The organism is Paramesorhizobium leguminum (assembly GCF_003217235.1).
Taxonomy (GTDB): Bacteria; Pseudomonadota; Alphaproteobacteria; order Rhizobiales; family Rhizobiaceae; genus Paramesorhizobium; species Paramesorhizobium leguminum.
The window spans coordinates 57,672-115,342 of the sequence record NZ_QJTF01000010.1 but is presented as its reverse complement, the minus strand read 5'-3'; the positions used below and the strand labels follow the sequence as shown (position 1 = coordinate 115,342).

Below are 57,671 nucleotides of genomic sequence, written 5' to 3'. Positions count from 1 at the left end.
GGCAGCTGCTGCCCTCGTCGGGCTATACGTCCCCGCTTGAGGACCCGTGGCAGAATATCCGCACCATGATCATGCCGGCAATCGTGCTGGGCACCGGGCTTGCAGGCGTGCTGATGCGTCACACCCGCTCGGCCATGCTCGGCGTGCTGCGGTCGGATTATGTCCGCACCGCCCGCGCCAAGGGCCTCGACGAGAGGACCGTGATCGTGCGGCACGGCCTACGCAATGCGCTGGTCCCGATCATCACGCTCGCCACGCTTCTGTTCGGCGAACTCCTCGCCGGAGCGGTGCTGACGGAGCAGATATTCACCATTCCCGGCTTCGGCAAACTCATCGTCGATGCCGTTTTCACCCGCGATTACGCGGTCGTGCAGGGCGTCGTCCTGTGCACGGCAATCGGCTTCATCCTGATGAACCTCCTTGCCGACATTCTCTACATTCTGGTCAACCCACGTTTGCGGGACGCATCATGAACAGCGCTACCGGTATTTCCACAAGCGCCCGCTGGCAGGGCAATCGGGCCTCGCGCAAATTCCTGCGCAACCGCGCCGCGGTATCGGGAGCCATCCTGGTCGGCTTCTTTGTGCTTCTTGCGATTTTCGCGCCCTTCATCGCCACCGAAGACCCATTCAAGACCAGTTTCATCGCCTTGCGCAAGCCGCCATCGCTGCAGCATTGGCTCGGCACGGACGAACTCGGGCGCGATCTTTTCGCCCGCATGGCTTACGGCGCCCGTACATCCTTGCTGGCGGGCGGTGTTTCGGTTCTCATCGCGGTCATCGTCGGCGTTCCGTTCGGCATTGTCGCAGGCTATTTCGGCGGTTGGCTGGATAGCGTGATCTCGCGCGTCATCGACGCGGCACTGGCCATCCCTTTTCTCATCCTCGCAATTGCGCTCGCCGCTTTTCTCGGAGCGAGCCTGACCAATGCCATGATCGCAATCGGCCTTTCGGCGGCGCCAATCTTCGCCCGGCTCACGCGCGGACAGGTCATGATGGTTCGGGCGGAAGAATATGTGGAAGGCGCAAAGGTCGTGGGACTGCGTCATCCCCGCATCATCTGGCGCTACATCCTGCCCAATGCGCTCTCCCCGATCATCGTGCAGACGACGCTTACCATCGCTGCAGCCATCATCGCGGAAGCGAGCCTCTCCTTCCTAGGTCTTGGCCAGCAGCCGCCCAATCCCTCCTGGGGATCGATGCTGAATACGGCCAAGAACTTCATTTCCCAGGCGCCCTGGATGTCCATCTGGCCGGGGACCGCGATCTTTCTGGTCGTTCTGGGGTTCAATCTTCTCGGCGACGGCCTGCGCGACGCCATCGATCCGCGCGAAAACTGATCTGCAAAGGAAATACCCAATGAGCATGTTCACCACCCGTCCGGAAATTCTTGGAACGTTCGGCGTCGTCACATCCACGCACTGGCTGGCTTCCGCCGCCGGAATGGCGATGCTGGAACGCGGCGGCAATGCATTCGACGCCGCCGTCGCGGCGGGCTTCGTGTTGCAGGTCGTGGAGCCCCATCTGGTCGGGCCGGCGGGCGAGGTGCCGATCATCTTCCACTCCGCCCGCACTGGCAAAACGGAAGTGCTCTGCGGTCAGGGCGTGACGCCGGATGCGGCAACAATCGAGCGCTACAGGAGCGAAGGGCTGGATCTGGTTCCAGGCTCTGGCCTGCTGGCAACGGTCGTTCCTGGCGCTTTCGACGCGTGGATGCTGATGCTGCGCGACCATGGGGCGCTTGAACTCCGCGAGGTGCTGGAACCCGCCATTTCCTATGCGCGTCACGGCCACCCGCTGCTGCCGCGTGTCGCCAACACTATTCGCGATCAGGCGCCCTTCTTCGAGAAGGAATGGCCGACTTCCTATGCCTTGTGGGCGCGTGGCGGCAATCTGCCCAAGGCCCACGAGCTGTTCGTCAACGAAGCCCTTGCCGATACCTATCAGCGCATTGTCGATGAGGCGGAAGCCACGTCCGGCACGCGGGAGACGAAGATCGACCGGGCGCGCGACGCGTTCTATCGCGGGTTCGTCGCCGAGGCCATCGACCGTTTCTGCCGCGAGACCGAGGCGATGGATACCAGCGGCGAGCGGCACAATGGTATTCTGACCGCAGACGACATGGCGCGCTGGAGCGCCACCTACGAAACGCCGCTGACCTATGATTATCACGGCTGGACCGTGGCCAAGACCGGCCCGTGGGGACAGGGACCGGCCTTTTTGCAAACGCTGGCCCTGCTTGAAGAAACGGACATTGCGGCGATGGACACGGCGGGGCCGGATTTCGTCCACACCACCATCGAAGCCATGAAACTCGCCTTCGCGGACCGTGAGGTCTATTACGGCGACCCCGACTTCGTGACCGTGCCAATGGAGCATTTGCTGTCTGAAAGCTATAATGCCGAGCGGCGCAAGCTGATGGGCTCCACCGCCTCGCCCAGTCTCGAACCGGGGTGGGTAGCCGGATATGAGGCGCAGCGCGAGCGGGCCATCGCCCAGTTCCGCTATGCGGGCGCAACGAAGAAAGATACCCATGGCGCCGGTGAGCCGACCATGGCTCACTTGCGCACGGAAAAGCGCGGCGACACGGTGCATATCGATGTCATTGACCGTTTCGGCAATATGGTCTCGGCGACACCCTCAGGCGGCTGGCTGCAATCCTCGCCGATCATTCCCGAACTCGGCTTCGCGCTCAACACGCGGGCGCAGATGTTCTGGCTGGAGGAGGGTTTGCCGTCGAGCCTTGCCCCGCGCAAGCGCCCGCGCACCACGCTGACGCCGTCGCTCGCCTTGCTGGACGGCAAGCCGCGCATGGTCTTCGGCACGCCGGGCGGTGACCAGCAGGATCAATGGCAGATGCTGCTGTTCCTGCGCCGGGTGCATCACGGCCTTAATCTTCAGGAAAGCATCGACCTGCCGCTGTTCCATACCATGCATTTTCCGTCGTCCTTCTATCCGCGCGAGGCGATCCTCAAACGGCTCGTCATCGAGCGGAGCATCGGTGCGCCAGCCATCGAAGAATTAAGGAAACGCGGCCATGACGTCGAGGTGGTCGATGAATGGACCGTCGGCCGCCTGACCGCCGCCGAACGCATGGAAAACGGTCTGCTCAAGGCCGCCGCGACCCCGCGCCTCATGCAAGCCTATGCGGTCGGGCGCTGAAATGGGGCTCGATCTTTATCAGATGCTGTGGCTGGGGACCGGCCTTCTTGTCGCGGGCGGCGTGACCGGTATCCTCGCCGGGCTTTTCGGCGTCGGCGGCGGAACCGTGATCGTTCCCATCCTCTACGAGCTGTTTCGCTATATGGCGGTTCCGGAGGAGGTGCGTATGCCGCTTTGCGTCGGCACATCACTCGCCATCATCATTCCAACCTCGATCCGCTCCTATCGGTCGCATCTGGCGCGAGGCGTCGTGGATACCAGCCTGCTCCGGGTCTGGGCCATTCCCGTCGTGATCGGCGTTATTCTCGGTAGCATCATTGCCCGCTATGCGCCTGAGGAGGTCTTCAAATCCGTATTCGTGGCCGTAGCCGGTGTTTCCGCCATCCGCCTTCTCTTTGGCAAGGATAGCTGGCGGTTCGGCGATGACGTGCCCGGCAAAACGGCTACCGGGATCGTAGGCCTGGTGATTGGCGTGCTGTCATCCCTCATGGGCATTGGCGGCGGCCAGCTCTCCAATCTGTTCATGACCTTTTACAATCGCCCGATCCATCAGGCAGTGGCCACATCATCAGGCCTTGGCGTTCTCATCTCCATTCCGGGCGCGCTCGGCTATATCTATGCGGGCTGGCCGCGCGCAGCCGAATTTCCCGACGTGGCGGCGCTGCAACCGCCCATGGCGCTGGGCTACGTTTCCCTTCTCGGTCTGCTGCTCTTCATTCCGACAAGCATAATCGCGGCGCCCTTCGGGGTGAAACTGGCACACAGCCTGTCGAAGCGGAAGCTGGAGGTGGCCTTCGGCCTGTTCCTGCTCTTCATCTGCCTGCGCTTTCTCGCCAGCTTCTTCGTGTAAAAGGTTCACCTCATGCAAGACAAGCTGCTCTCCGTCCAGAACCTGCGTGTCTCCTTCCTGAGCGATGGGCGATGGACAAGCGTCGTCCACGACATTTCCTTTTCCATCGAGGCGGGGACCACCGTTGCGATCGTCGGGGAATCCGGTTCGGGCAAAAGCGTCACCTCCCTTGCCCTCATGCGTCTGCTCGCGCCAGGCAGCAGCCGCATCGAAGGCGATATCCGCTTTTCCGGCAAGTTATTGAGCACAATGAACGATGCCGCCATTCGACGCATTCGCGGCAATGAGATCGCCATGATCTTCCAGGAGCCGATGACGTCGCTCAATCCGAGCCTCACCATCGGCTTCCAGCTGGGGGAGGTTCTCATGACCCATCGCGGCATGGGCAAAGCGCAAGCCGAGGCGGAAGCGGTGCGCCTGATGGAACGCGTCCGCATCCCTTCGGCGGCGACCCGCATCCATGACTTTCCGCACCGCCTTTCAGGCGGCATGCGCCAGCGGGTGATGATTGCCATGGCGCTCGCCTGCCGTCCGAAACTTCTGATCGCGGACGAACCGACGACTGCGCTTGACGTCACCATCCAGGCGCAGATTCTCGATCTCATCCGCGAGCTGCAGCGGGAAGAAGGCATGTCGGTTCTCTTCATCACTCACGATATGGGCGTGGTGGCTGAAATTGCCGACCGGACCATCGTCATGCTGCAAGGCCGTATCGTCGAAAGCGGTATGACCGCAGAAATTTTCAATACGCCCAAGCATCCCTATACGCGCGCCTTGCTGTCGGCGGTTCCCAAGCTCGGCTCGATGCAGGGGGAGGCGAGGCCCAAAAAATTCATCGAGATCGATCGCGACACCGGCTTGCCGGTTGAAGCGGAAGAAAGCGGAGAAACCGCGTCCGCTCAAATCGTGGCAAAACCCGCAAATCCGGTGCTCGAAGTCAAGAACTTGCGCAAATATTTCGATATTCGCAAAGGTCTTTTCAGCCGCGTCGTGGGACGCGTGCATGCGGTTGAAAATGTATCGTTCGACATTGCCCAGGGAGAAACCCTGGCGCTGGTCGGCGAATCCGGATGCGGGAAATCCACAACCGGACGGGCGATCATGCGCCTCAGCGATCCGACATCTGGTGAAATCCGTCTCGATGGCGAAGAAATCCTCTCCTTGAGCCCCTCCCGCTTCAGGGAACGCCGCCGCGATATGCAGCTCATCTTCCAGGATCCTTTCGCAAGCCTCAATCCAAGCATGAAAGTGGGAGAAGCGGTTGCCGAGCCCATGATTGCTCATGGTCTGTGCAGCCCTCGCCAAGCGCGTGAACGGGTGGGCGAATTGCTGCGTCAGGTCGGTCTCGGCCCTGAAATTTCGGACCGTTATCCGCATGAGTTTTCCGGCGGCCAGCGCCAGCGCATCGCAATCGCTCGCGCGCTCTCCCTACGTCCGAAGCTGATCGTCGCCGATGAGGCGGTCTCCGCGCTCGATGTCTCCATCAAGGCGCAAGTGGTCAATCTCATGCTGGATCTGCAACGGGACCTGGGCCTGGCATTTCTGTTCATCAGTCATGACATGGCCGTGGTCGAGCGCATCAGCCACCGTGTCGCCGTCATGTATCTGGGCGAAATCGTCGAGATCGGCACCCGGGCCGACATTTTCAGCGATCCCCGCCATCCCTATACGAAACGCCTGCTCTCGGCGGTTCCCGTTCCCGACCCCTCCCGCCGCGACCAGCGCCCGGCGCTGAAAGTCAGCGAACTGAAAAGCCCTATTCGCCCCGCGGACTATCAGCCAAAGCCACGGCCAATGCGGCAGATCCGGCCCGATCATTTGGTGCAGGAATGGGGTGATGAGTGGCCGAATTGACGCCGATGCAGTCTTTGTTTTAGCCGCATGATCTTACCTGGAAGTCTGCAACTTTTCGGGATCATACTCTAGTCGGGCTTTTTTCCTCCAATCGCTGTATGATGCCAGCCATCCGCCCGGATAAGATGCGTAATGGAATGCCGTTGAATGATAGAGCCGCAAACAGATGATGATCTCTTGGCAGGGCAATCCGTAAGATTGATTGCACTGGATCCGGATCGACATGCAGATCAGCTCTTTTCTGCCTCCCATATTTCCGCCTCCAATGGCGAAGAAGGAGTTGAACTATGGCGATTTATGCGCGACGGCCCATTTCAGGATGCCGATGCATATAAGACCCATCTGAAAAGCTTATGCGCTTCGAAACAATTTTCAGGATTTGCGATCGTCGACCTGTCGTCATCCGCGCTGCTTGGCCAGATCGCCTTGATGAAGGCCGACGAAGAACACCGGACGGTTGAAATCGGCTATGTTCTGTTCCTTCCAGTTTTTCAAAGAACGAGAGGCGGAACGGAAGCGCTTTATCTGTTGATGCGCTATGCCTTTGAAGGACTGAAAATCCGGCGTTGTGAATGGCGCTGCGACAGCCGCAACGTCAAATCCGAACGAGCAGCCCTTCGCCTCGGATTTCAGCGAGAGGGACAGTTGCGGCAGCATATGATCGTAAAGGGCAGAAACCGCGACACGATAATCCTGTCCCTTCTGGATACCGAATGGGAAAACGCCAAAGGCGTGATCGAGACCTGGCTTTCCGATGAGAATTTCGATGAGGACGGAGTGGCTATGCAAAGCCTCCATGACCTTCAAACCAGCCGACGGCCTCAAAGCCTTTAAGCAGTTCCTGACATGATCAAGATTTCCCTCATGCCGGCACCAACGGACCCCGGCTCTTCAAATAATGGGTGCGGATGGCATCCGCAGCCCGGAACGCCAATGCGCCGACCGTGCCGGTAGGATTATAACCGGCATTCTGCGGAAAGGCGGAGGCACCGATAACGAAGACATTCGGGACATCCCAGCTTTGCAGATATTGGTTGACGGCGCTTGTCGTGGGATCGCTACCCATGATCGCGCCGCCGGTATTGTGTGTGCTGTGATAAGGCACGACCGTATAAGGCTTCGCCAGATCGTGCCGTACCACCTGGCGCGGATTCATGATTTTCGCGATCTCCTCAGCCTTGCCGTTGACGTAATTGATCATGCGGATGTCATTATCCGGATAATCGAACGTCATTCGCAGGAGCGGACGGCCAAGGCGATCCTTATAGGTCGGGTCGAGATCGAGATAATTGCCGCGCGTTGCATAGCTTGAGCCCTGGGCGTTGAGATAGAGATTGCTCAGATAATTGTCGGTGGTCGCCTTCTTCCATACCGAGCCCCAGCGCGGCGTTCCCGGCGGTGTCGGGCGCGTGGCGATGGGCCGTCCGTTGGTCAGGTTGTACATAATCCCGGCGCCGCCGACAAAATCGAGACCCGAATGGTCGAAGCTGTCACCATTGAAGTCGTCCATGGACTGCCCCATGGCTCCGGTGGAGATGAACGGGTTGAAGTTCTTGTTGTCGAAGAACATCTCAACGCCGGCATAGGTCTGGTAGGCATAGTTGCGCCCGACCGTGCCTGTCGCCGTCTTCGGGTCGTAGGGCTTGCCGATGCCGGACACCAGAAGCAAGTGGACATTGAACAGGATAAAAGCGCAAACCAGCACGATATCGGCAGGCTGTTCCCATTCCTGTCCCTCAGCATCGACATAGGTGACCCCGGTGGCCTGGCTGCCGGACCGGTCGAGATTGATCCTGATCACCTCGCTATCGGTGCGCGCCTCGAAATTGGCTTTCCGCATCAGAACCGGCAGCACCGTCGTCTGCGGACTCGCCTTTGAATAGTTGGCGCAACCATGACGGTCGCAGAAGCCGCAATAGGTGCAGGCGCCCATCACCACGCCCAGCGGATTGGTATAACTCCGCGATATGGTCCCCGCCGGAATCGGAAACGGATGAAAACCGGCCTCGCGCGCGCCTTGGGCGAATAGAGCCGCGCCATAATTCATATCGAGCGGCGGCAGCGGATAGTCGCGGGCCCTCGCCCCTTCGAAAGGATTTCCCCCTTCCTGCAGCTTCCCATTGATATTGCCGGCCTTGCCGGAAATCCCCGCGAGATATTCGAATTTGTCGTAATAGGGTTCCATCTCCTCATAGGTGATGCCCCAATCCTGGATTGTCAGCTCCCGCGGGATAAATTTCGGGCCATACCGCTCCGCGAGATGGCTGCGGCAGCGAAAATCGCTGGGCAGGAAACGCCAGGTGCAGCCGCTCCAGTGCACACCGGCACCGCCGACGCCATTGCCGGGCAGGAACGAGCCGAACTCGCGAACCGGCAGCGCCTCTTGAGCGATGTTATTGCGGAAAGTGAGCGTGCTCTGTGCAGGCCTTAAAAAAAGATCCTTTCGGATCGCATAACGCAGTTCATCCGGCATGTAGCCGACGTTGAAATCCGTCGCCGTATCGCGCCACGGCCCGCGCTCTATGGCGACGACATCGAGCCCCTCGTCCGTCAGTTCGTTGGCGAGAATCGCGCCGGTCCAGCCCAGCCCGATGATCACGACATCCTTGCGCGGAAGCTTCGTCGCCATTGTCCCCTTACCCTTCATAGCTTCCATGAGGAAGATCTATGGCCATAATACATAATACAAGTATTGCTCAAAGTGTTTTATGAATATTTTCAATAATTGATAGCTATATCTATATTATCGTGGCGGTCCACTTGTTCGAAAAGAGCGCGGAACAACCGCGCTCTTTTCATGGCTCAATACGCTAACAGGTGACGAGCAGGAGGAACCCGAACAGAGCCAGATACATGCTGAAGGCCTGTTTCGTGAAGTCGCTGACCTGCACCTTGGCGAAGTTGCAGACCAGGCAAAGCTTCGATTCAGGTCCTCTCGATGATCACCTTCAACACATCGTTGCGGTTGACGTCCCAATAGGGCAGCGCTTCTTCCGCCTCGGCGAACGGGAACACTTTCGAAATGAGGCTGTCCGCCTCGGACCCGAGCTTTTCCAGATGGCCGATCACCGCCTCGAAATCGGCGAGTGTCGCGTTGCGTGAGCCCATGATGTCGAGTTCCTTCAGGTTGAAGAACTGCGTCTGGTAGGTCACCGGCGCTTTGGAATAGCCGACATAGACGACGCGCCCGGCGAAGCAGGCGAGATCGACGGCCTGGGTGAAGGTAAGCGGCAACCCGACCGCCTCGAAGGCGACATCCACGCCGTCGCCTCCTGTCAGGTCCATCACCTTCTCCACCACATCGTCACCGCTGGGCAGAACGTGCGCCGCACCGAACCGCAAGGCGAGTTCGCGCTTTTCAGCGCTCGGATCGATGGCGATCACCTTTGCACCGCGCGCGGCGGCGCCAAGCAGCACCCCCATGCCGATCATGCCGCAGCCGAGCACCGCCACCGTTTCTCCCGCCTCGACACGGCCGCGCGCAACCGCATGAAAGCCGACCGAAAGCGGCTCGACCAGCGTCAGGTGACGCGGCTCCAGCGTTTCATTGAGGATCAGCTTTTCGGCAGGCAGCATGATCTCGTCGGCCAAGCCGCCATCCTGCTGCACGCCGAGCGTCTTGTTATAACGGCAAGCGTTGAGCCGCCCCTTACGGCAGGAGGTGCATTCGCCGCAATTGGTGTAGGGCAGAACGATCACGCGCTTCCCCGCCGCATAGGCGGCACCGACTCCCTCCCCTGCCTCGATGATCTCGCCGCCGATCTCGTGCCCCGGAATGCGCGGGAGCCGCACCAGCGGATTGAGTCCCTTGAACGTGTTCAGATCGCTTCCGCACAGGCCGACATGGCGCACCCGGACTCGGACATGACCGGGCAACAAGGGCGCTGCGTCGATTTCAGCAAAGCGGGTGACGTTTTCGCTCTCGATACGCAGAGCCTTGACCATGAATATTTCCTTTCCTATTCCGCCGCCTTGCTGGGCATCTTCAACCTCTCCGGTCGTCATCCTCGGGCTTGACCCGAGGATCCACGGCAAAGGGGCGGAAACGAAACTATTATGCGCAACTGGATCATGAATTACCGAGATTGATATGGATCGCCGCTCCTGATGGAACGAGTTGGCGTGGCGGAAGGACCAGTGCTCCCTTGCCGTGGATCCTCGGGTCAAGCCCGAGGATGACGACCGAAGGGGGTTAATAGGCTGCCCCACTATTACGTTACGGCGCCGACCTGCCAGGGAACGAATTCGTTGTCGCCATAGTCGTAGATTTCGCTCAGCGTCTTCTCGCCCGATGCAACCGCGATGATATGCTCGAAGATACGGGTGCCGGATTCCTCGATGGTCTCCTCGCCGGTGACGATGCCGCCGCAATTCAAATCCATGTCTTCCTTCATGTGCTCGTACATTTCGGAATTCGTTGATATCTTGATGCAGGGCGCTGGCTTGAAGCCGGAAACCGAGCCGCGACCCGTCGTGAAGCAGATGACATTGCAGCCGCCCGCCACCTGGCCCGTGACGGCGACGGGATCGTAGCCCGGCGTGTCCATGAAGACGAAACCCTGTTCGGTCACGGTTTCCGCAAATTCATAGACGGCCTTGAGCGGCATGGAGCCGCCCTTGGCGACCGCGCCGAGCGATTTTTCCAGAATGGTGGTGAGGCCGCCGAGCTTGTTGCCGTGCGAGGGATTATTGTTCAGCTCATCGCCGTTACGCGCGGTATAATCGCGCCACCAGTCGATGCGCTGCAACAGTTTTTCCGCCACTGCGGGTGTCACGGCGCGCCGCGTCAGAAGATGTTCCGCGCCATAGATCTCAGGCGTTTCCGCAAGAACCGTCGTGCCGCCATTGCGAACGATGAGATCGGAGGCGAACCCAAGCGCCGGATTGGCCGAAATACCGGAATAGCCATCCGACCCCCCGCATTCGAGCGCGACCTTCAGCTTCGACAGCGGCTGTTCGGTGCGCTTGGCTGCGTTTACAAGCGGCAGCATCTCCTTGATATGTTCAATGGCCGCGTCGATGGTCTTACGGGTGCCGCCATGCTGCTGGATCGTCATGGTGCGCAGGCGCGCGCCTTCCTCCATGCGATAATGCTCAAGGATCGGCGCGATCTGGTTGGTTTCGCAGCCAAGCCCGATCAGGAGCACGCCGCCAAAGTTCGGATGCCTGGCATAGCCCTGAATGGTGCGTGTCAGCAGGCGATACCCTTCCGATTTGGTGTTGAGTGCGCAGCCGCTGCCATGCGTCAGCGCGACCACGCCGTCGACGTTGCTGAACCCATCGAGGCCGCCCATGCGGTTGAAATAATCGGCGATGTAGCGCGACACTGTCGCCGAGCAATTCACTGACGAAATCACGCCAATGAAGTTGCGCGTGCCGACGCCGCCCGCCCCGCGATCATAGCCCATGAAGTGCCGGCGCTCCGCCTCCGGCACCATGCCGCGCTCCTCGATATCGACGCAGAACTGGTGCTCATGCTCGGAAGGCAGCATGGCGAGATTGTGCAAATGCACATGCTCGCCCGGCGCGATGTCCTTCGTCGCAACGCCGATAATTTGTCCGTATTTCAGGACTTCCCTGCCCGCAGGCACGGCACGGATCGCGACCTTGTGGCCGCGCCCGATGAATTCGCGTGCCACGATCCCATCCAACCCGACAGGGTCCCCGGCACGAACCGGTATGCGCGCAACCGCGACATCGTCGGAGTGGTGCAGCAGGATGACGGCCGCTATCGCCGTAGCAACGTTATCGTTCATAGTTCAAACCTCCCCCGGCCACGTTAGTCACGCGGCTCATTATCCATCCAGCGCCGCTTGGACCGCTCCAGATGCGTGCGCATGGCCGCTTGCGCCAGAAGCGGATCCCGCGCTTCCAGCGCCGCATAGACCATCTCATGCTCGGCCAAGGCCGAGACCCAGGTATCGTTGTCCTCGAATCGGCTTCTGATCTGCGCCGTCAAAGGGCTGTGCCGCTCGTCGAACAAATCGCGGACAATGCGCGTCAGGACGGAATTACCGGCCTGTTCGGCAATGAGCAGGTGAAACTGCCGGTCAAGCTCCATCGCCTTGCGATCCGCGCCGACATTCGCCCGCATCGCATCGAGCGTCGCGCGAAGCCGGGTGAGCGCCTCCGGGGTCATCCGCGCGCAAGCCAACCCCACGAGACTGCCCTCGATCACCTGTCGCGCCTGCATGATTTCGAGCGGGCTTTCCCCGATGGAAATGCCTTGCAAAGCCCGCGCCTCGGGTTCTTTCGTGACGTAGATGCCCGAGCCCATGCGGATTTCGACATTGCCGGCGATCTCGAGCGCAATCAGCGCCTCGCGGAGCGAAGGACGCGACACGCCAAGCTGTTGGGCAAGCTCGCGCTCCGCAGGCAGCCTGCTTCCGGCGGGAAACCGGCCCTCACGGATCAGATGCCTGACACTGTCTGCGATTTGCTGGTAAAGCCTGCGCGGTTCCGCGTGGCCGGGATGCTCGTTCATGCTTCCTCCGAAATTGGCCTTACCATGCGGGCCATTTTAGGGAATTACAATAACTGGCTTGACCAATTCCCATCGCGTCGCTTAAGGTTCACGAGGTGGGGAGAGGACGCCATGCATGAAAAGCCAAGCATCCTGCAGTTCGGCACCAGCCGTTTTCTGCTGGCGCATGCCGATTTCTTCATCGCGGAAGCTTTGGCGCGTGGCGATGCTGTCGGCACCATCGGAGTCGTGCAGACGACCTCCAATCCGCAAAGCGCCCGGCGTATCGCCGCGCTGAATGAAGGCGCCGGTGTCCGCCTTGCTCGATACGGACGGAAATCTCTGGATCAGCGCGCCATAGTATCGACCGTGAGGGGCGTTAGCCGCGCGCGTCCGTTGAAACACCCGCTTGAGCGGATTTATTCAAGGAGCAGATGGCCCATTTGGATAGTGCGGATTACCGACACCAGAGTATCACCAGCGATGGCAAGCTCGCCGCTATTGTCTATCTCGATCGCATCGCCAATATCGCCGGCTTCCATCGTCGCGCGTCGCAGGCGCCGCTGGATCTCGGCATCGCTTTCGCGACGGCGGGCAGCCAGCCGCGCCGCCAGGATATCGGGATCACAGGTGATGCGGACCGTCGTTACCCTGCCGAACGCGGACCGGATTTGAGAAAGGGCCGCGCGCGAGCCGTTGAGAACCGCAACCCCGCCTTGTTCAAGATGGGTGTGCGTTTCAAGCGGCACGCCATAGCTGAGGCCGTGCGCCTCCCAATCGACTGCGAAGGCTCCGGCGATCCGGGCCGCCGCGAAGACTTCAGGGGAACAGGTGTCGTGATCCTCGGCACATGCGAGCGCCGGGCGCGTGACGACACGGCGCACGAACAGAACCGATGAATCCGATGCCAGCCGTTCTCGGGCATAGGCGATCAGGCTGTCTTTCCCCGCGCCGCTCGGACCGACGATCGCCAGCAGCGTACCGGCACCGATCTCTGCTTCAGGCAATGCGGCGGCCCTCGCGCCAGACCGAGCGGACGACTGGCACGCCGGCCTTTCGGCGCACACGCACCAGATCGGCGCGCAGGCCGATGGCGATGCTGCCGCGATCGTTCAGTCCGACCGTTCGCGCCGGCGTTGAGCTCACGAGGCGTATGCTTTCTGAAAGGCTCATGCCGCCTTCATCGGCGAGCACGAACGGCGCGTGGATCAGGCTGAAGGGCACATAATCCGACGAAAGCACGTCGAGCACACCTGATGAAGCCAGTTCCTTGGCCGAGATGTTGCCGGAATGGGATTTGCCGCGCACCACATTGGGCGCGCCCATCAGTACCGCCATGCCGGCTTCGTGCGAGGCCTTCGCGGCCTCCATGCTCGTCGGAAACTCCGCCACGCGAACCCCGAAGCCTCTGGATTCCGCGACATGCTCGACAGTCGCGTCGTCATGGCTGGCAAGGGCGATACCTTGCTCCCCGCACGCTTCGACGATAGCCCGGCGGTGCGGAGCGGCATAGCGGTTCGACTCCTCGATGCGCCTCGCCACGAAGCGCTCGAAATCGGCGTCGTTCAGTCCCCGCTTCTTCTTGTAGTAGAGCGTATACTGTTCGAGTGTCTGAAACTGGCGCTGGCCCGGAGCGTGATCCATGAGGGAGGCGAGCTTTACCTGGTGGTCGCCGTGGAAATCCGCGAAATGCTCCAGCACGTCCCGTGCCGAGACTTCGCAGCGCAGATGGATGAAGTGGCTGGCGCGCAGGCGATCCTCCGCCGTGGCGCACTGGATCGCATCGGCGATAGCGCGCATCTCGCCTTGTCTGAAACCTGAATCCTCGTCGGACCCGATCCGCAGGCAATCGAACACCGTGGTGATGCCGGAGGCGGCGACCTGCGCGTCATGCGCCTGCAGCGCCGCGAGACTGTCCCACACGACGCCGGGACGCGGGCTGTAATGGGATTCCAGATGATCTGTGTGAAGTTCGACGAGGCCCGGAATGACATAGTCGCCCGCCAGGTCTTCGCCCCCGGCGGAAAGGCCGCTGTCCATGCTCGCTATGAGCCCGTCGCGGATGAGGATGGAGCCGGTGACGATCTCGTCTTCGAGGACGATCCGCGCATTGGAGAGAACGGTTTCTTGCGGCATTCAGGCAGGCTTTCCAGGTTTTATGGGAATAGATCAGAGAAACAGTTTGCGCATCTGCTGGGACAGGAGATCGATGAGCGATACGGTCACAAGCATGATGATCAGCATGGCCCCGGCCTGCGGATAGTAGAAGCCGCGAACGGATTCGAAGAGCACCTGGCCGATGCCGCCGGCACCGATCACGCCGAGAACGGTCGCTGACCGCACATTGGATTCGAAGCGGTAAAGCGCATAGGACATCCAGAGCGCTATGACCTGCGGCACCACGCCGAACACCACTTCCTGAAGCCGCGTTGCGCCGGTTGCCCGGATCGCTTCAACCGGACGGGCGTCAATGGCCTCGACAGCCTCCGAGAAGAGCTTTGCGAGAACGCCTGTCGTGTGAATGAAAAGCGCCATCACGCCGGCGAAAGGTCCAAGACCGACGGCGACGACGAAGAGTACGGCGAAGACCAGTTCGTGGATCGACCGGCAGGCATCCATCAGGCGTCGCACAGGATGAACGATGTACCAGGGCGCGATGTTGCGCGCCGACAATATGCCGAAGGGGATGGCGAAAACGGCGGCCAGAAACGTGCCCCACAGGGCGATCTGCAGGGTGACCAGCATTTCCTGGATGTAGTAGCGCCATTCGGAGAAGTCGGGCCGCGCAAAGCCGCCGGCATATTCGGCCATATTGCCCGCGTCGGTGAACAGCAGAATCGAGCGCGACATCTCCGCCGGAGCCCAGCTCCAGACGAGGAGCACGACAAGGACGATCCAGCTGGCGGCGGTCCATGCGCTGCGCGCCCAGTCCCGCTCGACGTCCGGACGGACCTGCTCAGGGCTGACGATCTTTGCGGTATGTTCCATTTGTGGTCTCGACCCGGTGGTGGGACCGGCCCTCCTGGGTGGGGAATTGGCCGGTCGGAGGGACGAAGCGGTTCTTGTCTTGATGAAACGCTTGTACTGCCCCTCACCCTTACCCTCTCCCCGTGAAGAACGGGGAGAGGGGACATCAATGTTGCCGCTTCTTCCTTCTCCCCGTTTCTTTACGGGGAGAAGGTGCCGGCAGGCGGATGAGGGGCATTCCAGTTACATTAGCGTTTCAAACAAGGAACTGCTCCAAGCGGTCAGCCTTGGGTCGAGAGCTTTTTCTCGAACCCGGCCTTCGCAGCTTCCAGCTTCTCGATCTGCGTCTTCTTCTCGGCCTCGGTCAGCTTGGCGTCGCCCTTGATCTTGGCGATGTTCTTCGTGAGCTCCATGATGCGGATCGGCAGGAGCTGGTCGTCGGTCGATGCCCTGAACGGCGCCCATTCGAGAACGGCGAGCACTGCCTTTTCGCGGGCGATGTCGCCCTTCGACTGGTCGGTGCCGTAGGTCAGGAAGAACTCCCTGAGCTTGGTCTTGGTCGCTTCCGGCAGGTCCTTGCGCCAGACGAGCGGATCGGACGCAATGAGCGGCGATTTCCAGATCACTTTCAACTTGGCAAACGCATCAGGGGCATTTTTCTCGATGATCGTCATGTTCTCGGTATTGTTCGCCGCCGCGTCGAGCTGGCCATTGGCGACGGCCATGGCATTGGTCTCGTGGTTGGCGTTGGTCACGTTCTTGAAGCAGGTCTTCGGGTCCACATTGTTGGCCGCGAAGATGAACGTAGTCGGGACCAGAAAACCGGACGTCGAATTCGGATCGCCCAAACCGAAATTCAGCGACTTGTCGCATTTCAAGAGGTCTTCGACCGAGTTAAGCTTGCTGTCCCTGGGCGCGACGATGACGGACCAGTAGCCGGGATTACCGTCCACATTGACCGATTGGGCGAACACTTCGCCATCGGCGCGGTCAACGGCTTCCATCGCCGCCTTGTTGCCGTACCAGGCAAGCTGCACCTTGCCGAAGCGCATGCCTTCGATGACGCCGGAATAGTCGGTCGCGAAGAAGGGCTTCACCTCCAGGCCGGTGGCCTTGGAGAGATCAGCCAGCAACGGCTCCCATTTCGGCTTCAGATTCTGTTGCGATTCCGTGGAGATGATGCCGAAATTGAGTTCTTCGGCGATTGCAGCGCCCGACAGGGCCATGGCAAAGGCAGTGACTGCCGCGCCCTTCAGAAATGCGTTCATGATAGGCCTCCGTGTTGATGTGCGTGAGTTGAGTTATGCGAATGCCGCAACGCGTCCCGGTTCGGTGGCGCGCTTCGGTTTGGCCGGCTGCAATGGCGCGTCCGGCAAAATCAGTTCTTCCGAGCTGGCGCCGTAAAGCTCCACCAGCATCTGGTTGGTCAGTTCGGACGAGGGACCGTCGAAGACGATGCGCCCGTCGCGCAGCGCGACGATGCGCGGGCAATAGCGGCGCGCATATTCGACCTGATGAAGCGACACGACGCAGGTGATCTGCTCGTCGCGGTTGACGGCGGCGAGGATTTCCATGATGCGTCGCGCGGAGGATGGATCGAGCGAGGCGATCGGTTCATCGGCAATCAGGATGCTGGAGCACTGCACGAGCGTGCGGGCAATCGCCGCGCGCTGCTGCTGGCCGCCCGAGAGCGTGGAGGCGCGTTGCCACGCAACTTCGGGAATGCCGACCCGGACGAGCGCCTCGCGGGCGGCTTGCTTCTCCTGGCGCGTGAACAGGCCGAGCGTGCCCCGCCAGGCCGGTATCCGGCCGAGATTGCCGAGCAGCACGTTCGACAGGACCGACAACCGCCCGACGAGGTTGAATTGCTGGAAGACCACGCCGATGTTGCGGCGCATCTGGCGCGCGCCGGCCGACAGCCGCCCGCCGTCCTGCATCGGATTGCCGAGAACATCGATCCTGCTTCCCCCCGCCTGACCGGTTTCCAGCCCGCAGATGTGGCGGATGAGCGTGCTCTTGCCGGAACCGGAGGCGCCGATCAGCGCAACCATCTCGCCGCGCTTGATATCGAGGCTGATATTGTCCAGCGCCCGCTTTTTGCCGAAGCTCTTGGACAGATTTTGAATGGAAATCGCGGTCATCGAATTCCTCCTTCCACGGGGGCTCCAGGCAACATCATGTTCCCGCCGTATGAAGCTCGATTGACGCGAGAGTAGCAGTTTCATGACGATCCACAGTCACGTGGGGCCACGCAGCGTTTTCATGCCGCTCCAGGAACGCTTCGGCGCTCAAATGGCGGAAATCGTCGAGCGCGTGGCGCAGCTTTTCGTGCGGCCAGTCCCACCAGGCCAGCGCCTGCATCCGCTGTGCGATGTCATGGGAGAAGCGCTGGCGCATGAATTTTGCCGGAACACCGCCGACGATCGTATAAGGCGCGACATCCTTGGTCACGACAGCTCCCGCACCGACAATCGCGCCGTCGCCGATTGTCACGCCGGGCAGGATGGTGACGCCGTGACCGATCCAGGTGTCATGGCCGATGAAGACCCGGCGGGCGCGGCGGGCGGCGAAGAAATCCGCCTCATGTTCGGCATCGTCGAAGTAATCCGATGCGCGATAGGTGAAGTGATGCAGCGTGGCCCGTGACATCGGATGATGCGTCGCGTTGATGCGCACCGATGCCGCGATATTGGCAAACTTGCCGATGGTGACGCACCAGCTCTGGCAGTTCTCCATCACGTAGGAATAGTCGCCAAGTTCCGTCTCGGTGAGGCGACCGCCCTCCCCTACCTCGGTGTAGCGGCCAAGGCTGCAGTTTTCGAGCCGCGCGGTCGGGTGAATAACAGGCGTTTCGGACAGACGCGTCATGGTCAGGCATCCCTTCTGTGTGGCGCGAAGCCGGTGACGTCGATGATCGTGTCGGCGACGGCGCCCCGCACATCGGCGTCATGAAAGATGCCGAGCAGGGCCACGCCGGTTTCTTTTTTCTCCGCGATCATGTCGATGACGACGGACCGGTTGACGGCATCGAGCGAAGCCGTCGGTTCGTCGAGAAGCAGGATCGGGTGATCGGTGATGAAGCCGCGCGCGATGTTCACGCGCTGCTGCTCGCCGCCGGAGAAGGTGGCGGGGGGCAGGCTCCACAGCCGTTCGGGAAGATTGAGCCGGGAGAGAAGATCGCCGGCGCGGCGCGTTGCCTGGGGGCGGTCGATACCGCGTTCGACCAGCGGTTCCGCCACGATGTCGAGTGCGCTGACGCGCGGCACGACACGCAGGAACTGGCTGACATAACCGATCGTCTCCCGGCGCAGTTCGAGGATCGCCCTCGGTTCCGCGCGGACAAGATCGACTTCCCTGCCACGATGCCGCACGAGGATCTGCCCGGCATTGGCGACGTAATTGCCATAGAGCATCTTGAGGATGGAGCTTTTGCCGGCGCCCGAGGGGCCGCCGAGCACAGCGCATTGGCCGGGCCGCAACAGGAAGGCAGCGTCGGCGATCACGGGTAGCTCGATACCGCCGCGCAGATGCATTTTGAAGGTCTTGGCCAGATCGGAGACGATAAGGGCTGATATCATGGCGGCGCGGCCTCAGACTTGCAGGATGGAGGAGACGAGAAGCTGGGTGTAGGGCGCTTGCGGATCGTCGAGCAGGCGGTCGGTCAGCCCATGCTCCACGACGCGACCATCCTTCATCACCAGCATCCGGTGCGACAACAGGCGCGCCACGGCGAGATCGTGCGTCACGATGATGACGGCGAGGCCAAGATCGTTGACCAGCCCGCGCAACAGGTCCAGCAGCCTTGCCTGAACCGAGACATCGAGGCCGCCTGTCGGCTCATCCATGAAGACAAGCCGTGGCGCGGTGACGAGGTTGCGGGCGATCTGCAGGCGCTGGCGCATGCCGCCGGAGAAGGCGCGCGGCTGATCGTCGATGCGGCCGGCGTCGATCTCGACACGGCCGAGCCAGTCGGTCGCGGTCGCGCGCAGCCTGCCATAATGGCGCTGACCGACCGCCATCAGGCGCTCGCCCACATTGGCGCCGGCGGATACGGTCATGCGCAGCCCGTCCGCCGGGTTCTGATGAACGAAACCCCAGTCGGTGCGCAGGAGATGGCGTCTTTCAGCTTCTCCGAGCTGATAGAGATCGCGCATTTCGCCGTCACGCATACGATAGGAGATCGTTCCCGATGTCGGCTCCAGCCGCGTCGAGATACAGTTCAAAAGCGTCGTCTTGCCGGAACCGGATTCGCCGACTATCGCCAGCACCTCGCCCGGCCATATGTCGAAGCTGACATCGGCGCAGCCGATGCGGGTGCCGTAGGTCCTGGTCAACGAGCGGACCGACAGCAGCGGCAGCGCTTCGCTTGAGCGATCCAAATTCTCGATCTTCGCGGCGGCGGCGATCATTGCGCGACCTCCCCCAGAAGTTCGCCGCGCAGGCCTTCGGCGCGCCGGCTCTCGCAATGATCGGTGTCGGAGCAGACGAACATGCGCCCGCCGCGATCATCCAGAACGACCTCGTCGAGATAGACCTGCCCGCCCCCGCACAGGGCGCATGGCTTGTCGAAGCGCTGCACTTCGAAGGGGTGATCCTCGAAATCGAGGCTGACGACCTCGGTATGGGGCGGCAGGGCGTAGATGCGTTTCTCGCGTCCGGCGCCGAAGAGCTGCAGCGCTTCCGACATATGCATCTTGGGATTGTCGAATTTCGGCGTGGGCGAAGGGTCCATCACGTAGCGGCCTTCCACCTTTACCGGATAGGCGTAGGTGGTGGCGATATGACCGTTGCGCGCGATATCCTCGTAGAGCTTCACATGCATCAGGCCGTATTCCTCCAGCGCATGCATCTTTCGCGTTTCGGTCTCGCGCGGCTCGAGGAAGCGCAGCGGCTCGGGGATGGGCACCTGATAGACCAGCACCTGACCTTCCCGGAGTGGCGTCTCAGGGATGCGGTGGCGTGTCTGGATGATGGTGGCATCCACTGTGCGGGTCGTCGTCTCGACATCAGCGACACGCTCGAAGAATTTGCGGATCGAGACGGCATTGGTCGTATCGTCGGCGCCCTGGTCGATGACCTTCAGCACGTCGTCCGGCCCGAGGATCGCCGCAGTGACCTGAACGCCCCCCGTCCCCCAGCCGTAAGGCATCGGCATTTCGCGACTGGCGAAAGGCACCTGATAGCCGGGAATGGCGATGGCCTTCAGGATGGCACGCCGGATCATCCGCTTGGTCTGCTCGTCGAGATAAGCGAAATTGTAGCTCGATGCTTGTGTACGCGCGGTCATTCAGCCGCCTCCTTGTTTTCCATGGCGGATTCGGCCTGCTCGAATTGCGTACGCATGGTACGCACGAGGCCGAGTTCGGCCTGGAAATCGACATGGTGCGGCAGCTTTAAATGCTCGACGAAGCCGGTCGCCTGCACATTGTCGCAATGGGAGATCACAAACTCCTGGTCCTGCGCCGGCGCGACGATATCCTCCCCTAGTTCCCCGGCGCGCAAGGCGCGGTCGCACAGCGCCATCGCCATCGCCTTGCGCTCCGATTGACCGAAGACGAGACCATAACCGCGGGTGAACTGCGGTGGCACCTTGGCCGAACCCTTGAACTGGTTGACCATCTGGCACTCGGTAAGCTGCACCCGGCCAACCGGCACGGCAAAGCCGAGTTCGGGCATAAAGACCTCGACCTCAACTTCGCCAATGCGGATTTCACCGGCAAAGGGGTGGGAACGGGCATAGCCGCGCTGCGTCGAATAGCCGAGCGCCAGCAGAAAACCTTCGTCGCCGCGCGCGAGGCTTTGCAGCCGCATGGCACGGGACAGGGGAAACTCCAAGGGCGTCTGGTTGATGTCATCAGGCTCGTCGTTCCCGCTTATTTCCTCTTCGATCAGCCCTTCGCCGCCGAGAATATCCGCGATCCGCGAGACCGGCTCGGTCGCGCCTTCACGCGTCTCGCCGGGCTCGACCTCGGGGTCGCCGTCCAGCGCTTCATCGAGCAGCCGATGCGTATAATCGAAGGTTGGCCCGAGCAATTGGCCGCCGGGCAGATCCTTGTAGCAGGCCGATATGCGGCGCTCGACCAGCATGGCTCCCGTGTCGACCGGCTCCGCAAAGCCGAAGCGCGGCAGCGTCGTGCGATAGGCCCGCACCAGGAAGATCGCCTCGATCAGGTCGCCCCGCGCCTGCTTGATGGCGAGCGCGGCAAGCCGGCGATCATAGAGCGAGCCTTCGCTCATCACCCGGTCGACGCCGAGGACAAGCTGCTCGGCTATCTGGTCGAGCGTCAGCGCCGGCACCGAGCGGTCGCCGCGGCGGCGGTCGGCAAGCAGACGGTGCGCGTTATCGATGGCCGCTTCGCCGCCCTTGACTGAAACATACATGGTTCAATTCTCCCCTTCGACGAGGCGCGCCGAACGCGGCAGGCATGCAATCGCATCACCGGCGATCAGGATGAGATCGATGCCGCGCGGAAACCGGCTGACATTCTCATCCCACTGGCCGGCGAAATCCGAGGGCAGACCGAGCGGCGCCATTGAAGCCGTTCCCTTGATGCCGGGACCATGGAAGGTGAGCGGCGCACCGCCCTCGAAGCTCTCGATCTGCAGGATAAGCGTTGCCGAGCGGTCCGGATATTCCTGGCTGCCTTGGGCAAAACGACCCAGCGGCGGCATTGCCGAGGGATCGGCCACGAGCGCGAAGGCAGCACCAGCCGGAGCCTCCACGAAGCGCGCGTTGGCATGGAAGGCGAGCCATGCCCGCAAGGCTTCGTTGTCGCCCAGTACGGAATCGAGCCAGACCGGCGTATCGGGATCGATCAGTGTGCAGGCAATTGCCCCTGCCAAGGATTGAAGGGGAGCAGGGGGAACCGCGCGCGGGTCTACCTGCATGACCGTCGCCGGGCGCGCCATCGCATCCATGATCGCACGGAAGGTCGCCTGTGCGTCGAAAACCGGCTGCGCAAAGCCGCCGTCAAGTGCGCTTGCTTCAGCTTGCATCATCTTCTCCGCGCACCATGGTGAAGAAATCAACCCGGGTGGCCGCCGTTTGCATCAGGCGCTTTTCATCCGCGCCGTCGAGCTCGCGGCTTATCGGCGCAATAATTTCCGCATTGATCAGGGAGGCCGTCTCAACGTTCTGGCATAAGGCATCAACGATAGCGGAGAGCCGCGCCTTCAAATGGTCCCGTCCGAGCGCCATGGCATGGCCGACGGAGCCGTCATCGAGCTTCACGCTGGCGCGCGTGACGGTTGCTTCGCCGATGTTGAAGGCTTCTCCGGTTCCGCCAGTCCGGCCACGCAACATCACGAGCCCGCATTCCGGTCCCCGCAGGAGCTTGTAGGCCGGGTCGAGCCCCAGCTTCGCCCAAAGCCCCTGCAGCCGGCGGGTCTCGCAACGCGCCAGGATGGACATCCGGTTCCTCCGCGCTGCAATTTCAGTTTCGATATTCATCGCATTTCCAAATTGTATATTGATCTAGACAAGTGGATAAGTTAACTCCTACATAGCGCGTCTCGATGACGGGCAAATGACAAGAGCGCGAAAGGGTACGAATAGTGAAAAGGGCCGGGTTGCAACGGGGGGTCGGCGTGGCACTGTGGCGGCAGGTCGCCGACGGTATCCGCCAGGGCATCGCCAGCGGGCTGGCGGACGAGAATGGGCGCTTGCCGCCGGAGAACCAGCTTGCGGAACGCTTCGGCGTCAACCGCCACACGGTGCGCGCCGCCATCTCCGCGCTCGCCCATGAAGGCGTGCTGCAATCGGAGCAAGGGCGCGGCACCTATGTCCGGCGCCAGAAGAGGCTCATCTATCCAATCGGCGAGCGCACGCGCTTTTCAGCCGGGCTTGGCGGGCAGGCACGCGAAACGCGCAGCGAAATGACCGGCCACGCACACGAGCCGGCAAGCGAACCGATTACCTCCGCACTCGGACTTGAGCCCGGCGAGATGCTGATCCGCATCGAAAATCTGGGGAAGGCGGACGGCGTGCCGGTATCCCGGTCGACGGCATGGTTCAGCGCCGAACGGTTTCCGGGCATTGCGGAGGCCTATGGCAGGACGGGCTCGATCACCGAAGCGCTGGCATTGTGCGGCGTCGAAGACTACCGCCGCGCGTCGACGCGCGTCGAGGCCCGCCATGCGGATGAAACCGACTGCCAAGAACTCAAACTCGCGCCGGGCGCCATCGTCATCATCACACATGCCCTGAACACGGACCTCGATGGCCGGCCGATCCAATATTCAATGACGCGGTTTGCCGCCGACCGGGTCGAGCTTGTCATAGAGAGCCCTCGCGCCGCTTAGTTTCCTGGCTAAACCATCTTGCGGACTGCATAGGCGGCTCCCGCGCTCATCAGCGCCAGCACATACCAGGTAAGCGCATAGACCAAATGGGTGTTGCGAAAGCGGACGACCGTCAGGCCGCCGACAGGCAGGCCGCCGGGATTTGGCGTCGCGTCGGCATCGATGAAATAAGGCGCGACATTGTGTAGATTCTCAGCGGTGGCGATCGCGGCGACATCGCGGGAATACCAGCGGCCTGCCTTCGGGTCGTTCGAGCGCAAGAACGCGCCGCCCGGCTCGCTCATACGCATAAGGCCGGTTATCGTGACCGGCCCGGCAATCTCGCCCGCGGCTCGGGAGGCCCTGTCGCGGCGGTCGGCCGGGACAAAGCCGCGGTTGACGAGGATCGTCGCACCGTCTGGCTGATGAAGCGGCGTTATCACCCAGAAACCGGCGCCCAATTCGGTTACGGCCTGAACCAGCACGTCTTTATTATAGTCGAATATGCCGGAAGCCGTGACGCGCCGATATTCGTCATTCCCGGCGGTTACATTGGCCCAATCGGGCGGCGCAGGCGCCGGCACTGGCGCCGCGTGAACACGGGCCTCGACGCGGGCGATCAGGTCCAGCTTCCAGAACAGCCGCTGTACCTGCCAGGTGCCCAGCGCAAGGAAGACGCCCGTCATGAACAGCATCGCGACTGTCATGAACCGCCGCGAGCGGCGCGGGGGTTCCCCCCCTGCCCCACCGTTTGAAGCGTGGTTCATGACCATGTCGAATGCATTTCATATTTAGATGGAAACGCCGGCGGGACAGCGCCCCCCTCTGTCCTGCCGGACATCTCCCCCGCGAGGGGGGAGATTGGCTGACATATGTATCGGCGCCAATTCTGCAAGGCCAGCGGCTTGCTCCAACCGCCTGTGAAGGCGTAATCTCCCCCCATGCGGGGGAGATGTCCGGCAGGACAGAGGGGGGCGCCTCGTGGTTCCATTAAGACAGAAACCAGACTAAGGCATGTTCTTCATCATCTCCGGCGACATGGGCATCATATTGTAGTTGAGGTGATGCATGACCCAGAGCGAGCCGGCGAGCAGGATGCCGACCAGTACAAGCGTGAAGATCAGCGCCATGATCGTCCAGCCGCCCTCGGAGCGCGGGTTCATATGCAGGAAGAAGATCATGTGAACGACGATCTGTATCGCGCCAAGCCCCATGACGAGAACCGCCGTGAGCGCCCTGCTGTCGGTAACGCCGCTCATGACCAGCCAGAAGGGGATAGCGGTCAGGACCACCGACAGGAGAAAACCGGTCATGTAGCCCCTGAAAGAGCCATGGGCGGCCCCATCGTCGTGATGGCTGTCTGCGGCGTTATGGTGGGCGTGAGCCGGGGTGTGTGAATGCGAACTCATCCGATGACTCCCATCAGGTAGACGAAGGAGAAGACGCCGATCCAGATGACGTCGAGGAAGTGCCAGAACATGCTGAGGCACATCAGCCGGCGCTTGTTCTCGACAGTCAGGCCGTGCATCGACACCTGCACCATGAGGGTGATCAGCCAGACGATGCCGAAAGTGACGTGCAGGCCGTGTGTGCCGACCAGCGTGAAGAAGGAGGACAGGAAGGCCGAACGCTGCGGACCCGCGCCTTCATGGATCAAATGGCTGAATTCATAGAGTTCGAGGCCGATGAAGATCGCGCCGAACACGCCTGTCACGGCGAGCCAGCCAAGCGTCTGGGCCTTTGCTCCGCGATCCATCCACAGCATGGCGAAACCATAGGTGATGGAGGAGAAGAGCAGCATCGCCGTGTTGAGCGCGACGATCGGCAGGTCGAACAGGTCAGCGGGCGATGGCCCCGCGGCGTAATTGCGGCCAAGCACTCCGTAGATGGCGAAGAGGACGGCGAAGATCAGGCAGTCGCTCATCAGGTAGAGCCAGAAGCCCAGCATGGTGCTGCCTTCGGGATGATGATCGTCCTTCAGATAGAATTCCTGGTCTTTGCCTTCCGGGATCGCCAGATGGGCGTGGGCGTGGGCTGTTTTACTCATCGTTTCAGTTCTGTCCCGCGAGCAGTCTGGTGCGCGCGTTCTCGGTCGCGGCCACGGTTTCGGCAGGGATGAAAAAATCCCGGTTATAGTTGAAGGTATGACCGATCGCGACCGCGATCATCGCGACGAAGGAAATGATGGCCAGCCACCACATATGCCAGATCATTCCGAAGGCAAAGCCGATGCTGATTGCGGCGAGGATGGCGCCCGTGCCCGTGTTCTTCGGCATATGGATCGGCCTGAAGCCTTCCAATGGGCGCGTATGGCCGCGCTTCTTCATGTCGTACCAGCTGTCGTGATCGCGGACGATCGGCGTGAAGGCGAAATTATACTCCGGCGGCGGCGACGATGTCGACCATTCCAGCGTGCGTCCATCCCACGGGTCGCCGGTCTCGTCGCGCAGCGCCTCGCGGTTGCGGAAGCTGACGAAGAGCTGGATGAGGAAGGCGGCGATGCCGACCGCGATCATGCCGGCGCCGATCGCCGCGATGACAAACCAGATCTGCAGCGACGGATCCTCGAACTGGCTCACGCGGCGCGTCACGCCCATCAGCCCGAGCACGTAAAGCGGCATGAAGGCAACGAAGAAGCCGATCTGCCAGAACCAGAACGACACCTTGCCCCAGAACGGGTCCAGCTTGAAACCGAACGCTTTCGGGAACCAGTAGTTGATGCCGGCGAATATGCCGAACAGCACGCCGCCGATGATGACGTTGTGGAAATGGGCGATCAGGAACAGCGAGTTGTGCAGCACGAAATCGGCGGGCGGGATCGCGAGCATGACGCCGGTCATGCCGCCAATGGTGAAGGTCACCATGAAGCCGACCGTCCACAGCATCGGCACATCGAAACGGATGCGGCCCTTATACATGGTGAAGAGCCAGTTGAACATCTTTGCGCCTGTCGGGATCGAAATGATCATCGTGGTGATGCCAAAGAAGGCATTGACCGAGGCGCCGGAACCCATCGTGAAGAAATGGTGCAGCCACACGAGGTAGGAGAGGATCATGATCACGCAGGTGGCGTAGACCATCGACGTATAGCCGAACAGCCGCTTGCTGCTGTAGGTCGAGACCACTTCGGAAAAGATGCCGAACGCCGGCAGGACGAGAATGTAGACCTCCGGATGGCCCCAGATCCAGATGAGGTTCACGTACATCATCGGGTTGCCGCCGAGATCGTTCGTGAAGAAGTTCATGCCGAGGTAACGGTCGAGCGACAGGAGCGCGAGCACGGCGGTCAGCACCGGGAAGGAAGCGACGATCAGGATGTTGGTGACGAGCGAGGTCCAGGTGAAGATAGGCATCTTCATGAAGGTCATGCCCGGCGCGCGCATCTTCACGATCGTCGCAATCAGGTTGATGCCTGATAGCGTCGTCCCGATGCCGGCCACCTGCAGGCCCCAGATGTAGTAATCCACGCCCACGTCAGGACTGTAGGCGATGCCTGACAGCGGCGGATAGGCGAGCCAGCCGGTCTTGGCGAACTCGCCGATGAAAAGCGAGAGCATGATGATGATCGCGCCCGCCGTGGTCATCCAGAACGAGAAATTGTTGAGGAACGGGAACGAGACGTCGCGCGCGCCGATCTGCAGCGGCACGACATAGTTCATGAGGCCCGTGACGAACGGCATCGCCACGAAGAAGATCATGATGACGCCATGCGCCGTGAAAATCTGGTCATAGTGATGCGGCGGCAGGTAGCCTTCATTGCCGCCGAAGGCCATTGCCTGCTGGAGGCGCATCATGATCGCGTCCGAGAAGCCTCGCAGCAGCATGATGATCGCGAGAATGATATACATGATGCCGATCTTCTTGTGATCGACACTGGTGATCCAGTCGCGCCAGAGCGGGCCCCAGAACCGGTAATAGGTGATGAGGCCGAGAACGGCCAACGCGCCGATCATGACGGCGATGAACGTCACGACGAGGATCGGCTCGTGAAAGGGAAGCGATTCCAGGGTCAACCGGCCGAAGATGAACTTCATGAGGTCAGGGTTGGAGAACATTGTCATAAACCTTGATTATCTGAGGACCGTGCCGGAGGAAAGCTGGCTCAGGTCACTGCCCGCGCTCTTGCCTAGGGAGAGGCTGAAGGACGGAGAAGGCGAACGGCTTGCGGGCGGAAGAACCTCGCTGCCTCCCGGACCGGCGCCTTCAGGCGTGCACTGGGCGAGCAGGAACGGACGCGACTTGCCGCCGATTGCTCCCCAGTTGCGCTCCCGGTCATAGGCCAGCCGGAAGACGAGATTCGCCGACTCCTTGCCGCCGCCGCCCCGGGCGTCGATCATCGCCATTTCCTTCATGCACATTTTCGATGGGTCCACGCACATGTTGAGGATGGCATCGAAGAGCCCGTTATCGACTGTCGAATAATAGCGGACCGGCTCCTTCTCGCTGGGAAGTTCAAGTTTCTGATAGTCGGCGCGCGTGAGGCTGGTTCCCTTTTGCTTCACCGAGGCAACCCAGGCATCGAAACCGGCCTGGTCGAGGCCTTTGAACGTGAAGCGCATGTGCGAGAAGCCGCTGCCGCTGAAATTGGCGGACAGCCCTTCATAGTCGCCCGGCTTGTTGATAACAGCGTGAAGCTTCGTCGCCATGCCCGGCATGGCGTAGATCTGGCCCGCGAGCGCCGGGATGTAGAAGGAATTCATGACCGAGGTCGAGGTGATCTTGAAATTGATCGGCACGTCGAGGGGCGCCGCCATCTCGTTCAAGCTGGCGATGCCGTAATCGGGATAAATGAATAGCCATTTCCAATCGAGCGCAACGACCTCGACGTTAAGCGGCTTCACATTCGCGGCAACCGGGCGACCGGGCGCGATCTCGTCGAGCGGCCGATAGGGATCGAGCTTGTGGGTGCTCATCCAGGTGATCGCGCCCAGCGCAATGATGATGGCGAGCGGCGCCGACCAGATGACGACTTCGAGCCGGGTCGAATGGGACCATTCCGGATCATAGGGCGCATCGGTGTTGGAATGGCGATATTTCCACGCAAAAAACAGCGTCAGGAAGATAACCGGCACGATGATGATCAGCATCAGCGCCACCGAGATCAGAATAAGGTCCGCCTGCTGCCTGGCGATATCGCCCGAAGGTGACATGACCACCATGTTGCAGCCGGACAGAAGCGGCAGAACAAGGAAAGCGAACAGCCATCCGACGATTTTTGAGTGCATGGACATCTTGCGTGCTCGAATTTTTACGGTTTTCGTCGGTCGCAATAAACGCCAACGCTCCTCTTTTGGAATGAGGCCGTTGGCCGCACTGCAGCAATTCATCGCAGCGCAACAAACACCGGTTCCAGTGAAATACCCACCAGTGTGGCGATTCCAAGTTCGCCTTCCAGGCCGATAACGAAATCACGCGGATTCCGAATCACAACATTGGAAACGAGCATTTGCGATGCATTGTTTTGCGGTTGATATCGAACGTCACGAATTACAGGATCGTACACTAGATACCCCCGGACAATACCTATTTATACCAAGGTAACACACAATAATGATGTGGCCAGATACTATTCTTACCTTGTCGCCGTCTTTTTGGGGAAAGTTCCTTGATCTCTTTCAAAGTTTGTTCGACATTCATTTGCAGGTGGAGACAGGCAGGAGGAAGAAGTCATGATCGCGGTTGCCAAACCCTGGTTCGAAGGGCCCAGATCTTCAGATCTCGAACGGGACGCCCGCCGTATCAACGACGGCAAGTCGATTTCGCCGGGTAGTATCGCTATCGGCGTGGTGATCGCTCGCCTGTCGGAGTTCTTCGATTTCTTCGTCTATGGGCTGGGTTCGATTCTCGTCTTCCCGAAACTGATCTTCCCCTTCGCACCTTCCCCGCTCGCCGCCATGATGATGTCCTTCGGGATATTCTCGCTCGCCTTCCTGGCGCGACCGGTGGGCACCTTCGTCTTCATGTGGATCGATCGCCATTACGGGCGCGGCACGAAGCTGACGATCGCGCTTTTCATTCTCGGCGGATCAACCGCCTCCATTGCCTTCATGCCGGGATACGACACCATCGGTTATTGGGCCGTGGCGTTGCTGGCGCTGTTTCGCCTGGGGCAGGGTTTCGCGCTCGGCGGCGCATGGGATGGGCTGGCCTCGCTGCTCAATCTCAACGCTCCGAAGAAACTGCGCGGCTGGTATGCGATGCTCCCGCAGCTCGGCGCGCCCATCGGCTTCGCGCTGGCGAGCATCCTCTTCTGGTATTTCATTTCGAACCTCTCGCAGGCGGATTTTCTCTCCTGGGGCTGGCGTTATCCGTTCTTCGTCGCCTTTGCGATCAATGTGGTGGCATTGTTCGCCAGGTTGCGCATTGTCGGGAGCAAGGAATTCGGCGTCGCGCTGGAGTCCAAGGAACTGGAGCCCCGGCCGGTCTTCGAGATGCTGAGCAAACATGCCGCCGATGTCGTGCTCGGCGCGTTCGTGCCGCTGGCGAGCTTTGCGATGTTCCACCTCGTCACGATCTTCCCCCTGAGCTGGGTGGTGCTGCACGGCGGCCAGTCGGCGTCGAAGTTCCTCTGGGTGCAGGTGGCGGGCGCGGCCGTCGGCATCATCGGCATCGTGCTTTCCGGCTTGATCGCCGATCGTATCGGACGCCGCAACCAGTTGATGATCGGCGCTTTCATCATCGCGATCTTCTCGTTTTCCGCCCCCTTCCTTCTCGATGCGGGCAGCATGGGCCAGGACGCGTTCATCATCATCGGCTTCGGCATCCTCGGTCTTTCCTTTGGTCAAGCGTCAGGCGCGGTCTCCTCGCGTTTCGAACGGCGCTATCGCTATACGGGCGCCGCGCTTACATCGGATCTCGCCTGGCTGGTGGGCGCCGGCTTCGCGCCGCTCGTGGCGCTCGGACTCGCGAGCAACTTCGGCATCATATTCATCGGCGGCTATCTGATATCAGGCGCGATCTGTACGCTGGTGGCCTTGAGCCTCACCCGCATGCTCGACTATGACAACGAACCGACTGCCCGTTCGCGGCGACGGTAACCGGCTCATATCGCTGCACACAGCAGACGAGTCGCGGTGAAACGCGGTTCATCCCCATGATGCGTGGCCCTCAATAACACTGCGGGGCAAGACAGGCTGGCAATGTCAGGAGACGCCAGCCCGTCATATATTTGCTATGGCAACGAGCAATTAACTTGCCTATATGTGGCGCGCTTTGGCCTTTCCGCTTTAGCCGCGTGAACCTGTTCCCCTTCATCTCCTGCCAGCGACGGTCTCATGCCAAACGCCATATCCATTTCCAATCTTTCGAAAACCTATGAGGGTGGTTTCACCGCCCTCCACGGGATCGACCTCGATATCCGCGACGGTGAAATCCTCGCCCTGCTGGGCCCGAACGGCGCCGGCAAGACGACGCTCATTTCGCTCGTCTGCGGCATTCTCAACCCAACCACCGGCACCGTGAATGTGCAGGGCCATGACATCATCAAGGATTTCCGCGCCGCGCGGCAACTGATCGGCCTCGTGCCGCAGGAGCTGCATGTGGAGACCTTCGAGACCGTGTGGGCCACGGTCAATTACAGCCGCGGCCTCTTCGGCAAGAAGCCAGACCCGGCGCTGTGCGAGCGCATCCTCAAGGACCTTTCGCTCTGGGACAAGAAGGACAACAAGATCATGCAGCTTTCCGGCGGCATGAAGCGGCGTGTCATGATCGCCAAGGCACTGGCGCATGAGCCGCGCATCCTGTTCCTGGACGAGCCCACCGCCGGCGTCGACGTGGAACTGCGCAAGGATATGTGGCAGCTGGTGCGCCGCTTGCGCGAAAACGGCGTCACCATCATCCTCACCACGCACTATATCGAGGAGGCGGAAGAAATCGCCGACCGGGTGGGCGTCATCAACAAGGGCCGGCTGATCCTCGTGGAGGAAAAGAAGGAACTGATGCGCAAGCTCGGCAAGAAGCAGCTTACACTCGAACTTGTCGAGGGTCTTCCCGAACTCCCCGAAGCGCTCTCGCACTACGATCTCGATGTGCAAGACGGCGGCCGCCGCCTCGTCTACAGCTACGACACGCAGGCTGCGCGCACCGGCATCGGCTCGCTTCTCGCCGACCTCAACCGGGCGGGCATCGCGGTGAAGGACCTCGATACCGAGCAGAGTTCGCTCGAAGATATTTTCGTCAGCCTTGTGGAGGAAGCCCGATGAATTTCGAAGCCATCAAGGCCATTTATCTCTTCGAGATGGCGCGCATGCGCCGCACGCTCCTGCAGAGCGTGATCTCGCCGGTGCTGTCCACCTCGCTTTATTTCGTCGTCTTCGGATCGGCGATCGGCGGACGCATCCAGGAGGTCGAAGGCGTCCAGTACGGCGCCTTCATCGTGCCCGGCCTCATCATGCTGACGCTGTTGCAGAACTCGATCTCGAATGCTTCCTTCGGCATCTACTTCCCGAAATTCGTCGGCACCATCTACGAAGTGCTTTCGGCGCCGATCTCGTTCGTGGAGATCGTGATCGGTTATGTGGGAGCGGCGGCGACAAAATCGTTGATCCTGGGCGTCATCATTCTCGCCACCGCGTTTCTCTTCGTACCCATCGAGATCCGCCACCCCTTCTGGATGGTGTTCTTCCTGGTCGCGACATCGATCACCTTCAGCCTGTTCGGCTTCATCATCGGCATCTGGGCGGACGGTTTCGAGAAGCTGCAGCTGATCCCGCTTCTGGTGGTCACGCCGCTCGTCTTCCTCGGCGGCTCGTTCTATTCCATCCACATGCTGCCGCCCTTCTGGCGCGACGTGACGCTCTTCAACCCGGTGCTCTACCTCATCAGCGGTTTCCGCTGGAGCTTCTATGAGACGGCGGACGTGAGCGTCGGCGTCAGCATCGCGATGATCTTCTTCTTCCTCGCGATCTGCCTCGGTCTCGTATGGTGGATTTTCAGGACGGGCTATCGGTTGAAGGCGTAACCGGAGCCAATCGGCCCCGCGCAATAAAGAACGGATTTGCGAATCCGTTCTTTCCATAAGCGAGAAGCTCGCCCTCAGGCGTCCAGGTCCCGCCACCCGCGGCGCGCAAGATCGCATCGCCTGCCGCCGTATCCCACTCCATGGTCCGCCCGAAGCGCGGATAGATATCCGCCTCTCCGCGCGCCACAAGGCAGAATTTGAGCGAGGAGCCGACCGAAACGCATTCGGCGATATCGAAGCCGGTGAGATAGCCATCCGTCTCCGGCGTGCGGTGCGAACGGCTGGCGACGGCAATCATCCGCGCCGGACAATCGCGGACTGCAATCGAGCGATATGCCGTCATCAGACCGCCGGAGCCAACCGTGACCTCCCGCGCTCCCTTGGGGCCGCCGGAAAAAAGCAGCCCGCGCGCGGGCGCATAGACCACGCCCAGAACCGGTATTCCTTGTTCGATCAGGGCAATATTGACCGTGAAATCGCCGTTTCGCCCAATGAATTCACGCGTTCCATCGAGGGGATCGACGAGAAAAAAGCGTTCTCCGAGGAGAATAGGCGCCCTGCCCTCCGACACCTCTTCTTCGGCAACGATTGCGATATCCGGCGTCGCCTCGCGCAGCGCCGCGAGGATCACCGCCTCCGCCGCCTTGTCCGCCAGCGTCACCGGCGACCCGTCGATCTTCAAGGACACATCGCAGCCGGCCTCGTAGATTTCCATGATGGCGCGCCCGGCGGCAATGGCTGTTCTCTCCATAAGGACAAGGAGCGCATCGTCGCCGGTCACGGAATCGGCATTCGAGAGTATCTTCATTCAGATCGACCAGGAATCGGCACTGTAATTGCCGATAATACCGCGTGCTCCCAGATATTTCTCAATCTCCGCCACCAGTTCTTCCGTCGAACGCCCACTTGTTTTCAAATGAATTTCCGCTTTTTCCGGTCGCTCGTAAGGCGAATCCACGCCGGTGAAATTCCTGATCTCACCCTTGAGCGCCTTGGCATAGAGCCCCTTCGGGTCGCGCTCAATGCATTCCTCGATCGGCGTATCGACGAAAATCTCGATGAACTCGTTTGCCGGTAGAAGCTCGCGCACCAGCTGCCGCTCTGCCTGGAAGGGCGAAATGAAGGAGACGAGCACGATCAGCCCTGCATCCGCCATCAGCTTCGCCACCTCGCCAACGCGGCGAATGTTCTCCACACGATCCTCGGATGTAAAGCCCAGGTCGCGATTGAGACCGTGGCGGACATTGTCGCCATCGAGAATATAGGTGTGCTTGCCCAGCGCATGGAGCTGTTTTTCCAGAAGGTTGGCTACCGTCGACTTGCCCGAGCCCGACAGGCCGGTGAACCAGAGGACCGCCGGGCGCTGGGATTTAAGCGCCGCGCGCGCGTCTCTGTCGACATCCAGTGCCTGCCAGTGCACGTTCGATGCCCGCCGCAACGCGAAATCGATCATGCCCGCCCCCACCGTCGCATTGGTCATGCGGTCGATGAGCACGAACGAACCTGTCGAGCGGTTGCCGGCATATGGGTCGAAGGCAATCGGCTCGCCGGTCGAGAGATTGCAGACGCCGACCTCGTTCAGCGCCAAGGTTTTTGCTGCTTCCTCGGCGAAACTGTTGATGTCGATGCGATGTTTCAGATCGGTAATGGTGACGCTCACCTGATCTGTCTCTGTGCGCAGGAGATAAGGCCGGCCGGGGATCATCGCCTCCTCGCCGAACCAGACAAGATGGGCGGCGAACTGATCGGCGACATCGGGACGGCTATCCGGCGCGACCAGCATGTTGCCGCGCGATACCTCCACCTCATCCTCCAGCACGATGGTGATGGCCTGCCCCTCGAAAGCCTCAGCCAGATCACCGTCCTGCGTGACGATGCGCTTAACCCGCGAGGCCTTGCCGGATTTGGCGACGACGACAGGGCTTCCTACCGCAACGCCCCCCGAAGCGACCGTTCCGGCGAAACCGCGAAAATTCTGGTTCGGGCGGTTCACATATTGCACCGGAAAGCGAAACGGTCGGGCGGCATCGGTTTCATCCAGCGAAACGGTTTCGAGATGGGCAAGCAGCGCCGGCCCGTCGTACCAGTCGAGCTTCGATGATTTGAGCGAGACATTATCGCCGTAGCGGGCGGAGATAGGGATCGGCTGGATGGTGGCGAAGCCCAGATCGCGGGCAAAGGCGGTATAGTCGGCGACAATGCGATCGAACACTTCCTGCGAATAATCCACGAGATCGATCTTGTTGACCGCCAGCACGATATGCCGGATGCCGAGCAACGAGGCGATAAACGAGTGCCGTCGCGTCTGGGTCAATATGCCCTGCCGTGCATCGACAAGCACGATGGCGAGATCGGCGGTGGAGGCGCCCGTCGCCATGTTGCGGGTGTATTGCTCATGCCCCGGCGTATCGGCGACGATGAACTTGCGCTTCGGGGTGGCAAAGAAGCGGTATGCGACATCGATGGTGATGCCCTGCTCGCGCTCCGCCTCCAGCCCGTCCACCAGAAGCGCGAAGTCGATTTCGTCGCCATTGGTGCCATGCTTGCGGCTGTCGTTCTGCAAGGCCGCGAGCTGGTCCTCGAAGAGAAGCTTGGTATCGTAGAGCAGCCGGCCGATCAGCGTCGATTTGCCATCGTCCACCGAGCCGCACGTGAGAAAGCGCAGGAGCGGTTTCTTCTGCTGGTCATCCATGAAGGCGAGAACATCGTCCGCCCCCGTAGCGGCGACGGGGAAATTGATCTGGTTCATCAGAAATAGCCCTCGCGCTTCTTCTTCTCCATCGAGCCCGCCTCGTCCTTGTCGATGAGGCGCCCTTGCCTCTCGGAGGTTCGGGCGATCAGCATCTCACTGACGATTTCGGGCAAAGTCGCCGCATCCGATTCAATCGCGCCGGTCAGCGGGTAGCAGCCGAGCGTGCGGAAGCGGACCATGCGCTCCTCGACCCTCTCGCCGCGTTTCAGCTCCATGCGCCCGTCATCGACCATGATCAGCATACCATCGCGCTCCACCACGGGACGCGGGGCGGCAAAATAGAGCGGCACGATGGGAATGCTTTCACGCAGGATGTATTGCCAGATGTCGAGCTCGGTCCAGTTCGACAGGGGAAACACGCGGATGGATTCACCCTTGGCAACGCGCGTGTTGTAGATCTTCCACATTTCCGGGCGCTGGTTCTTCGGGTCCCAGCCATGCTGCGCATTGCGAAACGAGAAGATGCGCTCCTTGGCGCGTGATTTTTCCTCATCACGCCGCGCACCGCCGAACGCTGCGTCAAAGCCGTATTTGTCGAGCGCCTGGCGCAGGCCGACGGTCTTCATGATGTGAGTATGGGTATTGGAGCCGTGGATAAAGGGATTTATCCCCTCCCGCACGCCCTCCTCATTGATATGCACACGAAGCTCGAACCCCAGTTCGCGCGCCTGGGCGTCGCGGAATTCGATCATCTCGCGAAACTTCCATGTCGTATCGACATGGAGAAAGGGAAAGGGCGGCTTCGCCGGATAGAATGCCTTCATCGCCAGATGCAGCATGACGGAGGAATCCTTGCCGACGGAATAAAGCATCACCGGATTGGCGAATGTCGCGGCCACCTCGCGAAAGATATGGATCGCCTCGGCTTCAAGACGCTCGAGATGCGTCAAATGCTTGTTCATGACGGCTTTAAGTCCTGGTGCTGGACCGTGCCCGGATCGTATGGGATTGAGGCATGGATTGAGCGGGGTTAGCTGCTGCCGGAAATCCGGCTTCACGCATTATCCACGAACGGTCCAATTCAGGAAAAGGATGGAATCGCCGAATGCTCGTTCCCCGCGCCAAAAACATGCTATTCTTGAGCGGGTGGACGGAAGAATGTTCCGATCCTCGCATTCGCCCTAACCCTTCGAAAATCCTACTGATTTTGTGAGTTATTAGCCTTGATGAACGCCGCTTCCTCCGAACGCGTATTGGTCACCGGCGCCTCGGGCTTTATCGGCCGGGCGCTTGTGCCGCATCTGCTTGCAGCGGGTTTTAGCGTCCGCGCGGCATCGCGGACGCCGGAGAAAATTCGCCTCGCCGGTGTCGAGACCGCACAGCTTCCCTCCCCTGATGCGCCAGCGGCCGCCTTCGAGACGCTCGCTACCGGATGCGATCATGTCGTCCATCTCGCGGCAATCGCCCATGCGAGGCAGAAGCTTGCGACCGCTGCCTATGAAGCCGCCAACAGGATGCTGGCGGCAAGGCTTGCGGAAGCAGCCCGCAGCGCGGCACAAGGCAAATTCGTATTCATTTCGTCCATCCGCGCGCAATGCGGGCAGGTAGCGGATGGCATCGTGCGTGAAACCGATCCTGCCAAGCCGGAAGACGATTACGGGCGGGCGAAGCTCGCCGCCGAACAGGCAATCGCGGCGATATTTGCCGATACTGGAAAGTTCACCATCCTGCGTCCGGTACTCGTCTATGGTCCGGGCGTTGGCGGCAATATGGCTATGCTTACCCGCCTCGGCCGCCTGCCTGTTCCCCTGCCCTTCGCGGGGCTCGATGCCAAGCGCTCGCTTCTCGACCGTGAGGCGCTTTGCGATGCGATCCTGCATAGTATTCGCGAGCCAAAAACCGATGGCGGCACTTATCTCGTCGCCGATGCGGAACCGCTTTCCGTAGCGCAAATACTTGCCGCCATCCGCGCCGGGCTTGGCCGGAAGCCGGGTCTTTTCCCCGTCCCGCAATCATGGCTCGCCCATCTCGCCGGGCTTGTCGGCCAATCCACTCGCTGGCAAGCGGTCACAGGCGGCCTCATCGCCAGCCCGCTTCTGCTTGAGGAGACGGGCTGGCGGGCGCCGCGTGATAGTTTTCGGCGTATAGCGGAAAGTGCGCGCGCTTAGAATATTTTTGCCTTTAAGTGGAACCCGCCAGCGAGTACCCCCCTCTGGCTTGCCAGCCATCTCCCCCTCAAGGGGGGGAGATTAGCCTTCACCGACGTCGGCACTAACCGCTAACGTTGGAAGGTGAGGGCCAAACGCCGCGTCAGCCGATCTCCCCCCTTGAGGGGGAGATGCCTGGCAAGGCAGAGGGGGGTGTGCTTCGCGATTCCAGTAAAACAGGAACCGCTCTCATACTCAGATATTAAACGCCGCCCCAAGCAGCGCCTTGGTGTAAGGCTGACACGGCGCGTCGAAAATCGCATCCGTCTCGCCTTCTTCAATGATGCGCCCGCCCTTCATCACAACCACGTAATCCGCCATCGCCTTCACCACCGAAAGATCATGGCTGATGAAGATGTAGGAGAGGCCGTGCGCCTGTTGCAGGTCGCGCAGCAGCGCGATCACCTGCCCCTGCACCGAGCGGTCGAGCGCGGAAGTCGGCTCATCGAGGATGACCACCTTCGGCTTCAGGATGATCGCCCGAGCGATAGCGATGCGCTGCCGCTGACCGCCGGAGAATTCGTGCGGGTAGCGGTTGCGCGAGGCGGGATCGAGACCGACCTCCTGCAGAGCGGTCGCGGCGCGGCGGTCTCGCTCTTGCTTACTGAGCTGCGGTTCGTGGACGAACAGCCCTTCGGTGATGATCTCGCCAACCGTCTGGCGCGGCGAGAGCGAGCCGTAAGGGTCCTGAAACACCAGCTGCAACTGGCGGCGCAGGGGCCGCATCGCCGACCGGTCGAATTTCGATATGTCGGTCGTCCCGAATGTGTAATAGCCGCTGCCGGGGATGAGCTTCAGCAGCGCCCGGCCAAGCGTCGATTTGCCCGACCCGGATTCCCCGACAATGCCGATGGTCTGGCCTTGACGTAGCCTTATCGTGACGCCATCGACCGCGCGGAAGGTGACGGGAGAACCGCCCAGAAGCCCGGCCCCGATCGAAAAATCGACCGTGACGTTCCGCCCCTCCAGCATGATCGGCGCATGATCCGGGACCGGCTCCTTCCGGCCGCTCGGTTCGGCGGCGAGGAGCATTTTGGTATAATCCGCCTGCGGCCGCTCGAAGATATCCGCCGTCGTTCCCGTTTCAACCACCTCGCCATGGCGCATCACCACCACCCGTTCAGCGAAATGCCGGACGATGCCGAGATCGTGCGTGATCAGCACGATAGCCATGCCGAAACGCTTTTGCAGCGAGCGCAATAGGTCGAGGATCTGCGCCTGGATGGTGACGTCGAGCGCGGTCGTCGGCTCGTCGGCGATGAGCAGATCCGGCTCGTTCGCCAGCGCCATGGCAATCATCACCCGCTGCCGCTGGCCGCCGGAAAGCTCGTGCGGATAGCTGTCGATCCGCCGCTGCGGCTCGGGAATGCCTACGAGTTCCAGAAGCTCCAGAACCCGCGCCCGCGCCTGTTTGAAGCTGCCGCCGCGATGATGCACGATGGGTTCCGCAATCTGGCGTCCGACGGTATAGAGCGGATCGAGCGATGTCATCGGCTCCTGGAAGATCATGGTGATCTTGGAGCCGCGTACCTTGTTCAGCGCCTTGGGCGGCAAGCCGATCAGCTCCTTGCCGCGATATGTGGCGGAGCCGGTCACGCTGCCGTTTTTGGCGAGCAATCCCATGATGCCCATCATGGTCTGGCTCTTACCCGACCCGGATTCGCCGACGACGGCCAGCGTCTCGCCGGCCTTGATGTCGAGGTCGATGCCCTTGACCGCTTCCACCGCGCCATCGGGCGTCGAGAAGCGGACTTTCAGGTCGCGGACGGCGAGAATGGTTTCCTTTTCGTCCGTCATGTCAGCGGTCCTTCGGATCGAATGCGTCGCGCAGGCCGTCACCCACGAACTGGAGGGAGAATAGCGTGACGACGAAGAAGATGGCCGGGAAGATCAGCAGCCAGGGGGCCGACTGGATATTGTTCGCGCCATCCGCGATCAGCACGCCCCAGCTGGTGAGCGGCGCCTGAACGCCGAGGCCGAGGAACGACAGGAAGCTTTCAAGCAGGATCACCTTCGGCACCACCACCGTGACGAAGATGATGACCGGGCCGGTGATGTTCGGGATGATGTGGCGGCGGATGATCTGCCAGTCGGTGAGCCCCAAAGCCTCCGCCGCGCCGATGAATTCGCGCCGTTTCAGCGCCAGCGTCTGCCCGCGCACGATACGCGCCATATCCAGCCATTCGACCGCGCCGATGACGAGGAAGATCAGGATGAAACTGCGCCCGAAGAACACGACGAGCACGACGACGAGGAACACGAAAGGCAGCGAATAGAGGATCTCGACAAGCCGCATCATGACATTATCGACGCGCCCGCCGATAAAGCCCGATGTGGCGCCGTAGAAGACGCCGATTCCGAGCGAAACCAGACTTGCCAGCAGCCCGACGGCGATGGAAACCTGCCCGCCCAGCATGACGCGGGCCATGAGATCGCGACCGTTGCTGTCGGTGCCGAAGGGGAAATATTCGCGGCTGACCTTGCCCGTCAGCGTCATCGATTTGCCGTCGTTCCCCGTGGCGACTACCTCCGTATCGCGGAACTCGTTCGCCCGGTCGAAATAGCGCGATGTGCGCGGATCGATTGTGCTGTCCGAGGTCACGGTCGCGGTGAAAGTCTCCCCATCGAGCTCGAAGGACTGGAGCTTGACGCGGGCGCGCCCGGCGACATTTTCCATGACGCCCTGAAGCGTCGAGGTATCGGGCCGAGGCTCGAGGCTGGGCCGCGTCAGGACATAGGACGGGAACACCTGATCGTAGGTGTGGCTGATGAAATGCGGGCCGAGGAACGAAAACAGCGCGATCAGCGCCAGCATGAAGCAGCCGGACATGGCGGCGCGGTTGCGCCGGAAGCGCATGAGCGCCAGCTGGAACAGGCTGCGGCTTCTGGTTTCTGGCGCTGCCGCGTCGGACATCGGCGAATGGGTGAGATCAGTCATGGCGCACCCTCGGATCGAGGAAACCGTAGAGGATATCCACCATCAGGTTGAAGAGAATGACGAAGACGGCGATGAGGATCACGGTTCCCATGACCAGCGTATAATCGCGGTTGATGGCGCCAAGCACGAAATAGCGCCCGACACCCGGAATGGTGAAGATCGTTTCCACCACCGCCGAGCCGGTCATCAACGTCGCGGCGCAGGGCGCGAGGTATGAGACAACAGGCAGCATCGCGCCGCGCATGGCATGGGTGATGACCACGCTTTTCGCCGGCAGCCCATAGGCCCTTGCGGTGCGGATATGATCGGTGTTCAGCGCCTCGATCATCGAGCCGCGCGTCAGCCGCGCGAAGACGGCGAGTTGCGGCAGCGCCAGCGCTATCGTCGGCAACAGGAGAAAGCGCAGCGAACCGTCGCCCCAGCCGCCGGCGGGCAGCCAGGCCAGCATGATTGCGAAAATCAGGGTGAGCACGGGGCCGACGACGAAATTCGGCACCGTCACGCCGACGGTGGAAATCGACATGATGATGAAGTCGAGCGTGCTGTTTTGCTTGAGCGCCGCAAGCGTACCCGCGAGTACGCCGCCGATAAGGGCGAGCAGCAGCGCATAGGAGCCGAGCTCCACGGAATAGGGTATGCCCTTGCCGATCAGTTCGGCGACCGTGTTGTCCTTGTAGATGAAGCTCGGACCGAAATCGCCCCTGACGGCATTGCCGATATAGGTGAGATATTGCCGCCATAGCGGCTCGTCGAGATGATAGGTCCTCATCAAATTCTCCATCGTCTGTGGAGGAAGAGGACGCTCCAGATTGAACGGCCCACCGGGAGCAAACCGCATCAGGAAGAAGGACAGCGTGACGACGATGAACACTGTCGGCACGGCGCTCGCCAATCGGCGCAGGATAAAAAGCAGCATGGGCGTATCCACCAGTTTTAACCCTCCCCCTTGCGGGGAGGGTCGGACCATAGGTCCGGGGTGGGGGTGGCGACGTATAGAGCACAGCCGTCACCACCCCCATCCGCCCGCTCCGCGGGCACCTTCCCCGCAAGGGGGAAGGAGGGCGTTTGGCCCCTACTCGCTGACGCTCAGATACTTGCTCAAATGCTGGTCTGGAGCATTGTCCTGCCAGCCCTTCACCTTATCTGCAACAAGCCAGAGGCTGGCCTGGGTCAGGAAGGGAGCGACCGGCTGTTCCGCCATCAGGATGGCTTCCGCCTCATGAAGGATTTTCGAGCGCGCCGCCGGATCGCGTTCCTTATAGGATTGTTCCATCAGCGCGTCATATTTCGGATTATTGAACTTGGAGTAGTTGAACGTCTTGTTGCCACTGACGCTCAGCGCCAAGAAGTTTTCAGCGTCCGCATAATCGGCGGTCCAACCGGCGCGAGCGACGTCATATTTGCCGCCTTCCTGCAAGTAGGCATAATGCGAAGCGACATCGAGATTGCGAAGCGAAACCTTGGCGCCGAATGTGCTCTTCCACATGTCGGCAACGGCGGTGGCCACGCGCTCATGGTTCGGGTTGGTGTTGTAGCGGATTTCGATGTCGAGCGGCTTGCCGCCCTCGCCATAGCCCGCTTCCTTCATCAGCTTGACGGCTTCATCCTCTCGGTCGAGCTGCGACTTATCGGCGAAATCGGCCTTGGACGGCTCGCCGTAGCTCGCGATCCCCGGAGGGACCATCGAATAGGAGGGAAGCTGCGAGCCGCTGTAAATTTCCTTGGCCAGGAAATCGCGATCGACGGCCATCGAAAGCGCTCGGCGGACGCGCACGTCATTGTATGGCGGGTTGCGGGTATCGAAGGTGTAATAATAGGTGGCGAGCCACGGCGCCACGTGCACGGCATCACCATAAGATTTGCGTAGCCGGTCGATCTGGTCAGCGGAGAAATTATAGACAATGTCCATCTCCTTCGCCTCGAAGCGGCGAACCGAAGCTGCCTGATCGTTGATCGGATAGAAGATGACCTTGTCGAGCTTCACATTGGCCGCATCCCAATACTCAGGGTTCTTCATGACAGTGAGGCTGTCATTGGGAACGTGAGCAGCGAGCTTGAAAGCGCCGTTGGAGACCATGACGCCCGGCTGCACGAATTTCGCGCCGTTCTTCTCGACGCTCGCCTTGCTCACCGGCAGCGCCGTCTGGTGCGCCAGGAGTTCTAGGAAAAACGGCGTCGGCTGTTCGAGCGTGATTTCGAGCGTCTTGTCATCCACCGCCTTGACGCCGAGCTGGTCGACCGGCACTTCGCCCTTGTTCACCTTCTGCGCGTTCTTGATCGGATAAAGGATATTGGCATAGCCCGCCGCCGTCTTCGGATCCTCGACGCGCTTCAGGGAGAAGACGAAATCCTCGGCCGTTACCGACGAGCCGTCCGACCATTTCGCATTCGGCCTCAGCTTGAACGTATAGACGGTGCCATCGTCGGAAACGGTCCAGCTTTCGGCTGCTCCCGGCACAATCTTGCCGGAGGCGTCATAGATGGTCAGGCCTTCGTAGAGGTCCTTGAGGATGAATTCCTCGATGTTGATGGATGTATGCGCCTGGTCGAGCGTCTGAGGCTCGTCGGCATTGCCGCGGTGCAGCACCGCTTCGGCAAGCGCAGGGCTTGCGCCGATGAGAAGCGAGCCGAGCAGGATGGCGGCGCGGAAATTGAGTCTGGATATGGTCATTTTCGTTCCCCTTCTTTTGACATTATTGAGTCAAGAAATAGGCGAGTCGGGCATAAAGGCAAGTTTGTTTAGGGGCCTTTAAACGCAAGATTGTTGCGTGATCACAGGGATTTGATTGCGCGGTCCCCTGATACTTTATCTTTGTCGCGCCGCAAAAAATTGGCTATGCCATGCACAACGCGCGATTTGCCCCTCCCCTCGCCCCCGATCCGGACACCCACCATGCTGCAGGGAATCATCCTGGCTTTTGCCGCCTATGCCGCGTTCGCCTTCAGCGATGCCTGCGTCAAGGCGCTCGACGGCACCCTTTCTCCCTATGAGGTCGTGTTCTTCGGCGCGGTGTTCGGGCTGGTGGCTCTGCCTTTCATGAAGCGGGGGGATGAGAAATGGCGCGATATCTTCATCACCCAAAACAAGCCGATGTGGCTGCTGCGCACCCTGATGGCCGCCGCATGCGTGCTCGGCAGCGTCGTCGCCTTCACCCATCTTTCGATGGCCGAGGCCTTCGCGCTCATTTTCCTGCTTCCCGCCTTCGTGACGATCCTCTCCGTGGTCTTCCTCAAGGAGCAGGTCGGATGGCGGCGATGGTCGGCGGTCGGGATCGGCTTCATCGGCGTGCTGATCGTGCTGCGCCCCGGTTTCCGCGAGCTTTCGATCGGGCATCTGGCCGCGTTCATCGCCGGTTTCACCGCCGCGGTCGGCATTGTCATCATGCGGGTCATGGGCAATCGCGAGAAGCGCATCACGCTCTATTCCAGCGGTCTCATCGGCCCCATCGTCATCTCCGGCCTGCTGATGGCGACCGATTATGCCCATCCGACGGCGCAGCAATGGCTCTACCTCGCCGGCTATGGCCTGCTTGCCGCGCTCGCCAGCATCCTGTTGATGCTCGCCGCGCAACGCGCCCCGGCCAGCGCCATCGCCTCCCCGCAATACAGCCAGATGATCTGGGCCATCCTGTTCGGCTATTTCATCTTCCATGACACCATCGACCTGCCGATGCTGATCGGCATCGTGCTCATCATCGCCTCCGGCTTCTTCACCTTCATCCGCGAGAAAAAACGGGGCGTGGCCCAGCCGCCCCCGGTCGCCACCTCCGAGCCGGGCCCCATTCTCTTGCCGGATGAGGCGAAGCCCGAAAAAATGTGATACCGTCCACGAAACGAACGGCCATTCCAGCCGTTTCCCTCTATTCGTGAGAGGTTTCCGCATGGCTCGCCGCACCTACTGGAAAGGCTATCTGAAGCTGTCGCTCGTGACCTGCCCGGTGGCGATGAGTCCGGCCACGTCGGAGAGCGAGAAGGTCCGTTTTCACACGCTCAACCGCAAGACGGGAAATCGCGTCGTCAGCCAATATGTCGATGCCGTCACGGAAAAGCCGGTCGAGGAAGACGACGAGGTCAAGGCCTACCAGACCGGCGAAGACGACTATGTCATTCTGGAAGACGAGGAAATCGAAGCGGTGGGGCTGGAGAGCACCCGCACCATCGATATCGATATGTTCGTCCCGCGCGACAGCATCGACTGGGTCTGGTACGACGCGCCGCATTTCCTCATTCCCGACGATCCGGTCGGCGAGGAGGCGTTTTCCGTCATCCGCGATGCGATGGCCGCCACCGATACGGTCGGCATATCACGCCTTGTTCTCTACCGCCGGGAACGGGCGGTGATGCTGGAGCCGCGCGGGCGCGGCATCGTGCTCTGGACGCTGCGCTATGGCGACGAGGTGCGCGACGCCAGCGTCTATTTCCAGAATGCCGAAGACATCCCCACCGACAAGGAACTCATGCCGCTGGTCAAGCAACTGATCGGCGAGCGGACACGCTCATGGGACCCTTCCCTGATAAAGGACCCGGTGCAGGATAGCCTGCTCGATATCATCACGGCGAAGAAAAAGGGGCACAAGAAACCCGCCAAAGAGAAGACCGCTGCTGAGCCGGAGAGGCCGGGCAATGTCATCAACATCATGGATGCGCTGCGCAAGAGCATTTCGGCGGAAGGGAAAGGCAGGAAGCGATAAGCTCCTGCAAACAGCAAACTTGCCAATTGGCAAAACATCCCTTATTTTATGCCGTAAGGAGATTTGTCATGCTGCACGAAATTCCGCGTACACCAGCTATTCCGACAATCCCGCAAGTCACCGCCCGCGAGGCGGAGGCCATGGCGCGGGCGATGATCAGGTTGTTTGAGAAGTGGCGGATATCCGATGCGGAGGCTCGTGAAATTCTGGGGGGGCTGGCGGCGCGCACTTATGCGCGGTGGAAAGCCGGCGAACTAGGACGCATCGATCGTGATCTCGCCACGCGGCTTTCGCTGCTGATAGGCATTCATAAGGGGCTGCGCTATCTCTTTTCCGATCCGGAACGAGGTTACGCCTGGATCAAAAAGCCGAACCTGGCCTTTGGTGACCGTACCCCGGTCGAAATCATGGCGCAGGGCGATATCTTCTCCCTGGCGCGCGTACGGTCCTATCTCGATGCGGAGCGTGGCGGCTGGTGAAAAACGGCCTTGCGATTGTCCGGGTAAATTGGCCGAAGGCCTGCCGGCTCATCCGCTCCATCCGTCCGCCTATCGACCTTTTCGAGGATATCGCCGACCCCAAGGATTGGGAGGCGCTGGCCTCGGCGGAATCGAAGACCAATCCGCGTATCTGGGACCATATCGGCAAGCTCGACCTGGTGCCGCTGGAGCGGCGCGTCAGCGGACCGGGCGCCAGCTCTCTCATGGCTCCGTTTGTTCATATCAGCACCGACCGTCCGGGACGGTTCACCGACGGCACGTATGGAATCTACAGCGCCGGCGACCGGGAGGAGGTGGCCATTCGCGAGGTGGCGCATCACCATGCAACGGCGATGACGAACAGCAGCGAGGAACCGGGATGGACCTCGCAGTTTCGCATGCTGGTCAACCGGATCGATCTCGATCTGCATGATGCAAGGTCGCATAGTGAATATCATGACCCGGATGGCTACAAAGTTTCGCAAGCTTTGGGGCGAGACCTGCGGGCAGGCGGCGGCAATGGCATCGTCTATCGCAGCGTGCGTTGTCCTGCTGGAGAATGCGTCGCGATCTTCTGGCCAGACCTGATGGAGATTCCGGTCCAGGCGGATCATTTCGATTTTCACTGGGATGGAGAGCGGGTCGACAGGGTGCGCAATTGCCGCACCAATGCGATTTTCGCGCTGTAACCGGGATTTGAGCCGAGTCAGCTTGTCTTCCCGCCGCGTTTCTTCGGCGTTTTCAAAGGAACCGCGGCGTCCCAAAAACTCTCCCAAGGGTCGTCGCGCAGCGCGGCCAGCCGGGTGGGCATGTTGAGAACCGTGAAGTACGCCGGGCCGATATCCGGGCTCAACTCTTCCCAGCCAAGCGGGGCGGAAACGGCGGCGCCAGGGCGCGCACGGGTGGAATAAGGCGCGATTGCCGTGGCTCCTCGCTGGTTGCGCAAATAATCGATCAGGATCTTTCCCCGCCGCTTGGACTTGGTGATGGTCGAGACGTAACGCTTGGGACTATCGGCGGCCATGGCGTCGGCGATTGATTTGGTGAAAGCCTTCACTGCGGTCCAGTTTGCCTTCGGCTCAAGCGGCGCCACCACGTGCAATCCCTTGCCGCCCGATGTCTTCAGGAATGGGTGAAGCCCCGCCGCGTCCAGGCGCTCCCGCACCTCCAATGCGGCATCGATCACCGCATTCCACGCCACCCCCTCCCCCGGATCGAGGTCCATGATAATCATGTCCGGGCGTTCCCAGTCCTTGACCGTCGATCCCCAGGGATGGATTTCCAACGCCGCGCCCTGCACCAGCCCGATAAGCCCGTCGAGGCTGTCGATGCTGATCAGCGACTCGCCCGATTTATCCTTGGGGTCTTTCACCAGCACGATGTTGCGGTCGAGGCCCTTCCAGGCGTGTTTCTGGAAAAATGAATTCCCGTCGATCCCTTCGGGACAGCGCACGAGCGCCAGCGCGCGACCGGCGACGAACGGCTCGATATGCGACCACACTTGCGTGTAGTAGTCGGCAAGGCCCTGCTTCGTGACCCCCTCGCCCGGCCAGTAAATGCGGTCGGGATGAGTAAGCCGAACTTTTGTTTCCCCCGCCCTTAAGCTCCCTTCGGTCGCTGGCGGGGGTCTCACTCCAGATGTTTCGCGCACGACGCTCTCCGCAGGTTTGTCTTCCCGTAATCCCCGAAACGACGCATGCCGGATATTGCCTCCAGCCGTCCAGCTGCGGAATTCGACCTCGGCGACATCCACCGGCCTGACATAGCGGACTCCCCGCGCCTCTTCCGCCGTCAACCGCTCGGCAAAGGGACTTGAGGGTTCGCGTATTCGCTCCAGCCGCCGGTAGAGGTCTTCGGCAAGCGTGGCGGTGAACCCTGTTCCCACCCGCCCGACATGCTTGAGCTTCCCATCCTCGTAATAGCCCAAAACCAGCGAGCCTATCGCCTTGCGCGACGTCGAGGAGGGAACATAGCCGCCAATCACAAATTCCTGGCGAAGTATGCATTTGGCCTTGATCCAGTCCCGGCTCCGTCCCGAGCGGTACGGCGCATCGCGCCGTTTGGAGACGATACCCTCCAGCCCCAGCCGGCAGGCGGACTGGAGCACCACACCGCCCTCCGCCTCGAAATCGGAACTGTAGCGGATCTTTCCGGCTACCGTCCCGACGATTTCCTCAAGCATTTTCTTGCGCTTCGTGAGCGGGAGCGCACGCAGATCATAGCCGTCGAGATAGAGAAGGTCGAAGGCGTAGAAGGCGAAACGATCCGTCCGCCGCGCGCTCAAATCCGCCTGCAGCGCGGAAAAATCCGAAGCGCCGGCCTCCGTCTCGACCACGAGTTCGCCATCGATCAGCGCCGTGCCAACAGGCAGATCGCGCAGCGCCTCGATGATTTCAGGCCCAAACTTTTTCGTCCAGTCGAGGCCGCTGCGAGTCAGGAGTTTGACCCGTCCCGCTTCGATCCGCGCTTCCAGCCGGTATCCATCGAACTTGATCTCATGAAGCCACCCAGCGCCGGAGGGCGGCTTGGTCTCGAGCGTCGCCAAGGCCGGCTCGATGAAGTCAGGCAACGAGGCCTTCTTCGCACCTTTGATTTTGGAGGGATCGGGAAGTTCCTCCTCCGGCTCGTCCCGCTCGATTTTCCCCGTCTTCGAAGACCAGCCCGGCGCCTCGCCGGACACCTCTTCTACGACACGGCCCGTCTTCACCGATTCCGGGCGCTCCTTTAGAATATCGGGCGCGTCTTCCGGCCGCGCCGCCTCATCCTCGCCTTTGATCAGCAGCCAGTTGTTGCGCTTCTCGCCCGGCCTGTGCGCCATGCGAATGAGATGCCAGCGCCCCGACAGCTTCTCGCCGTGCAATTCGAATTCGAGATGGCCTTTGGCGAGCCCTTTCTCCGGGTCGCCGATGGGCGTCCAGGTGCCGCGATCCCAGACGATGACTGTTCCGCCGCCATATTCGCCCTTGGGGATGGTGCCTTCGAAATCGCCATATTCGAGCGGATGGTCCTCCACTTCGACGGCAAGGCGCTTTTCGCCGGGGACGAGGCTCGGGCCCCGCGTGACCGCCCAGCTTTTCAAGATCCCGTCCAGTTCCAGCCGCAGATCGTAATGCAGGCGGCGCGCGGCGTGTTTCTGGATGACATAGGCATTGCCGGCTGCGCGCGCCTTGTGGCCCTTGGGCTCCGGCGTTACTTCGAAGTTTCGCTTCGTCCGGTATGTGGCAAGACCCGCCATGGATCAGCCCGCCTTGCGCTTGGCCGCAGCGGGCTGCTTTGCGGCTTTCGCGGCGCGGCCCCCCTTCTTTCCCTTCACGCCGGCGCTTTCGCGCAGGGCCTGCATGAGATCGACCACCTTGGCCGTGGGCCGCGCCTTGGGTGCCTCGATCGGCCTGCCCTCGATCTTGGCCTTCACCAGTTCACCGAGCGCGGCCTCGTAGCGGTCTTCGTATTCAGCGGGATCGAACGTGCCCATCTTGGTGCCGATGATGTGCCTGGCGAGATCGAGCATCTCGCCCTTGATCTTCATATCAGGCACCTCGTCGAAGGCTTCGCTCGCCGAGCGCACTTCGTAATCGAAATTGAGCGTGGTAGCGATCAGGCCCACGCCTTCCGGGCGGATCAGAAGCATGCGGACACGGCGGAAAAGCACGGCTTCCGCCAGCGCCGCGACATTCTGCTCTCGCATTCCTTCGCGAATGAGTACAAAAGCCTCGCCGGCGCGGGGATCGGCGGGCGCGAGGTAATAGGGCTTGTCGAAATAAAGGTCGTCGATTTCGTTGCAGGGAATGAAGTCGGATACGGTGAGCGTCTTGTTGCTTTCCGGAATGGCGGCTGCCACCTCTTCGGGCTCCAGCATCAGATATTCATCCTTGCCGATCTCGTAACCCTTGACCTGCTCGTCCCGCTCTACCGGCTTGCCGGTCTCGCTGTCGATATAATGCCGCTTGAGCCTGTGGTGCGTCTCGCGATTGAGCATGTGCAGGCTGATGCGCTCCGATTTCGACGCTGCCGTATAAAGCGCCACCGGACACACCAGCTCCCCTATCTTGAGATAGCCCTTCCAGTTCGCCCTTGGCATCGGTTGCATCTATTTCTCCGCCCAAGCTTTACGGTCGTCTTTTCCGATAATGCGCCGCGCCCTTGCTTTGTTCCGTCGCACAGAGTGAAACGATCTATAAGCAAGATCGACCGCAATAATAGTAAAGTAATATGGTAAATTTACTTGGCATGAAAAAGTTTATTTAAACAAGTTGCATCGGAAAGTTCCGATCGTTAAAGTTCTAACGATTGCTTTCAGGTCGCTGGCTTACAGGATTGCGTTCGCGCAAGAAAAGGGGGGAAGGCATATGGCAGAACTGAAGAAATCGAGGCGGAAGCGGGGATGGCTTTCTGCAAGGATTTACGGGAGATCGCGGCGCAGGAAACTCCAATCGTTCCGCTCGCGAAGTGCGCGGATGAGAAGGCGCAAACGCTCCTGCCGCGTTGTGCTCATCGGGCCGGTTCCGGCAACCATCTACCGCAGCCCTCCAATTTTGAACCTTAACGAACTTGCGAGAATTCCGGCCCTCGCCCATCTGGAATGAAGTAAAGTCTCCAATAAACTTCCGGATTACAAAGTCATAATACGGCGGAGAATGCCGACTATCATCGTGTTATAAAGTATCCGCCGTATTAGAGAAATTTCAACTTTATGTCGCGTATTCTACGCACGGCATCGGTCGGAAGTTGAAAGGAACTCGCATGGCGCAAGGCACCTTCCCCAAATGCATCCAGTATATTTTTGCCGAGGAGGGCGGCTTTTCAGATAACCCCGCCGATCCCGGGGGCGCCACCAATATGGGCATCACGCAAGCGACGCTTGCGGCTTGGCAAGGACAGGCGGTCACGCTTGAAGATGTCGAGGACCTGAGCAGGCAAACGGCGACGGCGATCTATCAAGAGGAATATTGGGACAAGATCGATGGGGATAACCTTCCCGCGGGGCTCGATTACGCAGTGTTCGATTTCGCCGTCAATTCCGGGCCGCCGCGGGCGGCAATGACCCTGCAGGAAATCGTCGGCGTCGCCGCTGATGGTCTGATCGGCATACAAACGATTCAGGCCGTGGATAGCCAGAGCACTGAATATCTCATCAATACGCTTTGCGACAGGCGGCTGGCGTGGCTGCAAACGCTATCGACTTTCAACACTTTCGGAAACGGCTGGACAGGCCGGGTGGAACGGGTCCGCACCCGGGCGCTGGCGCTTGCCGGCGGCAGCAGCGCGGGGCCTGCCATTGTCCCGGGAGAACCGGCGCCTGGGAAGGCCTGGCAGAACAGCACCTCCCTAGCCTCGATCGTTGCCAAACCGGAAGTATTGGGCTCGGTTGGCGCCGTCGCCTCGGGCATCGCCGCGATAACCACGGGCCAATATTCATTTGTAGGCGCGATGATCCTTTCCGCCGCGGTCGGCATCTGGCATTTCGTCCAGCGCGTCCGTAGCGAACCCTGAGCCCTCCTTTCCCAAAAAAGGCCGGTCCAAAAAAAGGCCGGACTAAAAAGTCCGGCCAAGACTGAAGGTTTTTGACCTCCAGAGGGGAACAGTCGACGTGAAGAGTGGGAGGAGCGACCCGTCGACTGCCTAAATTAAAAGATGATTCGGGAATTTATTCAAGCTCAAATTTGTATATTTCCCACCATGCGTTAAAATATCTAAGTAAAAATAGAATTATTACTTTCTGCGCGGATAATCATAATGTCCAAATTTGCTTCCTTTTTTAAATATATAGGAATTTTGTCAAAAAACTTGCTTGACTCTCTGTTCTCTTATTCAGAAGCCCTGTTTTCAGGCGCATTGCCGAACGCCACGCCCTTCGCCTCAACGCCGAAACCGGCGAGAAGCGCGACAAGAATTGCGACCGCCGCCACGAATATGGCGAGCGCGAAGGCATAATCATTATCGTAGCGCTCCGCGAGGCCAGCCTGCATGGTCGCGTTGGCGGCGGCGATCAGATTGCCCAATTGATAGGCGAGGCCCGGAAACGTGCTGCGCAGCTCTTCCGGCGAGAGCTCGTTCAGATGAGCGGGAATAGCGCCCCAGGCGCCCTGCACGGCAAACTGCATCAGAAAGGCACCGGTCGCCAGCAGAAGGGGCGTAGCCGAATAAACCCACAGCGGAATGAGAGGAAGCGCCAGCAGCGCGGCTATGACGATGGCGCGCCGCCGTCCAATCTTTTCGGAGAAGATGCCGAAGGTAATGCCGCCCAGGATCGCGCCGATATTATAGACGATGGCGATTATCCCGACGGTATCCGTCGAGAGCCGCCTCTGCACTTCGAGGAATGTCGGGTAGAGATCCTCCGTGCCGTGACTGAAGAAATTGAAAGCCGTCATCAACAGCACGGCATAGATGAACAACAATGCATGTTGCCTAAGGATCGTCCATATGCGGCTCAATTCGAGCTTATGCTGCCGGCGCGCCAGGAAGACGGGCGATTCCTCAACATTGGAGCGGATATACAACACAAGCAGCGCGGGCAGCGCGCCCAGCATGAACATGCCGCGCCAGCCGATCACCGGGAAAAGCAGGAAGAAAACCAGCGAGGCGATGAGATAGCCTGCAGGGTAACCCGCCTGCAGGATGCCCGAGATGAGGCCTCGCATTTTCGGCGGGATGCTTTCCATGGTGAGCGCGGCGCCCACGCCCCATTCGCCGCCCATCGCGATACCGAAAAGGGCGCGCAGAACGATCAGCACGGCCAGGGTGGGTGCGAAGCCAGACGCAAATTCCAGCACCGCGTAGGCAAGGATATTGGCCATCAGGGTCGGACGCCGGCCGAATCTTTCCGCCACATAGCCGAAAATGAGGGCGCCGATCGGGCGCATGGCGAGCGTCAGCGTGATTGCGATGGTAACGCTTGTGATATCCGTCCCGAACTCCTGGGCGACATATTTCAGGACAAATATCAGAATGAAGAAATCGAAGGCATCGAGCGTCCAGCCGAGGAAGCTGGCGATCACGACATTGCGTTGGCGCCGGGTCAACGATTTCAGGTCGGATATTGCCGACATGGCCTGACTTCCTCCTTAAAGGGACGGTCGCCCGCAAAGGGAGCCGCTACAGGGATATGTCAGGTTGAAATAGGGCAGCGAAACGAACCGTCATCCCGGCTTCACGCCAAGGTTACCGCGGAGTTCAACGTCTTTCCACAGGCGTGCATCTATACGCGCGCCGGCACAACGTCTAATTTGGTTCTCGCCATCGGGGGGTTAGCACCCGACGGCAGAATGTCCACGGCGGCATTCATAAATACCGCCGTTTCGATTTGTAAGATGTATGTGTTAAGACGCGTATGTCTTGCGTTATGAACATTGTGAGGAAACCATGCCTAGCGGCGATGGCAGTAGTCTGCCTGATATTCTTGGAATTCTGTTAGTTCTTGTTCTTGTGGCTGCGAACGGGTTTTTCGTGGCAGCCGAATTTTCCCTTGTCGCCGTGCGCCGGAGCCGTGTCGCGGAACTCGTCACGGCCAAACGGATGAATGCGGGCGCCCTTCAGCGCGCCCTTGACAGCCTCGACGCCAACCTTGCCGCGACCCAGCTCGGCATCACCATCTCGTCCCTGGCTCTCGGCTGGGTCGGCGAACCGGCGCTTGCCCATCTGGTCGGGCCGCTGATGCATATGCTTTTGCCCGATACGCTTGCGGTTGCCAGTTCGCACGCCATCGCTGTCGCCATCTCGTTCATCATCATCACCGCGCTGCATATCGTGCTCGGCGAGCTTGCTCCGAAGAGTCTCGCGCTTCAGCGCAGCGAGGAAACCGCCCTCTGGGTGGTGCGTCCGTTGCAATGGTTCCTCTTCCTGCTACGTCCGGCCATCGTCTCGCTCAACGGCCTCGGCAATCTCGTGCTCAAGCTTTGCGGCCTGCAGCCGGGGACCAGCGAGGGCTCGCTTCATTCTCCCGAAGAGCTGAAGCTTTTGATCGCGGCCAGCCAGGAGGCGGGCCTTCTGCACCAGGCGCAGAAGGAAGTGGTCGAACGGGTCTTCAATATCGGCGACCGGCGGATCAGCGATATCATGACCCCGCGCATGGAAGTGGACTGGATCGACGCCGACGACAGCCAGGAAGAAATTCTGCGCGCCATCCGTGAATGCCGCCACGAGCAGCTTCTGGTGGGCCGCGGCGACATCAACGAGCCGCTCGGTATGATTTTGAAGAAGGATCTGCTCGACCTGGTCCTGGATGGCAAGCCGCTGGACCCGATGGCGGTGATGCGCGAGCCGGTGATCGTGCACGAAGCCATGCCGGTGTTCCGGGTGCTCGAGCAGTTCAAGCGCGCCCCGGTTCGCCTCGCCATCGTCATCGATGAATATGGCAGCCTCGAAGGCATCGTTACCCAGACTGACCTTCTCGAAGCCATTGCCGGCGATCTGCCGGATGTGGACGGCGAGGAGCCGGATGTGGTGGAACGCGAGGATGGCTCGCTTCTGGTCGAAGGCATGATGCCTGCCTATGACGCTTTCCAGCGGCTTGGCATGTTGCCCCCCGAAGATGGCGATTACCATACCGTGGCTGGGTTCGCGCTCTTCCAGCTTGGCCACCTGCCCGAGGCAGGCGAGTATTTCGAATATGGAGGATGGCGCTTCGAGATCGTCGACATGGATGGCCGGCGGATCGACAAGCTTCTGATCTCGCGTGTCTCCCCTCCGTCGCCTACCGGAGCGTAGTGTTTATTTTAGCCGCATGATCTTAGCCGGAAGTCTACAATTTTTCGGGATCATGCGGTTGGCAGATTTATAGCAAGTCACGGGCAAATTGCCCGTGACTTCGGATAATAGCGCGAACACAATGGAGTGAATTCCGCGCATCTGTGCTTTTATGGTACAGATTAAGGCCATAAAATCCTGTTTTGCGCCTAATTCTTTCCAAAATTTAATTTGTATTTATGTGGGCTTAAAGGCTGTATTGCGCGCGCATCTCTCGCGATGCGCCAGTTGAACTGTCGATAGCAGACTGAGAGTTGGGTGTTTTGCAAGTTCTGTCGCGTCTCGAAACAAGGCCTTGGGCCTCGGATCCTTATTTTATAACGATAAGAATCCAAGCCCTGGGGATCATCAGGAATAGTGCTGGCACGGCGGTTCTGGGCAGGTCCTCGATCTGATGTCGCCTGATTTTTTCCATCTTGTCGCGGAATATCACCGCTGGCTGGAAGGTGTCGCCATCGTCGTGGCGTGCATCCTCCTTCTGTCCGGTATCGACGATCTATTCGTCGACGCCTGTTACTGGGCACGGCAAATCAGGCAGAAGCTGGCCACCAAGCGCCGCCACAGGCCGCTCAAGCCCAGCCAATTGCGCGACCGGCCGGAACAGCCCATCGCCATCATGATTCCGACCTGGCTCGAAGATGATGTCATCGCGCCTATGCTGGAAAACATGGTGAAGGCGCTCGATTACCAGGCCTATACGATTTTTATCGGCACCTATCGTAACGACAAGGCGACAATCGCCGAGGTCGAGCGTCTGAGAGAACGCTACGAACGGATCGAACGGGTCGAGGTGCCGCATGACGGTCCGACCTGCAAGGCCGACTGCATGAACTGGATCGTACGGGCGATTTTTGCTCACGAGGCAACGCACGGCATCCACTTTGCCGGCGTCGTCCTCCACGGCTGCGAGGATATCCTGCATCCTCTGGAATTGCAGTTTCTCAATTATCTCCTGCCGCGCAAGGATGTGATTCAGTTGCCGGTGGCCTCGCTGGAACGGGATTGGCATGAGCTGGTGGCGGGCGTCTATATGGACGAGTTCGCGGAATGGCAGGGCAAGGAACTGCTCGTGCGCGAAGACCTGACCAGGATGGTACCCCTGCCGGGAACCGGCACCTGCTTTTCCCGTCGCGCGCTCACCACACTTTCCACCGAGACGGACCACCGGCCGTTCAATACCGAGACGCTCGCAGCGGATTACGACATCGGCCTGCGCCTTGCCGACCGCGGCATGCGTCCCGTCCTTGCCAGACTTCCTGTCGAATACAATATCAGGCGCGTCTCCTGGTTCGGCTATGGCGAAGAGAAGAAGACGTCCGCAACCATGCCGCTTTGCGTGCAGAGATATTTTCCGAACAATTTCCGCGCCTCGTACCGGCAGAAGGCGCAATGGTCTCTTGGCGTCTGCCTCCAGGGCTGGGCCTCGTATGGCTGGCACGGCTCGCTCGCCGAGCGCTATTTTCTTCTGCGTGATCGAAAGATCATCGTGACCATCTTTCTGGCCATCCTCGCCTATTTGATCGCCATCCAGTTTGCCGTGTTCGATTTCGCCGGTGCGGGCGCGTTTGTGACCGACAATGAATTGCCGGCGTTCGTCTCGAAAAAATGGATCGAAGTTCTTCTTGGGCTGAATGTGATCGTGTTTGCCTCACGCCTCGTCCAGCGCGCCTATTTTACCGGGCGCACATTCGGCTGGCAGCACGGCCTTTTATCGCTACCGCGCACCACCGTCGGCCATTTCGTAAAGGTGTCGGCGACGGCGCGGGCCTGGAGGCTCTTCCTGTCCCATCTCGTTTTCGGTACCCGGCTCGTCTGGGACCGGACGCGCTTCGATGTTCCTTCTACCGGCAAATTATCGACCGAGCGCGTTAAGCTGGGCGAACTCCTCCTGTCGTGGCGGGCCGTGGATGAAGAGCAGGTCAAGGCCGCGCTCGAAAAGCAAAGCGCCCGGCATATCCCGTTTGGCCGCATCCTGGTGCAGGAAGGCTGGCTGGCGGAAGAGGTGCTGGCAGAAGCGATCGCCTTCCAGTCGGATCTCGAGCTTACATCGGTGAGCGAAGCCGAGGTACTGGCGGCAAAAGCCCTTTTCCCGGTTGAGCTCAGCGTTCGCTGGCGCGTTCTGGCGCTGCCCGATGACGAGGATGGCAAAGTGCGCCTTGCCACGGCGATGCCTTTGCCTCAAGTGGCTGAAACGCAAATTCGTGAAGCGCTTGGCTATATGCCGCCTCTATACATCGCCCGGGACCGGGATATCACGGCTGGCCTGCGCATTCTCACCCAGATCGATGTCTCCACGCAGAAATCTCCCCTCGGCGCCCATATTCCCTTGCTAGGCGATCTCATCATCGAACAGGGATTTATCTCCAGGCAGGCATTCGACAAGGCGATGATGAAATACTCGCCTGAAAGAGATGGCCTGATAGGCAGCTATCTGGTGGCGAAGAAGATCATCAATCAGGAAATGCTCCAGTGTACCCTGGACGAACAGAGACGGCTGGCCGCGCAAACGGAATCCTCCGGCCTGACCGAATCTTCGAGCCTCTCCGAAGCGCCAAATCTTGAAGAGGGTCTATGAAGAACCGCCTTCGGTTTTGAAGCAGCGCATTGGAATCGAGGCTACGGAACCCCCGCGCACTGATCACTGAAAGTTTATTTTACCTGCCCAATCTGGACATAAACGGGTTGTAGCCTCCCTTATGCAACCACAAGGAGGTGCGTCATGCATAAGCTTCTCATTGCAACCATGGTCTCACTGTTCGCCCTGAACGGCGCGGCTTTCGCCGCCACCAATAGTCTCGGCGGCGTGCAGGTGAAGGCCGATACCATCAGGACCGACAAGAACAACAAGTTGCACGCAGCCGGGCACGTCGTCATCACCGAAGGCAACACGACGATCAAGATGAAACGGGCGATCGTCTCGAAGAATGGTGAGAAGACAATCATCCGGACCCCAGGCGACCATGCCCTGAAAAAGCAAAGCTGATCGTCACCCAAGATCATTATTTCGGATGCGGCGGGGCCTCGCTCCAGCCGCATCCGCTACGTTTATTACCCGATAATCCATATTTTGTTGCGTTCTCGCCACGGTCCCGATGAAAGAAGGCGCAAGGGCTTGGCAAAGTCCTGCCGTTTGCTTATCAAAACCTTTCCTGTTTTCCTGACCTTGAAAGGGAGGCGACGAATGCCAGCATTCTATTCTTCTCGAGCAAAGGCAGCGGCTTGAAGTTCCCGCACCGCTAGGTCATTACCGGCCACTCGCGCCGGTTCAAGACGGCTGCCGCCCGGGCCCCTCCCTATGGGACGCGTCAAGGCTTCTCGTATACCGTCGAGAACGGTTTCTCCGTTGCGGCGTTATTTCAACAATCCTTATTTTTCGGGACCGGAT

The 57,671-nt window shown here is 60.4% G+C and carries 51 protein-coding genes and 1 pseudogene (1 of these 52 only partly in view); 19 read left to right on the top strand and 33 right to left on the bottom strand.

The window, feature by feature from the left end:
- From C7477_RS10310 to C7477_RS10285, 6 genes are all read left to right on the top strand, one after another.
- A protein-coding gene (locus C7477_RS10310; RefSeq protein WP_110751796.1) for an ABC transporter permease crosses the window boundary here: on the top strand, positions 1-473 show its 3' portion. 475 nt of this gene lie to the left of the window's left edge; the window shows 473 of its 948 coding nt (coding positions 476-948); its start codon lies off the left edge, out of view; its stop codon occupies positions 471-473.
- A complete protein-coding gene (locus tag C7477_RS10305) occupies positions 470-1,339 on the top strand; it encodes an ABC transporter permease (RefSeq protein ID WP_110751754.1) in 870 nt (289 codons plus the stop codon). Before C7477_RS10310 ends, C7477_RS10305 begins: the two co-directional genes overlap by 4 nt.
- Positions 1,340-1,358: 19 nt before the next feature.
- Positions 1,359-3,161 (top strand): gamma-glutamyltransferase family protein, encoded by a 1,803-nt coding sequence (locus tag C7477_RS10300; protein WP_110751752.1) that lies wholly within the window; start codon positions 1,359-1,361, stop codon positions 3,159-3,161.
- A 1-nt stretch (position 3,162) separates the two neighbouring features.
- On the top strand, positions 3,163-4,011 hold the full coding sequence (locus C7477_RS10295; RefSeq protein WP_110751794.1) for a sulfite exporter TauE/SafE family protein: 849 nt from the start codon (positions 3,163-3,165) through the stop codon (positions 4,009-4,011).
- A 12-nt stretch (positions 4,012-4,023) separates the two neighbouring features.
- On the top strand, positions 4,024-5,865 hold the full coding sequence (locus tag C7477_RS10290) for an ABC transporter ATP-binding protein (protein ID WP_110751750.1): 1,842 nt from the start codon (positions 4,024-4,026) through the stop codon (positions 5,863-5,865).
- A gap of 147 nt (positions 5,866-6,012) precedes the next feature.
- On the top strand, positions 6,013-6,699 hold the full coding sequence (locus C7477_RS10285; protein ID WP_110751748.1) for a GNAT family N-acetyltransferase: 687 nt from the start codon (positions 6,013-6,015) through the stop codon (positions 6,697-6,699).
- Positions 6,700-6,727: 28 nt separating this feature from the next.
- Here the strand turns inward: C7477_RS10285 and C7477_RS10280 are convergent, their stop codons facing one another.
- From C7477_RS10280 to phnG, 17 genes and pseudogenes are all read right to left on the bottom strand, one after another.
- The gene (locus tag C7477_RS10280; protein ID WP_110751746.1) at positions 6,728-8,494 is read right to left on the bottom strand and encodes a GMC family oxidoreductase; all 1,767 of its coding nucleotides are present in this window, start codon (positions 8,492-8,494) and stop codon (positions 6,728-6,730) included.
- A 296-nt stretch (positions 8,495-8,790) separates the two neighbouring features.
- Positions 8,791-9,810: a zinc-binding alcohol dehydrogenase family protein gene (locus C7477_RS10275; RefSeq protein WP_110751744.1), complete on the bottom strand. Its 1,020-nt coding sequence runs from the start codon at positions 9,808-9,810 to the stop codon at positions 8,791-8,793.
- A 266-nt stretch (positions 9,811-10,076) separates the two neighbouring features.
- On the bottom strand, positions 10,077-11,621 hold the full coding sequence (locus C7477_RS10270; RefSeq protein WP_110751742.1) for a UxaA family hydrolase: 1,545 nt from the start codon (positions 11,619-11,621) through the stop codon (positions 10,077-10,079).
- 23 nt (positions 11,622-11,644) lie between these two features.
- Positions 11,645-12,349, bottom strand: coding sequence for a FadR/GntR family transcriptional regulator (locus C7477_RS10265; protein WP_110751739.1), 705 nt, complete (start codon positions 12,347-12,349; stop codon positions 11,645-11,647).
- A gap of 81 nt (positions 12,350-12,430) precedes the next feature.
- Positions 12,431-12,733 (bottom strand): hypothetical protein, encoded by a 303-nt coding sequence (locus C7477_RS19510; RefSeq protein WP_181418391.1) that lies wholly within the window; start codon positions 12,731-12,733, stop codon positions 12,431-12,433.
- 14 nt (positions 12,734-12,747) lie between these two features.
- Entirely contained in the window at positions 12,748-13,335 is a 588-nt protein-coding gene (phnN, locus tag C7477_RS10255) for a phosphonate metabolism protein/1,5-bisphosphokinase (PRPP-forming) PhnN (protein WP_245411801.1), read from the bottom strand.
- Positions 13,328-14,464: an alpha-D-ribose 1-methylphosphonate 5-triphosphate diphosphatase gene (locus tag C7477_RS10250; protein WP_110751737.1), complete on the bottom strand. Its 1,137-nt coding sequence runs from the start codon at positions 14,462-14,464 to the stop codon at positions 13,328-13,330. Before C7477_RS10250 ends, phnN begins: the two co-directional genes overlap by 8 nt.
- Positions 14,465-14,497: 33 nt before the next feature.
- Positions 14,498-15,316 carry a phosphonate ABC transporter, permease protein PhnE gene (gene phnE / locus C7477_RS10245; RefSeq protein ID WP_110751736.1) on the bottom strand — a complete coding sequence of 273 codons (819 nt, stop codon included), beginning with the start codon at positions 15,314-15,316 and terminating at the stop codon, positions 14,498-14,500.
- 260 nt (positions 15,317-15,576) lie between these two features.
- Positions 15,577-16,563, bottom strand: coding sequence for a phosphonate ABC transporter substrate-binding protein (gene phnD / locus C7477_RS10240; protein WP_110751734.1), 987 nt, complete (start codon positions 16,561-16,563; stop codon positions 15,577-15,579).
- Between the two features lie 33 nt (positions 16,564-16,596).
- The gene (phnC, locus tag C7477_RS10235) at positions 16,597-17,436 is read right to left on the bottom strand and encodes a phosphonate ABC transporter ATP-binding protein (protein WP_110751732.1); all 840 of its coding nucleotides are present in this window, start codon (positions 17,434-17,436) and stop codon (positions 16,597-16,599) included.
- 121 nt (positions 17,437-17,557) lie between these two features.
- Positions 17,558-18,163, bottom strand: a pseudogene (locus C7477_RS10230) (DapH/DapD/GlmU-related protein); the annotation flags it as partial.
- A 2-nt stretch (positions 18,164-18,165) separates the two neighbouring features.
- Positions 18,166-18,873 (bottom strand): phosphonate C-P lyase system protein PhnL, encoded by a 708-nt coding sequence (gene phnL / locus C7477_RS10225; protein WP_110751728.1) that lies wholly within the window; start codon positions 18,871-18,873, stop codon positions 18,166-18,168.
- A 12-nt stretch (positions 18,874-18,885) separates the two neighbouring features.
- Positions 18,886-19,704 carry a phosphonate C-P lyase system protein PhnK gene (gene phnK, locus C7477_RS10220; protein WP_110751726.1) on the bottom strand — a complete coding sequence of 273 codons (819 nt, stop codon included), beginning with the start codon at positions 19,702-19,704 and terminating at the stop codon, positions 18,886-18,888.
- Positions 19,701-20,582, bottom strand: coding sequence for an alpha-D-ribose 1-methylphosphonate 5-phosphate C-P-lyase PhnJ (locus C7477_RS10215; protein ID WP_110751724.1), 882 nt, complete (start codon positions 20,580-20,582; stop codon positions 19,701-19,703). Before C7477_RS10215 ends, phnK begins: the two co-directional genes overlap by 4 nt.
- Complete coding sequence (locus C7477_RS10210) at positions 20,579-21,676, bottom strand: carbon-phosphorus lyase complex subunit (protein ID WP_110751722.1); 1,098 nt, start codon at positions 21,674-21,676, stop codon at positions 20,579-20,581. The genes C7477_RS10215 and C7477_RS10210 overlap by 4 nt, the downstream gene beginning before the upstream one ends.
- A gap of 3 nt (positions 21,677-21,679) precedes the next feature.
- On the bottom strand, positions 21,680-22,294 hold the full coding sequence (gene phnH / locus C7477_RS10205; RefSeq protein ID WP_425373550.1) for a phosphonate C-P lyase system protein PhnH: 615 nt from the start codon (positions 22,292-22,294) through the stop codon (positions 21,680-21,682).
- The gene (gene phnG / locus C7477_RS10200) at positions 22,281-22,745 is read right to left on the bottom strand and encodes a phosphonate C-P lyase system protein PhnG (protein WP_110751718.1); all 465 of its coding nucleotides are present in this window, start codon (positions 22,743-22,745) and stop codon (positions 22,281-22,283) included. The genes phnH and phnG overlap by 14 nt, the downstream gene beginning before the upstream one ends.
- Positions 22,746-22,846: 101 nt before the next feature.
- Here phnG and phnF point away from each other — a divergent pair, with 101 nt between their 5' ends.
- Positions 22,847-23,596 carry a phosphonate metabolism transcriptional regulator PhnF gene (gene phnF / locus C7477_RS10195; protein ID WP_425373552.1) on the top strand — a complete coding sequence of 250 codons (750 nt, stop codon included), beginning with the start codon at positions 22,847-22,849 and terminating at the stop codon, positions 23,594-23,596.
- Positions 23,597-23,604: 8 nt separating this feature from the next.
- Here phnF and C7477_RS10190 read toward each other — a convergent pair whose 3' ends face one another.
- The 6 genes from C7477_RS10190 to C7477_RS18755 form a co-directional block, all read right to left on the bottom strand.
- The gene (locus tag C7477_RS10190; protein WP_245411799.1) at positions 23,605-24,282 is read right to left on the bottom strand and encodes an SURF1 family protein; all 678 of its coding nucleotides are present in this window, start codon (positions 24,280-24,282) and stop codon (positions 23,605-23,607) included.
- A 300-nt stretch (positions 24,283-24,582) separates the two neighbouring features.
- Positions 24,583-24,984, bottom strand: coding sequence for a cytochrome o ubiquinol oxidase subunit IV (gene cyoD, locus C7477_RS10180; protein WP_110751712.1), 402 nt, complete (start codon positions 24,982-24,984; stop codon positions 24,583-24,585).
- Entirely contained in the window at positions 24,981-25,622 is a 642-nt protein-coding gene (gene cyoC / locus C7477_RS10175; RefSeq protein ID WP_110751709.1) for a cytochrome o ubiquinol oxidase subunit III, read from the bottom strand. The genes cyoD and cyoC overlap by 4 nt, the downstream gene beginning before the upstream one ends.
- A gap of 4 nt (positions 25,623-25,626) precedes the next feature.
- Positions 25,627-27,630, bottom strand: a complete 2,004-nt coding sequence (cyoB, locus tag C7477_RS10170; protein ID WP_110751707.1) for a cytochrome o ubiquinol oxidase subunit I — start codon at positions 27,628-27,630, stop codon at positions 25,627-25,629.
- 15 nt (positions 27,631-27,645) lie between these two features.
- Positions 27,646-28,806, bottom strand: a complete 1,161-nt coding sequence (gene cyoA, locus C7477_RS10165; protein WP_110751705.1) for a ubiquinol oxidase subunit II — start codon at positions 28,804-28,806, stop codon at positions 27,646-27,648.
- 92 nt (positions 28,807-28,898) lie between these two features.
- On the bottom strand, positions 28,899-29,078 hold the full coding sequence (locus tag C7477_RS18755) for a hypothetical protein (protein WP_146226088.1): 180 nt from the start codon (positions 29,076-29,078) through the stop codon (positions 28,899-28,901).
- A 166-nt stretch (positions 29,079-29,244) separates the two neighbouring features.
- Between C7477_RS18755 and C7477_RS10160 the strand changes: the two genes are divergently transcribed.
- The 3 genes from C7477_RS10160 (at position 29,245) to C7477_RS10150 (ending at position 32,534) form a co-directional block, all read left to right on the top strand.
- Complete coding sequence (locus tag C7477_RS10160) at positions 29,245-30,612, top strand: MFS transporter (protein ID WP_110751703.1); 1,368 nt, start codon at positions 29,245-29,247, stop codon at positions 30,610-30,612.
- 237 nt (positions 30,613-30,849) lie between these two features.
- A complete protein-coding gene (locus tag C7477_RS10155; RefSeq protein WP_110751701.1) occupies positions 30,850-31,776 on the top strand; it encodes an ABC transporter ATP-binding protein in 927 nt (308 codons plus the stop codon).
- Positions 31,773-32,534 (top strand): ABC transporter permease, encoded by a 762-nt coding sequence (locus C7477_RS10150; protein ID WP_110751699.1) that lies wholly within the window; start codon positions 31,773-31,775, stop codon positions 32,532-32,534. Before C7477_RS10155 ends, C7477_RS10150 begins: the two co-directional genes overlap by 4 nt.
- Here C7477_RS10150 and cysQ read toward each other — a convergent pair.
- From cysQ to cysD, 3 genes are read right to left on the bottom strand one after another with little or no spacing between them, the layout of a single operon-like run.
- A complete protein-coding gene (cysQ, locus tag C7477_RS10145; RefSeq protein WP_110751697.1) occupies positions 32,506-33,342 on the bottom strand; it encodes a 3'(2'),5'-bisphosphate nucleotidase CysQ in 837 nt (278 codons plus the stop codon). The genes C7477_RS10150 and cysQ overlap by 29 nt on opposite strands.
- Entirely contained in the window at positions 33,343-35,283 is a 1,941-nt protein-coding gene (cysN, locus tag C7477_RS10140; protein WP_110751695.1) for a sulfate adenylyltransferase subunit CysN, read from the bottom strand.
- Positions 35,283-36,188: a sulfate adenylyltransferase subunit CysD gene (gene cysD, locus C7477_RS10135; RefSeq protein WP_110751693.1), complete on the bottom strand. Its 906-nt coding sequence runs from the start codon at positions 36,186-36,188 to the stop codon at positions 35,283-35,285. Before cysD ends, cysN begins: the two co-directional genes overlap by 1 nt.
- Positions 36,189-36,452: 264 nt before the next feature.
- Here cysD and C7477_RS10130 point away from each other — a divergent pair, with 264 nt between their 5' ends.
- Complete coding sequence (locus C7477_RS10130) at positions 36,453-37,394, top strand: NAD-dependent epimerase/dehydratase family protein (protein ID WP_110751690.1); 942 nt, start codon at positions 36,453-36,455, stop codon at positions 37,392-37,394.
- 234 nt (positions 37,395-37,628) lie between these two features.
- Here the strand turns inward: C7477_RS10130 and C7477_RS10120 are convergent, their stop codons facing one another.
- The 4 genes from C7477_RS10120 to C7477_RS10105 form a co-directional block, all read right to left on the bottom strand.
- Positions 37,629-39,230 (bottom strand): ABC transporter ATP-binding protein, encoded by a 1,602-nt coding sequence (locus C7477_RS10120; RefSeq protein WP_110751688.1) that lies wholly within the window; start codon positions 39,228-39,230, stop codon positions 37,629-37,631.
- Between the two features lies 1 nt (position 39,231).
- Positions 39,232-40,371 carry an ABC transporter permease gene (locus tag C7477_RS10115; RefSeq protein ID WP_110751686.1) on the bottom strand — a complete coding sequence of 380 codons (1,140 nt, stop codon included), beginning with the start codon at positions 40,369-40,371 and terminating at the stop codon, positions 39,232-39,234.
- Positions 40,364-41,287, bottom strand: coding sequence for an oligopeptide ABC transporter permease OppB (gene oppB / locus C7477_RS10110; protein WP_110751684.1), 924 nt, complete (start codon positions 41,285-41,287; stop codon positions 40,364-40,366). The genes C7477_RS10115 and oppB overlap by 8 nt, the downstream gene beginning before the upstream one ends.
- 156 nt (positions 41,288-41,443) lie before the next feature.
- Positions 41,444-43,042, bottom strand: coding sequence for a peptide ABC transporter substrate-binding protein (locus tag C7477_RS10105; RefSeq protein WP_110751682.1), 1,599 nt, complete (start codon positions 43,040-43,042; stop codon positions 41,444-41,446).
- 222 nt (positions 43,043-43,264) lie between these two features.
- Between C7477_RS10105 and C7477_RS10100 the strand changes: the two genes are divergently transcribed.
- The 4 genes from C7477_RS10100 to C7477_RS10085 all read left to right on the top strand — a co-directional run bounded on the left by C7477_RS10100 (position 43,265) and on the right by C7477_RS10085 (position 46,230).
- Complete coding sequence (locus C7477_RS10100) at positions 43,265-44,191, top strand: DMT family transporter (protein WP_110751680.1); 927 nt, start codon at positions 43,265-43,267, stop codon at positions 44,189-44,191.
- Positions 44,192-44,252: 61 nt separating this feature from the next.
- Positions 44,253-45,062: a non-homologous end joining protein Ku gene (gene ku / locus C7477_RS10095; RefSeq protein ID WP_110751677.1), complete on the top strand. Its 810-nt coding sequence runs from the start codon at positions 44,253-44,255 to the stop codon at positions 45,060-45,062.
- A gap of 68 nt (positions 45,063-45,130) precedes the next feature.
- Positions 45,131-45,541, top strand: coding sequence for an antitoxin Xre/MbcA/ParS toxin-binding domain-containing protein (locus tag C7477_RS10090; RefSeq protein WP_110751675.1), 411 nt, complete (start codon positions 45,131-45,133; stop codon positions 45,539-45,541).
- Positions 45,538-46,230, top strand: a complete 693-nt coding sequence (locus tag C7477_RS10085; RefSeq protein WP_110751673.1) for an RES family NAD+ phosphorylase — start codon at positions 45,538-45,540, stop codon at positions 46,228-46,230. The genes C7477_RS10090 and C7477_RS10085 overlap by 4 nt, the downstream gene beginning before the upstream one ends.
- Positions 46,231-46,247: 17 nt before the next feature.
- On the opposite strand, the gene ligD is transcribed toward C7477_RS10085, so the two are convergent.
- On the bottom strand, positions 46,248-48,776 hold the full coding sequence (gene ligD, locus C7477_RS10080; protein WP_110751671.1) for a DNA ligase D: 2,529 nt from the start codon (positions 48,774-48,776) through the stop codon (positions 46,248-46,250).
- A gap of 3 nt (positions 48,777-48,779) precedes the next feature.
- Positions 48,780-49,628, bottom strand: a complete 849-nt coding sequence (gene ku, locus C7477_RS10075) for a non-homologous end joining protein Ku (protein WP_245411798.1) — start codon at positions 49,626-49,628, stop codon at positions 48,780-48,782.
- Positions 49,629-50,281: 653 nt separating this feature from the next.
- On the opposite strand from ku (C7477_RS10075), the gene C7477_RS10070 reads away from it, so the two are divergent.
- A complete protein-coding gene (locus C7477_RS10070) occupies positions 50,282-51,031 on the top strand; it encodes a glycoside hydrolase family 108 protein (RefSeq protein ID WP_110751669.1) in 750 nt (249 codons plus the stop codon).
- Between the two features lie 314 nt (positions 51,032-51,345).
- On the opposite strand, the gene C7477_RS10065 is transcribed toward C7477_RS10070, so the two are convergent.
- On the bottom strand, positions 51,346-52,590 hold the full coding sequence (locus C7477_RS10065; RefSeq protein WP_110751667.1) for an MFS transporter: 1,245 nt from the start codon (positions 52,588-52,590) through the stop codon (positions 51,346-51,348).
- Positions 52,591-52,903: 313 nt separating this feature from the next.
- Here C7477_RS10065 and C7477_RS10060 point away from each other — a divergent pair, with 313 nt between their 5' ends.
- The 3 genes from C7477_RS10060 to C7477_RS10050 all read left to right on the top strand — a co-directional run bounded on the left by C7477_RS10060 (position 52,904) and on the right by C7477_RS10050 (position 57,269).
- Positions 52,904-54,247, top strand: coding sequence for a hemolysin family protein (locus C7477_RS10060; protein WP_110751665.1), 1,344 nt, complete (start codon positions 52,904-52,906; stop codon positions 54,245-54,247).
- A 433-nt stretch (positions 54,248-54,680) separates the two neighbouring features.
- Positions 54,681-56,861, top strand: coding sequence for a glycosyl transferase family protein (locus C7477_RS10055; protein WP_110751663.1), 2,181 nt, complete (start codon positions 54,681-54,683; stop codon positions 56,859-56,861).
- Positions 56,862-57,005: 144 nt separating this feature from the next.
- Entirely contained in the window at positions 57,006-57,269 is a 264-nt protein-coding gene (locus C7477_RS10050; RefSeq protein WP_110751661.1) for an LptA/OstA family protein, read from the top strand.
- Positions 57,270-57,671 lie beyond the last annotated feature (402 nt).

Bases quoted from the DNA above. Each gene is read 5' to 3' on its own strand.
- C7477_RS10305 (WP_110751754.1), top strand. From the start codon at position 470: ATGAACAGCGCTACCGGTATTTCCACAAGCGCCCGCTGGCAGGGCAAT.
- C7477_RS10300 (WP_110751752.1), top strand. From the start codon at position 1,359: ATGAGCATGTTCACCACCCGTCCGGAAATTCTTGGAACGTTCGGCGTC.
- C7477_RS10295 (WP_110751794.1), top strand. From the start codon at position 3,163: ATGGGGCTCGATCTTTATCAGATGCTGTGGCTGGGGACCGGCCTTCTT.
- C7477_RS10290 (WP_110751750.1), top strand. From the start codon at position 4,024: ATGCAAGACAAGCTGCTCTCCGTCCAGAACCTGCGTGTCTCCTTCCTG.
- C7477_RS10285 (WP_110751748.1), top strand. From the start codon at position 6,013: ATGATAGAGCCGCAAACAGATGATGATCTCTTGGCAGGGCAATCCGTA.
- C7477_RS10280 (WP_110751746.1), bottom strand. From the start codon at position 8,494: ATGGCGACGAAGCTTCCGCGCAAGGATGTCGTGATCATCGGGCTGGGC.
- C7477_RS10275 (WP_110751744.1), bottom strand. From the start codon at position 9,810: ATGGTCAAGGCTCTGCGTATCGAGAGCGAAAACGTCACCCGCTTTGCT.
- C7477_RS10270 (WP_110751742.1), bottom strand. From the start codon at position 11,621: ATGAACGATAACGTTGCTACGGCGATAGCGGCCGTCATCCTGCTGCAC.
- C7477_RS10265 (WP_110751739.1), bottom strand. From the start codon at position 12,349: ATGAACGAGCATCCCGGCCACGCGGAACCGCGCAGGCTTTACCAGCAA.
- C7477_RS10250 (WP_110751737.1), bottom strand. From the start codon at position 14,464: ATGCCGCAAGAAACCGTTCTCTCCAATGCGCGGATCGTCCTCGAAGAC.
- phnE (WP_110751736.1), bottom strand. From the start codon at position 15,316: ATGGAACATACCGCAAAGATCGTCAGCCCTGAGCAGGTCCGTCCGGAC.
- phnD (WP_110751734.1), bottom strand. From the start codon at position 16,563: ATGAACGCATTTCTGAAGGGCGCGGCAGTCACTGCCTTTGCCATGGCC.
- phnC (WP_110751732.1), bottom strand. From the start codon at position 17,436: ATGACCGCGATTTCCATTCAAAATCTGTCCAAGAGCTTCGGCAAAAAG.
- phnL (WP_110751728.1), bottom strand. From the start codon at position 18,873: ATGATATCAGCCCTTATCGTCTCCGATCTGGCCAAGACCTTCAAAATG.
- phnK (WP_110751726.1), bottom strand. From the start codon at position 19,704: ATGATCGCCGCCGCCGCGAAGATCGAGAATTTGGATCGCTCAAGCGAA.
- C7477_RS10215 (WP_110751724.1), bottom strand. From the start codon at position 20,582: ATGACCGCGCGTACACAAGCATCGAGCTACAATTTCGCTTATCTCGAC.
- C7477_RS10210 (WP_110751722.1), bottom strand. From the start codon at position 21,676: ATGTATGTTTCAGTCAAGGGCGGCGAAGCGGCCATCGATAACGCGCAC.
- phnH (WP_425373550.1), bottom strand. From the start codon at position 22,294: ATGATGCAAGCTGAAGCAAGCGCACTTGACGGCGGCTTTGCGCAGCCG.
- phnG (WP_110751718.1), bottom strand. From the start codon at position 22,745: ATGAATATCGAAACTGAAATTGCAGCGCGGAGGAACCGGATGTCCATC.
- C7477_RS10190 (WP_245411799.1), bottom strand. From the start codon at position 24,282: ATGACAGTCGCGATGCTGTTCATGACGGGCGTCTTCCTTGCGCTGGGC.
- cyoD (WP_110751712.1), bottom strand. From the start codon at position 24,984: ATGAGTTCGCATTCACACACCCCGGCTCACGCCCACCATAACGCCGCA.
- cyoC (WP_110751709.1), bottom strand. From the start codon at position 25,622: ATGAGTAAAACAGCCCACGCCCACGCCCATCTGGCGATCCCGGAAGGC.
- cyoB (WP_110751707.1), bottom strand. From the start codon at position 27,630: ATGTTCTCCAACCCTGACCTCATGAAGTTCATCTTCGGCCGGTTGACC.
- cyoA (WP_110751705.1), bottom strand. From the start codon at position 28,806: ATGTCCATGCACTCAAAAATCGTCGGATGGCTGTTCGCTTTCCTTGTT.
- C7477_RS10160 (WP_110751703.1), top strand. From the start codon at position 29,245: ATGATCGCGGTTGCCAAACCCTGGTTCGAAGGGCCCAGATCTTCAGAT.
- C7477_RS10155 (WP_110751701.1), top strand. From the start codon at position 30,850: ATGCCAAACGCCATATCCATTTCCAATCTTTCGAAAACCTATGAGGGT.
- C7477_RS10150 (WP_110751699.1), top strand. From the start codon at position 31,773: ATGAATTTCGAAGCCATCAAGGCCATTTATCTCTTCGAGATGGCGCGC.
- cysQ (WP_110751697.1), bottom strand. From the start codon at position 33,342: ATGAAGATACTCTCGAATGCCGATTCCGTGACCGGCGACGATGCGCTC.
- cysN (WP_110751695.1), bottom strand. From the start codon at position 35,283: ATGAACCAGATCAATTTCCCCGTCGCCGCTACGGGGGCGGACGATGTT.
- cysD (WP_110751693.1), bottom strand. From the start codon at position 36,188: ATGAACAAGCATTTGACGCATCTCGAGCGTCTTGAAGCCGAGGCGATC.
- C7477_RS10130 (WP_110751690.1), top strand. From the start codon at position 36,453: ATGAACGCCGCTTCCTCCGAACGCGTATTGGTCACCGGCGCCTCGGGC.
- C7477_RS10120 (WP_110751688.1), bottom strand. From the start codon at position 39,230: ATGACGGACGAAAAGGAAACCATTCTCGCCGTCCGCGACCTGAAAGTC.
- C7477_RS10115 (WP_110751686.1), bottom strand. From the start codon at position 40,371: ATGACTGATCTCACCCATTCGCCGATGTCCGACGCGGCAGCGCCAGAA.
- oppB (WP_110751684.1), bottom strand. From the start codon at position 41,287: ATGCTGCTTTTTATCCTGCGCCGATTGGCGAGCGCCGTGCCGACAGTG.
- C7477_RS10105 (WP_110751682.1), bottom strand. From the start codon at position 43,042: ATGACCATATCCAGACTCAATTTCCGCGCCGCCATCCTGCTCGGCTCG.
- C7477_RS10100 (WP_110751680.1), top strand. From the start codon at position 43,265: ATGCTGCAGGGAATCATCCTGGCTTTTGCCGCCTATGCCGCGTTCGCC.
- ku (WP_110751677.1), top strand. From the start codon at position 44,253: ATGGCTCGCCGCACCTACTGGAAAGGCTATCTGAAGCTGTCGCTCGTG.
- C7477_RS10090 (WP_110751675.1), top strand. From the start codon at position 45,131: ATGCTGCACGAAATTCCGCGTACACCAGCTATTCCGACAATCCCGCAA.
- ligD (WP_110751671.1), bottom strand. From the start codon at position 48,776: ATGGCGGGTCTTGCCACATACCGGACGAAGCGAAACTTCGAAGTAACG.
- ku (WP_245411798.1), bottom strand. From the start codon at position 49,628: ATGCAACCGATGCCAAGGGCGAACTGGAAGGGCTATCTCAAGATAGGG.
- C7477_RS10070 (WP_110751669.1), top strand. From the start codon at position 50,282: ATGGCGCAAGGCACCTTCCCCAAATGCATCCAGTATATTTTTGCCGAG.
- C7477_RS10065 (WP_110751667.1), bottom strand. From the start codon at position 52,590: ATGTCGGCAATATCCGACCTGAAATCGTTGACCCGGCGCCAACGCAAT.
- C7477_RS10060 (WP_110751665.1), top strand. From the start codon at position 52,904: ATGCCTAGCGGCGATGGCAGTAGTCTGCCTGATATTCTTGGAATTCTG.
- C7477_RS10055 (WP_110751663.1), top strand. From the start codon at position 54,681: ATGTCGCCTGATTTTTTCCATCTTGTCGCGGAATATCACCGCTGGCTG.
- C7477_RS10050 (WP_110751661.1), top strand. From the start codon at position 57,006: ATGCATAAGCTTCTCATTGCAACCATGGTCTCACTGTTCGCCCTGAAC.